The sequence below is a fragment of the Winogradskyella sp. 4-2091 genome, from assembly GCF_045765065.1.
GTDB lineage: Bacteria > Bacteroidota > Bacteroidia > Flavobacteriales > Flavobacteriaceae > Winogradskyella.
Map to the genome: position 1 here is coordinate 173,014 of NZ_JBJKOD010000001.1, position 57,671 is coordinate 230,684.

The window sequence follows — 57,671 nt, forward strand, 5'->3', positions numbered from 1 at the left end:
CCGTTTTTTATGATTATTGGTTTGTAAATTCTACATTGAGTTTAGCATATCTTAAATCTAAAAAAAGCATTTCTAATCTTTATTGTAGAGCACACGGATTTGATGTTTTTAATGAACGTTGGGATTGTGGTTCCGTTCCGTTTAGACAGTATATTCTCAAAAATATTGATAAAGTATTTGCTATTAGTAATTATAATAAAGAATATTTTAATCAGCAGTTAACTAAATATAGTGAAAAAGTAAAGGTAGCCTATTTAGGGGTTAGAGCGAATAAATTTAAATTGGAGTCTCAGCTTAAAGTTGATGAAAAAACGACATTTTTGATTGTCAGTTGTGCCAACCTTTTTCCTTTCAAACAAATTCAAAGGATTCCTGAGTTATTATGTTTAATGAAATTAGAGCATAAAACCATTAGATGGGTACATTTTGGAGATGGTCCTAAAGAAAAAGAAGTACTAGACGCAGCTCAACATCTACCGTCTAATATCACATTTGATTACAAAGGGCATGTTGCAAATCAAAAAGTCCTTGATTTTTATTCAGAAAATGATGTAGATTTATTTTTATCTTTAAGTTTAAAAGAAGGATTGCCAGTCTCAATGATGGAAGCTCAAAGCTTTGGTGTCCCAATTATGGCTTACAGCATTTTTGGAATTCCAGAAATTGTAAATGATACAACAGGGGTTTTATTAGATTTGAGTGCGACTAACGAAGACATTGCACAGGAAATAGCTTTGATCGTAGAACATAAAATTAGTTTTAGCAAGTCAGAAATAAAAAGTTTTTTTAACAAAAACTTTAGTGCCGAGTCAAACTATAAAAATTTTACTAAAAACCTTTTAGATAAAAATGATTAGCAAACTTAAAAACAGACTATTTAATAAGGTTTATCTCTTATTGCGATTTGGGAATTTTATACCCATGTCTAGCAAGGTTAAAATAAATAAGAATTCAAAAGTATATGGATCGCGTTTAGATGGTAATATTGATATCGCTGAAGGTGCTATGGTTGCAAGATGTGAATTATATGGTAATATTGAAATAGGAAGATATACGAGCTTAAATGGACCTAATACTGATGTTGTAGCTCATGGAGGGAAAGTAATTATTGGTCAATTTTGTTCTATTGCTAGAAATGTTTCAATGCAAGTAAGCAATCATGCAATGGCTAGGGCAACAACGTATCCAATATTTAAGAACATTTTTAACGAAGAAATAAATGATGACTTTATTTCAAAAGGAGATATTGTTATTGGAAATGACGTTTGGATTGGTGCACATTCTTTAATTTTATCTGGCGTAAAAATAAATGATGGAGCTGTTATTGCGGCTAACTCTGTTGTAACTGTAGATATTCCTGCGTATGCAATTGTTGCAGGTTCGCCAGCTAAAGTAATAAAATATCGTTTTTCGCCAGAAACTATAGACCAGCTATCTGTAAAAAAATGGTGGGATTGGCCATTAGAAAAAATTAAAAAAGAAAGGGATTTTTTTAAAAAAAGCTTAAAATAATTTAAACCCTTACTGTATTTATAATTTAGATATAAACAGGATAAATACAACTTACATCGCCTATAGAAAATAGAATGGTCTAAGAAATTGTTTTTTAAATACAACGTTTACTGATAGTATGAAAATAAGAAGATATGAAATTGATTACATTTTTAAGACGCTAGCGACTGCCAATTTGCACGATAAAACTATCAAAGCATCTGAAAAATTTATTTGTATTCCTCGTTATAACGTCTGTATTAATCTCAAAAGATCGTCAATACGTTTTTTCTTTAATTACGTTTATAAGGTAAGAACTTATAAAACGTACCTAATTTGGTCATTGCTAAATATTGTTGCCATTTTTCCTGTTTTCCATAAACTTTTGAACTTAATAGGACTCCAATATGACATTAAATATTTAAAAGCACCCAGCTCTATTCATTGGAATAAAATTGACTTAATATACGTAGAATGGCATTTTTTTGGTGTGTTTTCTAATAGTGATAAAACAGTGACTCATGTTTTAGCAAAGAAATCTTATGCTGAGCGATTTCAAAATGAAATTAATGCTCGTAAAATGGGTAAACAATTTAAAAACCTTTCTAAAGTGTTTCCAAGGCTTTTAAAAATATCTGATAATCCAAAGTATTATATTGAAGAGTTGGCTGTTGGCGCTGGAAATCAATTAATAAATGAGAACCAATTAATCAAAGCTCAGAAAAAAATCAAAAAACTTAATCGTAAAACATTAAAAAATATCCAATTAGACGAATATTATAAAACTTTAGTTAATAAATTAGGTGAAATTAACAATGATCGCTTGTTTCGGGCATCTCAAGAGTTAAGAGCCTCAATCGAAAATGACTATTTAGAAAAAGATATTAAGTTAGAATTAGCGTTAGTACATGGCGATTTTAATGCAGGACAAGTGTTGTCTAAAAATAACCGTATAAAAATTATTGATTGGGGTGATGGTGGTTTATTAAATCGTTTTTTTGATTATATTTCCATAACTATATATAAATCTCCAGATCATGCCTTTAATAAAGACTATTTTCCCAATGACCTTTCAGTATTAGAAAAATTCTTTTCAAAGAAATTAAATAGAATAGCTCATATGAATTTATATGTTAGAATTACATTATTAGAAATCCTAATTATTTCTAAAGGTGAGTTTGAAGCTAAAGAAGGTGCATATGACAGGTGGCTTACAGCGGTTAAGTCTAATACTTAGAAGTTTGCACAGTTAAAACAAAAGTATTCAAGAATTTATAGATTATCTATTTTGCTATGTCATTAGTTTCAGTAATAATACCCAATTATAATGGTTTAAAGTATATTAAAGATACTTTAGATTCTGTATATAATCAATCTTATAACAATATAGAAATAATTGTTGTTGACGATGGTTCTACAGATGGATCATTAGAATATCTTTTAACTTTAAACAAAACGAATGTTACAGTATTAAAAAATCCATTACAAGGGGCTTGTTCTGCTAGAAATTATGGGTTGAGTATGGCTAAAGGGATGTATATTCAGTTTTTAGATAATGATGATTTACTTAGTTTAGATAAAATTGAGTCGCAGGTAAAAGCATTATCTAATAATGAAAAGGCTATTGCAGTTTGCAATACAAATCATTTTTATGATACTATTGAGAATGGTGTGATTACAGATTGGAATTTTCTTTATACAACAGATAATACAGAAGAGTTTTTATTAAATCTTTATGGCGCAAATGGCCCTCAAAATATGGTTCAGACAAGTGCGTGGTTGGCACCAAAGAAGTTGTTAGATTCAACAAGACCATGGGATGTGACCTTAAGTAAAGATCAAGATGGTGAATATTTTTGTAGAGTTGTCACTCGAGCAAATCAAGTAATTTATGTGCCAGAAATATTAAATCATTATAGAAAACACATTAAAGGTTCTAATATTGCTAACCAAAAACAGAGAGAACATTTTGAGAGTCAACTAAAAGCATTAAACTCTAAATCGAAACAGTTTAAATATTCAATCGATACAATCGAATATAAAAATGCCATGGCCTTACAATATAAGATTATAGCAATTGGTGCATATCCTGAATTTAAGGACATATCAGAAGAGGCTATGTTTTTATCAAATCAATTTGGCGGTTCACAATTTGTTCCCGTTCTTGGAGGAAAATTAATAGAATTTATTAAAAATTGTTTTGGTTGGCGCATTGCAAAGTTGTTTTCAAAAGTGATACATAAAATAATATAGTTGGGTGTAATATGAATAAATTAAAGTTTTATCTTATTAAGGTTAGTGAAATCCTTAATTTTATAGTTAACATTAAGTTGGCAAAAGTAAAGCATAATCAAAATATATTGATTTATGGGATTTCTAGAGGAGGTACAACTTTACTAGCAGAAACTTTAGTTGGTGTTCTAAAAGCAAGATTAATATGGGAGCCCTTATTTAACCATAGAGCGGTTGGTTTTAATACTATAAATCCATACTCATTAAAGAGTTATAAAGAATTAGATTTGGGTTGGCATCCTCATATAGCCTCAATTGAAGACTCTGAAGTAAATACGTATTTTGACGCTTATTTTAATTTAGATAAAAGGAATATTCGATTTTTTCGCTTTTCCAACCCTAAAACATTTAGTAGAAGTAAGCACACAATTCATAAGATGTGTTTTGGGAATTTTATGTATTCTTATTTTCAAAAGAGGTACAATTTAAATTCAATTATTTTATTAAGACATCCATTTGCTGTGGCTGCCTCTTCATTGAATTTTGGTAAAAATTTTGACTATCATAAAGAAAATTTTTCATCATGGAAATATGAATCCTCAAACAAAAGTGATAGCTTTTTTTTGCAATATGAAGATAAATATACACTAATAAAATCTGCATTCACATTATTGGTCTTTCAGTCAGTTAGCCAATTTTCATATGCTTTAAATCATATGGATAAAGAAAAATCCATAATATTGTTTTACGAGGATTTAGTAATGGATAAACCATCATGTCATGAACAATTAGAACAATTTTTAAATTGTAAAATTGATTTTAATTATTTTGAGGACGCATTAAGTAAACAAAGTTTTAGTTCAGGTAAAGGTCATACAAATACGGACCCAATGGCTCAACTTTCAAAATGGAAAAAGGTAGTGTCTGACGATGATGTTAAAGCGGGTCTTGAAATCTTTGAGAGTTTTAATTTTAAATTATATAGTGATGATACACTGCCTGTCAAATCAATCATTTAGCTTTTTAAGTTTTTAAGATATAAAGAAGATTAAAAAACAATTGGCAAATGAAAAATATTCTCATCGTTGTTGGTACAAGACCAAATTATATAAAAGTAACTCAGTTTAAAAAAGTAGCAGAGCAACAATTTAAAAGTCAATTTAATATAAAAATTGTACACACAGGGCAGCATTTTGATAAGTCTATGGCAGATGTGTTTTTTCAGCAATTAGATATTTGGCCAGATTATTTTTTGAATATTTCACAAGCCACACCTAATACTCAAATGGCTGAAATAATGCTGCGCTTAGAAAAAGTAATTACTGAAGAATTTGAGCCTGACGTAATGTTGGTGCCTGGAGATGTTAATTCTACATTAGCCGCTGCTCTAACGGCTCAAAAATTAGGTATTACGTTAGGCCATATAGAAAGTGGGTTAAGAAGCTATGATAGGTCAATGCCAGAGGAAGTGAATAGAATCTTGGTTGACGAAATTTCAGATTTGTATTTTGTGACAGAGCAAAGTGGTATAGATAATTTATTAAAAGAAGGTAAGTCGGGATCTAAAATACATTTTGTTGGTAATACAATGATTGATACTCTTGTATCATTTAAAGACAATATAGCGGCTAAAACTATTTTACAATCTTATAAATTAGTAAAGGATGAATTTATATTAATAACTATTCATCGACCTGCAACTGTAGATAATATAGGAGGATTAAAAAAATTATTTTCTCTTTTGAAAGAAATACCTGATGATGTTTCTATTGTATTTCCAATACATCCACGAACTCTAAATAATATCAAAAAATTTAATCTAGAAGAACAGTTCAATAAAATAGAGAATTTACAATTATTAACGCCATTAGATTATTTTAGTTTTCAAAATTTAGTCCATAATTGTAAAATGGTACTTACTGACAGTGGAGGTATACAAGAAGAAACAACATTTAAGCAAAAACCTTGTTTAACATTAAGACCCAATACGGAGCGACCTAGTACTACAGAAATTGGTTCTAATACTTTGTTAGATTTTAGTAAAGAAGACATTTTAAGTAAGATAAACTTAATCATGGCTAATAAGTATAAGGAAGGGCAAATCCCTAAATATTGGGATGGTTCTGCCACTGAACGAATTTTAAAAGTTATTTTAGAGCCTTAATTAATCTTTTTTTCATATCAATTAAAATTTTCTTAATTATAGAAGGTATCCAACGCGAGACTCAATGTTGTCGTTTATCTGTGATTTGCTTCATGCATTTCGAATAATTAAACTTAGAAAATCTATCCTTTCAATTTATATAAAACCTTAAATTAAGGATTTCTATTTTAGGTTTTTGCAGTAATACTATAACTATTATAAAGACCTTGCTTAAATTAATATTATAACCAAGATCAAATGGTATATACCACTAATGAATTCTACAATATTAGGGCAAAAGGATTAAATGAGTTTGTTAAAGGATAATCTGAAAGATTTAAAAATATTGATTAAAATTAATTTTAAGTTGCAATGAGATAATCATCAAATAGTTTTAAACATTTGAAAGTTAGTAAGAGAGATTATTAAAAATAGCCATAAGAACTAATAATGCTAGATTATTTCGATTATTTTTGCAGTATAAATATCAAGTAAAAATTAAGTGTCAATTTGAAAAAAAAGCCTCATCTTTTATTTATTACAACTTCAAGTTTAGCAGCTAACCCTCGTTTAGTAAAAGAATTTGAAGCGTTAAAAAAAGATTTTAATTGTTTTGTTTTGAGTTACATACATCACGATTGGACGTTGGAGCTTACTGAGGCTATAAAAATAAGGAATCCAGAAGTACAATTTGTAGAGATAGATAGGAAAAACAAAGTGCTCCAAACAGTGCAATTTAAGATCAAACATAAATTGGCTATTTTACTGAATTCTGTTTTTTTAAATAGTTTTAAGATAGCTGCCTATGCTAGTAATGATAAAGCACCTCAACTTTGGTTGGCAGCAAAAAAAATGGCTAGAGAGTTTGCTTTTAGTAGGGTTTTTGCGCATAATTTAGGCGCATTCTATGCAGCTGTGAAGTTGTCAGATAACAGCCAAGTATCATTACAGTTAGATATAGAAGATTATTATCCTGGAGAGGCCTTATATTTTAATAAAAAATATGAAAAGCGAAATAGAATGCTGATCATGTCTCATGGGTTTTTAAAAGCAAATAGCATTACCTATGCTTCGAAAGGTATTGAAATAGAATGCGAAAAGCATTTTAATGTTAGTGCCCAAACAAAGCAAGCCACAATTATCAATGCCTTTAATGCAATAGATTTTAATCAACCAAAACCACAAGACTCAACTCACATAAAATGTGTTTGGTTCTCTCAACATATAGGGCCTAATCGCGGACTGGAACAGGTTTTTGAAGCTGCAAAAGCAATGAGTCAAGTGAAATTTCATCTCATAGGTAATAAAAATGAACCCTATATTGACACCATGACTTTAAGTTCAAACATCATTCTGCATGATATAATGAGTCAGGAAGATTTGCATAATTTTTTAGGTGAAATGGATATTGGTCTTGCATTAGAAAGTGAACAGGTAGATTATAATAGAGATATTTGTCTTACGAATAAATTTTTGGCTTATGCACAATCAGGTCTTTATATTTTGGCTACAAATACATTTGGACAATCTCAATTTTTAAATTCCTTAAATTATAATGCAGGTTTAATAATGGAATCGACATTAAATGATAGTCTAATGCAGATAAACAGAGATGTTTTATCCACGGAAAATAAGATAGAGAGATGGCACAATGCCAAATTATTTTCATGGGAAAATGAACAAATAAAATTAAAGAAATTACTGGAATGAAAACCGTTTTAATAATATACCCACATTGGGTGCCTGCAAATTTAGCAGGTGTTCAACGTCCTCGTTTAATTGGGAACTACTTAAAGCAATTTGGCTGGAAACCTCTGTTGTTAACCGTAGATTCTAAATTTTATGAAGAAACACCAGATCCGCATATCGCTAAAACAGCATCAGGAGATATTGAAGTCATCTATACAAAAGCCTACAAAGTAGGGAAACCTAGAATAATAGGCGATATTGGTTTACGCGCTTATCCGTTTCTTAAAAAAGAAGCCTTGCGAATATGTAAAGAACGTAAAATAGATTGTATTTGGGTACCGATACCGTCATTTTATACGGCAGTTTTAGGTAGAGTAATACATAATAAAACCGGCATTCCGTATGGTATTGATTATATAGATCCTTGGGTACGAGATATTACGAACCAAAATGATACAAGAGCAAAATTAAGTCAATCTGTTGCGAGAACATTAGAGCCATATGCTGTAAAAAAGGCTGCATTTATAACAGGTGTATCTACACCATATTATTGGCCAGTAATAGAACGAAATTTTAAAAAGCCACCTGTACATGTAGGAATGCCATATGGTTTTGATCCAAATGATCATAAAATAAAACTAGAAGGATTAAAGATGCCTTGGGATGAGATTGAAAACTGTAAACCTTGGATTTATGCAGGTGCGTTTTTACCCAATTCGCATTTATTTATGGATTGTTTCTTTAATGCCATAAAAGAATTAAAAGATGCAGGTAACTGGGATCCAAATATAAAATTGTTTTTTATTGGTACAGGTCCTTATCCTGCAAAACGCATAACGGCTTATGCTGCAGATTATGGTTTGGAAGAGATGGTAGTAGAACAAAGAGAGCGACAACCCTTCTTAAACATATTAAATTATTTATCGCATGCAGATCGCGTGATGTTATTTGGAAGTACTGAAAAACATTATACAGCATCCAAAACGTTTCAATGTTTGTTAAGTGAGCGTCCATTGTTTACTGTTTTGCATGCAGAAAGTTCTGCAGTACAAGTAATTAAAGACGTAAAGGCAGATGCTTATTTAGTAGCTTATGATGAAGGAGATACTAAGCCAAAAATTGTTAAAGCCATAAGTAACGTACTAGATCCCTTTCAAAAGAATGAAGATTGGTCTCCAGTACTAGAATCCTTAGATCAGTACTCGTCGAAACAATCAGCTAAAGTGTTAGCAGAGGCTATGGATAAAGTTGTAAGTAAATAATATCTATTGATTTGAAAAAGTTAGCTATAGTTACTACGCATCCTATTCAATATTATGCGCCATGGTTTAAATTGATTGCAGAACGAGGTAATGTTGATGTTAAAGTATTTTATACGTGGTCTCAGGCATCTGAAGAGGTAAAGGATAAAACCTTTGGCAAAACTATAAAATGGGATATACCATTATTAGAAGGCTATAGTTTTGAATTTGTAGAGAATATTTCAACAGATCCAGGCACACATCACAAAAATGGAATAGATTGTCCTACACTTAATGAGCGAATTAGACTTTGGCAACCAGATACTGTATTAATATTTGGTTGGTATTTAAAAAGTCATTTAAAGGCTATGAAATTTTTTAAAGGAAAAATTCCTGTGTGGTTTAGAGGAGATTCTACTTTATTAGATGATGTTCCAGGTATTAAACAAATATTGAGAAAGTACTATTTAACCTATATTTATAGATACATTGATAGAGCATTGTATGTTGGTACTCAAAACAAAGCTTATTTTAAATCAGTTGGTTTAAAGGATGAACAATTAATTTTAGCACCTCACGCTATCGATAATGATAGGTTTTTTGATTCTGAAACTAAAAACTATGAATCTTTAGCACTTGCTTGGCGTAAAGAGTTAGGGTTTAATGCCGATGACTTAGTGGTCTTATTTGCTGGTAAATTTGAAGATAAAAAACAACCCGATTTTTTATTAAAAGCCATACAGACAGCAAATAAAAAATTAGAACGCCCAATAAAATTATTATTGGTGGGTCATGGACCTTTAGAAGAAGGGTTAATGATATCAGCTAAGAATGATACTAATGTAAAAATGATGCCATTTCAAAATCAGAGCAAAATGCCAATTTTATACCGTTTAGGTAATGTATTTTGTTTACCTTCTAAAGGGCCAGGAGAAACTTGGGGACTTGCTGTTAATGAAGCCATGGCATCGACTAGAGCGGTTATTGTCGCAGATATGGTAGGTGGAGCTTCAGATATGTTGATAGAAGGGATTAATGGCTATTGTTTTAAACATGATGATCAAACGGAATTGGTAAATATTATAGAAAATTTATCTATTGCTACACTTAAAGAAATGGGTAAGAATGCCAAAACTCATGTGAACAATTTTACAATGGGTAATATAGTAAAAGCTATAGAAAATGAAATTTAAATATTGAATATAGGTTAGAAAATAATGGAGACATGGTCTTACATAGGTATCATAACCGTAATATTTGTTGCTTTTAAATTTGTTAAGCGGTTAGGGAAAGGATTACCAATACTTGAGTTAATGTTGCTTATCGCTGGTTTGCAATGGATTGTTGGTCCTATAGTTGAATATGCATCTCCTTCAACACATTGGAAATATTACATGTATGTAACAGAAGTATCGTATATGTCTTTCGTTGTGCCAGCGTATTTAATTTTTTGTTTGTCAGTATTTCTTACCATTAGAAAAAAAGGGGATTTTAACCTGAATTTAGAGGTGTTAAAGAATTATTCTAGTTATGGATTAGTAATTTTTTTGATTGGAGTGGCTTTTGAATTATTAGGGAGTGCGCTACCAAGGTCTCTTGGTTTTTTAGTGTTTATACTGTTGAATTTTAAATTCGTAGGCGCCATAATTTTATTTTATTCTGAAAACAAAAAGCTAAAAAGAGTATTTTATTTGGCAATTATTTATCTGTTATTAGTAGCAATTTCTAAAGCACTATTTCATGATTTTATTCTGTGGTCAATGTTTTTCTATATGTTCTATGCACTAAAATATAAGCCTGCAATTCGTACGATAGTGTTGACTTTTGTGATAGGTATTTTCTTTGCACTCACATTACAAACGGTTAAGGCTGCGTTTAGAATGCAAGTTTGGAATAACTATTCGGGAAATAAATTAGAATTATTTGTTAATTTAATGATGACTTCCTTAATAACCGAAGAAACTAACGGTCCTGAATCTGATGACGAAATTGGTGTTAACGTAAGATTAAATCAAGGATGGATTATAAGTGCTATTTTAGATAATATGCCTAAAAATCAAGACTACTTAAATGGTTCAACTATAAAAGATGCTGTATTCGCCTCTGTTTTGCCGAGATTTTTAAACCCAAATAAGGCGAAAGCTGGTGGGCAAGAGAATTTTGCTTTATTTACAGGACTTTCGATTAGCGAAGGCGTATCAATGGGTATTAGTATCATTGGCGAAGCATATGGAAATTTTGCAACATCTGGAGGGATGATATTTATGGGGATTTGGGGCTTTTTTTTAGGAAGGGTTTGGTTGTTTTTGATAAGACTAATAAGAAATAATGTTTTATACATAGCCTTTATTCCACTAATTTTTTTACAAGTTATAAAGGCAGAAACAGAATTAGTTGTAGTATTAAATCACTTAATTAAATCAATGATTGTTGTTATGTTGTTTTTTTGGTTCGTTAAAAAACAATTAAGATGGAGCTTTAATAAATGAAAAGTACAATAACATACATATTTCGAAAACCAGATCCAAAATATAAAAGTATTGAAGGGGTTTTTACTAATATTCTAAAGCTAGTTAGTGAAAAAACTAAAACGTCATTATTAAATCTTAACGAATCAGGAGGCGGTTTAAAAACACTTTGGTCTAATGTTACTTCGTTTAAAAAAGACAAAACGAGTATCTATCATATTACTGGAGATGTACATTATATGGCATTGGCTACGGGCAAAAAGACAGTATTAACTATACATGATGTGCAATCCATTTTAAAAGGCTCATTTTTTAAGCAATTATATTTAAAAACGTTTTGGTTTTGGTTACCAGCATTGTTTGTTAATCGTATTACTGTAATCTCAAATTTTACAAAATTAGAACTAGAAAAAGTAATTCCTTTTGCTAAGAAAAAAATAAAAGTGGTGCACAACCCTGTAAATGAATTGTTTAGTTGTACTAATTATATTTTTAATAATAAGAAGCCCAGAATTTTACTTCTAGGTACTAAACCTAACAAGAACTTAGAGAACGTTTTTCAGGCTCTATCTACAATAGCTTGCGAAATTGTACTAATTGGCAAGATGACAAAAGAGCAAGAAAATTTGGCAATTGCTTTAGATTTAAAAATCAACTCAGTCTTTGATTTAAATATAGATGAAGTTATTGAAGCATATAAAGCTTGTGATATATTGTGTTTTGCATCAACCTATGAAGGGTTTGGAATGCCAATAATTGAAGCACAAGCCATGGGTAGACCTGTAATAACTTCTAATCTTGGGGCAATGAAAGAGATATCCGCTAATACAGCTTATTTGGTTAATCCATATAGTATTGAAAATATACGATCTGGAATTGTTGAGGTTATTGAAAATTCGGAGCTCAGAGAAAGTTTGATCCTAAAAGGATTACAAAATGTAAAACGATTTAAGTCTGAAGAAATTTCAAAAGATTATATGGCTATTTATCATGAGGTAATGGCAAATAAGTAAACCAAATTATTAAATAGAAAAGCATGAAATTAAAATTATGGATATTTATAGATTGGTATTTGCCTGCATATAAAGCTGGTGGTCCTATTCAATCCATCTCTAATTTGGTAAGTCGTTTAAAGGACGAGTTTGAAATAAGTGTAATCACTTCAAATTCAGACTTAGGTGAGGTTTTAAATTTAAATCAAAAGGAGTTAAATGTTTGGGTAGAAAAAGAGGGTTATAGGGTAATGTATATTGATCGTGAACATCAAAATAAGCAATTTTACAATGCTCTTTTTGACGCAGAGGCATTTGATGTTGTATATTTTAATTCTCTATTTTCAATTAAATATACGTTGCTACCATTTTGGCTTTTAAGAAATAGGCCTATAAGGCGAGTTTTAGCAACTAGAGGTATGTTAGGAGCAGGTGCATTAGCTATAAAACCCTTAAAGAAAAAAGTGTTTTTAGCAATGTTTAAATTTTTAACCTTACATAAAAAAGTGATTTGGCATGCTACTGCTCAAAGTGAAATTGATGAAATTAAATTACATTTTGGGGCAGATCGTAAAATTTTATTAGCGCCAAACCTATCGGCGATTTCAAAAACGGGTTTTTTGAATAAAACAAAAAAAGAAAATGAAATCAACATTTTTTTTCTATCGCGTATTTCTGTAAAAAAGAATTTGATTGGCGCTTTAGAGGTGCTTTCAAAAATAGATTCAAAGTCTACAGTGAATTTTAGTATAATTGGCCCAATAGACGATGAAAGCTATTGGCAGAAATGTGAATCAAAAATTGAATTACTTCCACAAAATATATCAGTAACATATTTAGGAGCAATACCCAATATTGAACTACCTAAGACTTTAAAGGCACAACATTTACTGTTATTACCAACCTTTCATGAGAATTTTGGTCATGTTATAATGGAATCTTGGCAAAACGGTTGTCCTGTGATAATTTCTGATCAAACACCTTGGCGCAATTTGCAAGCAGATAAATTAGGTTATGATGTGGCAAATACAAATGAAGATGGTTTTGTAGACGCCATTGAGCATTTTTGTGGAATGGAAGAAGGTGAATATATGCAATGGTCTAAATCATCGTACAATTTTGCCAAGGGATTTATTGAGAATCCTGAGGTGTTAGAACAAAATAAAAGCTTATTTTTGAGCGCTTAAAGATTATATAATGAAACGAATTTTAGTTACTGGTGGTGCTGGTTTTGTTGGCTCACATCTCTGTGAAAGATTACTTAATGAAGGAAATGAAGTTATCTGTTTAGATAATTATTTCACGGGTTCAAAACGAAATATAGAACACTTAATGGATCATCATTACTTTGAATTGGTAAGACATGATATCATTAATCCATTTATGATTGAAGTAGATGAGATTTATAATATGGCTTGTCCTGCTTCACCTGTTCATTATCAATATAACCCAATCAAGACAATTAAAACCTCTGTGATGGGAGCGATTAATATGTTAGGTTTGGCTAAACGTGTTGGTGCAAAAATACTGCAAGCATCCACTAGTGAAGTTTATGGAGATCCAGCAGTTCATCCACAACCCGAAACTTATTGGGGAAATGTTAATCCTATTGGATTGAGATCCTGTTATGATGAAGGCAAAAGATGTGCAGAAACACTTTTTATGGATTACCATACACAAAATGAGGTAGACATAAAAATCATTAGAATTTTTAATACTTACGGACCAAGAATGCATCCTCAAGATGGTCGAGTGGTTTCAAATTTTATCATGCAAGCTTTAAAAGGAGATGATATAACGGTCTTTGGAGAAGGAACACAAACTAGAAGTTTTCAATATGTCGATGACCTCGTAGAAGGTACTATTCGTATGATGGGAAGTAGAGATGGTTTTGTAGGGCCTGTTAATATTGGTAACCCAGTAGAGTTTACCATGTTAGAATTAGCAGAATTGGTTATTGGTCTTACGAATTCAAAATCTAAAATTATTCATTTGCCATTGCCTCAAGATGACCCAATGCAACGTCAACCTGTTATCGATTTAGCGAAAAAGGAATTGAATGGTTGGGAACCTAAAGTTCACCTTAAAGAAGGCTTAGGTAAAACTATAAATTACTTTGATGGACTAATTAAAGCCAATAAAGCTTAAAGGAAACATATACTTTGAAAACTGATCTTTCTAAATATGATAATAGTTGGTATCAACCAGGATCATCGGTAAAACGATTGTTATGGTATGTTATTAGTTGGTTATTTTTTGAAGGTGGATGGAATATTTCTTCAGGATTAAAAATATTCTGGTTAAAATGTTTTGGAGCTAAAATAGGTAAAGGTGTAATAATAAAACCTAAAATTACAATAAAGTACCCTTGGAAATTACTAGTAGGAGACCATTGTTGGATTGGAGAAAGTGTTTGGATTGATAATCTTGATCAAGTGACAATTGAAAGTAATGTTTGTATTTCACAAGGCGCACTGTTAATTTGTGGTAATCACAATTACAAAACACCAAATTTTGATTTATTCGTTGCACCCATAGTACTGAAAGAAGGATGTTGGGTCGGAGCAAAATCTATAGTGTCACCTGGTGTAACTTTAGAAAGTCATGCCGTACTAAGTCTAGGCTCTGTTGCGACACAAGATTTAGAGGCATTTGGTATTTATAGTGGCAATCCTGCTAAAAAAGTGAAAACTCGGAAAATAGAACAGCAGTAAATGAAAATTTCTATAATCACGGCAACATATAATAGTGCTTCTACGATTCAATCTTGTATGGAATCTGTACTAAATCAATCTTATGATAATATTGAATATATAATTGTAGATGGCGGTTCTAGTGACAAAACGCTAGATGTTATAAAAGAAAAAGCCAATGGAGATGCGCGTATTTTATATAGTTCTGAACCTGATAAGGGAATTTATGATGCTTTAAATAAAGGTATAAACAAATCAACTGGTGATATCGTTGGTTTTGTTCATTCTGATGATTTTTTAGCTGAAAATACCATTTTAGAAAAAATCGTTAACGTTTTTAAGATTAAAAATGTTGACGGTGTTTACGGTAATCTTCATTATGTAGCCATTGAAAACACGGACAAAATAATAAGAAATTGGGTAAGTGAAAATTTTGAACCCAAATTATTAAATAAAGGATGGATGCCAGCACATCCTACGTTATTTTTAAAGAGGAAACTTTACAGTGATAATGGCGGTTTTGACCTGAGCTATAAAATAGCTGCAGATTATGACTTTATTTTGCGTATATTTAAACAACCACAACTCAGATTTTCTTACCTTCCCGAAACTATAGTGAAAATGAGAGTAGGAGGCGCTAGTAATAGAAGTTTAAAAAACATTATACAGAAAACAAAAGAAGATTATAGAGCTGTTAAAACTAACAGAACAGGCAATTGGATGACAATTTTCATAAAAAATGCTTCCAAACTTAAACAGTTTATATCGTAGTTATTAATCATATTTAACTAGTTCTATTTTAGACGCTTTTCATAAAAATTATGCATCTTTGCATCGCATAACTTTTTAAAGTAGCATCATAAGCCATGATAAAAGAATTACTAGAAAATTTTAATCCAGTTGATTACGTTGGTTGGTTGGTTCTTATCGCGTCCGCTATTTCATTTGTATTTGCATTTGGAAGTTACCCTGCAATTATTTTAGTAGCATTAAAGAAAAATTTAATGGACAAGTCTGGTGATCGCAGTAGTCATAAAGGCACTGTACCTAATTTAGGTGGTATTGGTTTGTACTTAAGTATAGTAGTTTCAATAACAATTACAGGTGCCACTTTAGATACTAAAAGTTTATTTTTAATTTTAGGTAGTATAACCCTTTTGTTTTTTTTAGGATTAAAAGATGATATATTAATATTATCACCTCGTAAAAAATTTATGGGTCAATTGTTAGCGGCTCTACTTCTAATTATTTTTACGGATACACGTATTTATGGGTTTTCTGGGATTTTAGGGATAACTATAATGCCATATTGGGTATCAGTAGGTTTTACATTATTCGTTTATCTTTTAATAATTAATGCCTTTAACTTAATAGATGGAGTTGATGGTTTAGCGGGTTCATTGGCTTTAATGGCTTGTATTGCCTTTGGTGTTTTATTTTACTTATATAATGATATAAGCATGGTTGTATTAGCAGCTTCAGCAGTTGGTGCCCTTGTTTCCTTTTTGTATTTTAATTTTTCAAAACGTAGAAAAATGTTTATGGGAGATTCAGGTTCAATGATTCTAGGATTTATAATTGCAGTTTTCGCTGTTCGATTTATTGATGCCTCAGAAAGTTCTACTACAAGTCTATTTCGGTCGTCATCTCCAATATTGACATTGGCAATATTGTTCTTCCCTTTATTAGATACGCTAAGAATATTTTTTATCAGAATTGTTGTTCATAAAAAAAGTCCATTTTCTGCGGATAATAATCACTTACATCATCGCTTTTTGAGATTTGGATTTTCTCATGTTCAAACTACCTTAACCATTGTTTGTATTAATGTGGCTTTGATTCTTATTGCTTATTTCTGTAAAAATATTGATATCAATTGGCAATTAATTATATTACTCGCATCGGGAACGTTACTATATTCCTTATACTTTGTTTTTGATTGGATTAAGGGTAAATAGTTTTAATTTCTGGCAAAATTAACTATTAGTTTTTTAAAACTATAATTGAGTTATATTTGTCATTTTATAAATATAAAATAATGTCAAAGTACTTTTATTGTTTGCTAAGCGTTATGCTCGTTTTTTCTTGTACGAGTAAAAAAGAGATTCTTTATTTACAAGACGCTGATCAATATTCTAATAAGGAAATTAGCTATGTTAAATCAACAATACAGCCAAACGATGTATTGAGAATAAACGTTAGTGCGCTGATTCCTGAAACTGCTATTCCATATAATAAGATAACAACTGGAACTGGCGGAGCTAGTGTTGAGTTAATGCAATTAGACGGCTATTTGGTTTCAGAAAACTTAACGATTAAATTTCCAGTACTTGGCGTGTTGTCAGTTGCCGAAATGACTACTCAACAGTTCTCAGAATTTTTAAAACATAAATTAGAAGATGGAGGTCATCTTATTAATCCTTCGGTAGATGTGCGTTTAATTAATGCAAAAGTTACCATTTTAGGTCAGGTTGGTCAACCAGGAACCTACAGTTTTACAGAGCAAAATATTACTTTATTACAGGCACTAGGTTATGCTGGAGATTTAACTATCAATGGCAAACGTGAGGACGTAAAAATAATTAGGTTAGAAAATGGTGTACAACAGGTTGCTCATATAGATTTGACTTCTGCAGATTGGTTAAATGGACCTTTTAGTTTTATTAAACCAAATGACACTATAATTGTTGATCCTAATAACCCAAAAGTAAAAAGCGCAGGATTCATAGGTAATGTAGGTACTGTTATTTCTGTGGTTTCTATTTTACTAACAACGGTAGTTTTAATTACAAAATAAGATGAGTCAGGTTCCAGAAAGCAGTTATAAGTCAGATTCTGATAGAGGTGAGTATATTAAGAGGGAAGTACAAAAGTACTTGCAGTATTGGCCATGGTTTGTACTTAGCGTTATCTTGGCTTTAGTTGCTGGATACATGTATTTAAGATATACTCCGAAAGTGTATACAGCAAATGCTAAAATTAAAATTTTAAACAAAACCAAAGGTTTAGAATTACCTTCTTCTGCATTTGTTTTTAATCGTTCTAATATTAACCTTGAGAATGAAATTGAAATACTAAAATCGTACCGTATAATAGAAAATGTCGTAGATCGTTTAGATCTAACTATGCGTTTTTATGAAGAGGGTAATGTATTGACAACAGAGGTTAGTCAATTACCGTTTAATATTATTAAGACCATCAGTAATGATAGTATTTATGTAAGTTCATCTTATGTAATTGAAGTAAAGCCTAAAGGGTTTGAGGTAACACCTTCTAGTACTGGTCAAGTTTTATTATTTCCTGATTTCGAGTCAACTAATACAAATCACAACTTACCTTTTGAATTAAGTTTAAATGAAGCGATTAAAGTAGATCAACTCATAGGAAAGTCTTATGTTGTTAAGTTTTCTTCAATTGCGTCAGTCACTAAAGGCCTAAAAGGAGGAGTAGGAGTTGGCGTACTTGGTAAAAATAGTGATTTACTACAGTTAAGTTTTACAAGTCAAAGCAAATCTAAAAATGAACGTGTATTAAATACATTAATAGATGTTTTCAATGAGGATGGTATTAGTGATCGTCAAGACATTTCAAGACGTACTATTGATTTTATTGATAAAAGATTTAAGTTACTTGCAAGAGAATTAGATTCAATAGAATTGGGGATTCAAGACTATAAGCAAGATAATAATTTAATTACTATTGAGTCAGATGCACAATTAGGAATCTCTCAAAGAACATTGTCAGAAGAAGAGTTGTTTGCATTACAAAACCAAATGACGGTTACGCAAATGCTACGAGAGTCTGTTGAAAATCAAAACTCTAATACCGACTTATTACCAGCTAATATTGGACTCGATAATGCCAGTGTTAATGGTTTAGTAAGTAATTATAACGCACTTGTTCTCGAACGAGACAATCTTAAAATAAGTGGAGGGAGTAACAACCCTAATGTAGTTGTATTAGAATCGAAATTAAAAGACGTTAAGTCTAACATATATGCTTCTATAGATTCTTATGCTAAGCAATTAGAGGTTTCAAAATCTCAATTATTAAGAAAAAACAGAAAATATTCGTCTCAAGTTTATAGTTTACCGGCTAAAGAAAAGGCAATTGTAGATATTACTAGACAGCGTGAAATTAAACAAAGCTTATATCTCTTTTTACTTCAGAAAAGAGAGGAGGCAGCTATCAATCTTGCCATTACAGAACCATCCATTAAGGTTGTTGAATACGCTATCTCTGGTGGAGCAGCAATTTCTCCAATACCAAGAAGTGTGTATTTGCTAGCGTTATTGGCTGGTTTATTGCTTCCTGCAGCTATCATTTATATTAGACATTTATTAGATACAAAGGTAAATGGAAGAGAGGATGTTGTAGAAAGAAACTCAAAAATTCCTATTGTTGGAGAATTACCGCGAGTAAAAGATCAGCAATTAATTTTTAGTAACCCAGAAGATAATTCAGTTCAAGCAGAGGCATTTAGAATTTTAAGTTCTAATGTAGATTATATATTGCCTCCAAAAGTTAAAGATAATGGAAGAATTATTTTTAGTACATCTACAATTAAAGGAGAGGGTAAAACTTATGTTAGTATTAATTTATCACTATCTCTATCAAGTATAAATCGAAGAGTACTATTAATAGGAGCTGATTTGAGAAACCCTCAAATTCACACGCATATTCTGGAAGAGAAGCACAAACCAGGCTTGTCTAACTATTTGCATGACACGGATTACGATTGGCGAGATGCCTTAATAAAGGGATTTGATAAGCATCCTAATCACGATATCATTTTGTCGGGAAGTATTCCTCCAAATCCAGCTCATTTACTTACTAATGGTCGCTTTAAAAAATTATTAGATGAAGCAAGATTGGAGTATGATTATATTGTAGTAGATACAGCACCAACGATTTTGGTTACCGATACAATGCTTATTTCTCAATTGGCAGATGCAACAATCTATTTGGTACGAGCTAATTATACTGAGAAAAATCTTCTGAACTACTCTAAAGATTTATTTGAGTCTGGTAAATTAAAAAATATGGCTTATGTACTCAATAGTGTTGATACAAATAAGTCTTACGGCTACGGTTATAATTACGGTTATAATTATGGTTATGGAAGTAAGGAGTAAATAACATTACTTAATTTATAAATGTGATAAAAGTCATGTTATTTCAGGTTCTTATATTTTACTTTTAATAGTGAATTTAAAAATCTAGAAATCATGTCAAACACAACTCAGATTTCCTCAATAATGTCTAAAAATATCATTGCTCTAAATAGAGATGATGATTTAGAAACAGCAGAAATTCTTTTTAAACGGCATAAAATAAGACATATCCCTGTGGTTAAAGGTGAAGTTATTATTGGGATGCTAAGTTATACTGATTTATTAAGAATTAGTTTTGCAGATGCTGTGGACGAAAGTGAGACGGAAGTAGATACATTGGTTTATAATATGTTTACAATAGATCAAGTTATGGCAAAAAATGTAATAACTGTTTCCTCTGATGCTACAATTAAAGAAGTTTCTAAGATATTAGCAGCAAAGGAGTTTCACGCTTTACCAGTGGTTGATAACGGAATTTTAGTTGGCATTATTACAACTACTGATTTAATTAAATATTTAATAAATCAACTGTAAAAAATATGGCAAAGCATTTTTAAGAATTAGCGATTGCTTTTAAATTTTTAATAGTAGCTGTTGGGTTTTCGCTTTTGAAAACATGACTACCAGCAACAAAGGTATCTGCGCCAGCCTCAACTAATTTTTTAATATTTTTATCTGTAACACCACCATCGATTTCAATTCTAGTACCTAGACCTTGTTCATCAATCATTTTACGCAAATTTTTAACACGCTTATAAGTAATGTCTTCAAATTTTTGACCTCCAAAACCAGGATTAATAGACATTAATAGTATCATATAACATTCTGGTAATATATCTTCTAAAACATTAAGAGGTGTTGTGATATTAAGTACAATACCAGCTTTACAACCAGCATCTCTAATTTGCCTAAGTGTTCTGTGTAAGTGCACTGTGGATTCATAATGGACTGTAATAATATCTGCACCAACCTTAGCAAATTCTTCAATATAACGCTCAGGTTTTTCAATCATTAAATGTACATCTAGTGGCTTTGTAGCATACTTTTTAATGGCAGCGATAACAGGCATTCCGTAAGAGATGTTAGGAACAAAGTGACCATCCATCACATCTATGTGAAACCAATCAGCATCACTGTTATTAACCATTTCAGTATCTCTTTGAAGGTTGCCAAAATCTGCAGCTAACATTGATGGTGCTATTAATTTAGAAGCCATTGTGAAATATTTTTAGTTGCTGCAAAGGTAATTAATTTGATAAGATTTTAACTTGAAAATAGCTTATAATAATTAAAGTCAGTAATGATTTTTTACAATTAAATTCAATAATACTAATATAAAAAATCAATTACTTTTAGAAAGTTTATAAAAAAGTGAACCCACGGTAATCAGCCGTGGGTTCTTTCATCAATCAAAAAACGAACAGTTATGTTTGTAACTGTTGTTACCTTCTTTAGGTTGGTCGTTAAATTTACTAAACCTAACCTAAATATGTCTTTAATATTTTACTTCTAGACGTATGTTTTAAACGTCTAACAGCTTTTTCTTTTATTTGTCTTACGCGCTCTCTTGTTAAATCAAATGTTTCTCCAATTTCTTCAAGTGTCATTGGGTGTTCATTGACCAATCCAAAATACAAACGAATAACATCTGCTTCTCGAGGTGTTAAGGTTTCTAATGCACGTTCTATTTCCGTTCTTAACGATTCATGTAATAATTCTCTATCTGGATTTGGAGATTCACCACTACGTAATACATCGTATAAGTTTGAGTCTTCTCCTTCTACCAAAGGTGCGTCCATACTTACGTGACGACCAGAGTTTTTCAAAGATTCTTTTACATCATTAATAGTCATGTCTAATTCCTTCGCAATTTCTTCAGGAGAAGGAGGTCTTTCATGACTTTGTTCTAAAAAGGCAAATGTCTTATTAATTTTGTTAATAGACCCAATTTTGTTTAAAGGTAATCTAACTATTCGAGATTGTTCTGCTAAAGCTTGTAAAATTGATTGTCTAATCCACCAAACGGCATAAGATATAAATTTAAAACCACGTGTTTCATCAAAACGTTGCGCGGCTTTAATTAGCCCTAAGTTACCTTCATTAATTAAATCAGGTAGAGTTAAGCCTTGATTTTGATATTGTTTAGCGACAGAAACTACAAAACGTAAGTTAGCTTTCGTCAACTTCTCTAATGCCAATTGGTCACCAGCTTTAATACGCTGAGCTAATTCTACCTCTTCGTCCGCTGTTATAAGATCTACCTTACCAATTTCTTGTAAATATTTGTCTAACGATGCAGTTTCTCTATTGGTAACCTGCTTGGTAATTTTAAGCTGTCTCATTCAATTTTAGATTTGTGCAATAATTGAGCAACGCTATGTTGCTATAATTATACGTAAAAATGCATAAAAATGTTACACAAAATCATAAAAAAATTAAATTTTTAGAAGTTTTATCGCATCAAGATTGATATCATTTACCGTTTCGTTAGTAAATTTATAATGTCCTCTTGTCGTTATTAATCTAAACCTATAAGCTTTTAATTGACTCAATGTGTTTAAAAATAGCCATTTGGATTTAAGCAATCTTGTTTTTTTTGATTTTAAACTCAAATCAAAGATATGCTTTCTTCCTTCTTTTTCTGCAACTATATCTGGTGTTACATCAATATCACTTCCTTTCTTGCGATATGATTTAGGGGTCTCATATCCTTCCGTATCAGCTTTAATATTAGAATAACCTAAATTTTTGAGATAAGTTATTGACTGATTTAACTCATCTGCATAATTGTTTTTGTCTTGTGTTATCATAGTTAATAAACTAAGAAAAATCTAGCAGAATTCCAAGTGAATCAACAATTACTTTGTAAGTTCACGTGTTAACCAACCTCTCTTATTTGCTGTTGCAATCGCATACGGCGTAATCCAAAATAAAGCAAATGTGTACATTATGCTATAAGAGTATGCCCAAATTCCTTGTGTTGTTTTGTACTGGCTTGTAAAAAACAATACAGAGAACGTTGAAGCAATTAATATGCTTACCAAAGTAGAGCCTAAAAATAATAACGGGTGAACTATAACAAAGAACAACATAGAGATCAGTAGAGGGTAGCTCATTAATATTTTTAAAAACTGACTAATAAAAAGTATACGTGTACCTGCTTTACCTGTAGCTCTAAAATTTGTAAAGACATATTTTGCCATTTCTAAACTCTCACGAACGTTACTTCTTCCCCAACGAATAAACATTTTATATAAGCCTAAATACTGATCTGGCACATTAGTATATGCTACAGCATTTTTCTGAAATAATACATGTTTTCCTTGTTTTAAAATCATGTTGGTCATGGCTCGGTCTTCACCAATATCTGATGGTTGACCCATAAATTTTTGGTTTATCCATTCTGGCAAACATTTGTGGACAGCTGTACTTCTATAAGCTGCTAAAGCTCCAGGTGTACAAAGCACTGAGTTAAGATTGCTTTCTGCAGAACGTACAAACTCAAAACTCATTACAAAACTGACGTCAAGCATTTTAGGAAGCATATCCTTCTTGTTATTTAGAACTCTAATATTACCTGCAACGGCACCACATTGTTCATCAACCATAAAAGGGCTCACTAAATTTCTTAAGGTTTCTTCTGTTACAATTGAATCACTATCAATCGTCACATAAATATCACCAGTACCCAAATTAAATCCTCGGTAAAGTGCATGACGTTTTCCTTGATTTTCTGGCTGTTGATAGATTTCTATTTGGTCACCTAATTTAGATTTAGCATCTAGCATCCAATCCCAAGTATCATCTTTACTACCATCGTCAATGGATATAACTTGTAGTTTGTGTTTAGGGTAATCACTGTTAGTAATACTCATTAAAGTATCCCAAACTTGTTTCCCTTCATTATAAGCTGGCACAATAACAGTAACCGTAGGTAATTCTTCATCAGTAACAGAATCAATAGGTTTATACTTAAAATAATTATAAGCTTTGAAAATAAAGAATGACGCTTTAAAGACAAATAAACCTGTTGCGATAGTAATAAAAGTATATCCTAAAGCAGTACTTGCTTTATCAGAACTAAGTTGTTCAAAGTCATTGTGAAATACAGATAGAAAATAGATACCTATTACTAAAAGTAAAAATGAGCTAAATAGTACAATTTTATTATAGGGATTTTCTGTTTTTGATTTGCTGTTTAGAAATAAATTAAAACTATTAGATAGTTTTGTAGTTGTTTTTATTGAGTTAGATATTGTTTTTTTACTTGAATTTTTTTTTGATGACATAAATCTTAACTATTGGATTGATTAATTAAAATAGATGTACGTTTACTATTACAAATTAGATTTTTTTTGAGATATATTTAACATTCACTACGTGTAGAATCTTTTTTACTATTCTCTTAATTTTTCAAATTAAAAAAGCCTGTTTCAAAATTTGAAACAGGCTTTAATATTATAAACTTTAAAAAGAATTAATCTTCTTTCTTATCGTTTCTTGGTTTACGATCATCACGTCTATTATCACGTCCGCGATTATCTCTACCTCTGTTATCACGTCCACGGTTGTTATCTCTTGGTGGTCTTTCCACATAACCTTCTGGTTTTGGTAAAATCGCCTTACGAGATACTTTTTCTTTACGAGTACGTTTGTCTATACCAAAGTATTTTACATCAAAAACATCGCCCATGTTTACAACATCGCTTACGTTTTCAGTACGTTCCCAAGCTAACTCAGATACGTGCAGTAATACTTCGTTTCCTGGTGCTTCAACATATTCTACAACCGCTCCAAAATCTAGCATTTTAATAACCTTTACTTCGTAAACGCTACCAACTTCAGGCTTAAATAATAAAGAGTCAATTTTTGCCATAACAGCATCAATACCTTTACTACCAACACCTAAAATTTCAACAATACCTTCTTCAGTAACAGGATCTTCGTTAATAACGATAGTAGTTTCTGTTTCTTTTTGCATTTCTTGAATCACTTTTCCTCCAGGTCCAATTAACGCTCCAATAAATTCATTAGGAATACGTCTAGAAACCATAGTAGGTGCATGATCTTTAACATCTGCATTAGGTGTTTCAATAGTTTCGGTAATTTTACCTAAAATATGTAAACGACCGTCACGCGCTTGTTTTAAAGCATTAACAAGAATTTCATAAGACAATCCTTTTACTTTAATATCCATTTGACAAGCTGTAATACCATCTGCAGTACCAGTAACTTTAAAATCCATGTCACCTAAGTGATCTTCATCACCTAAAATATCAGATAAAACAGCATATTTTCCAGAATCTGCATCAGAAATTAATCCCATTGCAATACCAGAAACAGGCTTTTTAAGTTGCACACCAGCATCCATCATTGCCATTGTACCAGCACAAACGGTAGCCATAGAAGAAGAACCATTAGATTCTAATATCTCTGAAACCACACGCACTGTGTAAGGACAATCATCAGGAACCATACCTTTTAAAGCACGTTGTGCTAAGTTACCATGTCCTATCTCACGACGAGATGTTCCACGTATTGGTCTAGCTTCACCTGTAGAAAAAGGAGGGAAGTTATAATGTAAATAGAAACGATCTTCACCTTCGTAAGATGGCATATCAATTTGTGCAGCCTCTCTACTTGTACCTAGAGTAACCGTAGCTAAAGCTTGAGTTTCCCCACGTGTAAATACAGCAGATCCATGTGTAGAAGGTAAATAATCAACCTCACTCCAAATAGGTCTAATTTCATCTGTTTTACGTCCATCTAAACGTAAACCTTCGTTCAGTGTTAAATCTCTAACTGCAGCTTTTTCAGCTTTAGCATAGTATTTTGAAATTAACCCACCGTAATCTGCTTGTTCTTCTTCAGAAAAACTAGCCTTTATTTCTTCTTTTATTTCTGCAAATGCAGCACTACGTTCATGCTTAGCAGATCCTGCTTGAGCAATTGCGTAAACCTTATCATAAGCCATATCGTGAATTTTAGCAGCTAAATCAGCTTCTTCTCTTTCACCATCATACTCACGTACATCTTTTTTGCCAAAAGCTTTTGCTAAAGCTTCTTGGGCAGCACATTGTACCTTAATAGCTTCGTGAGCAAATTTAATAGCTTCAGTCATTTCTTCTTCAGAAATCTCATCCATTTCACCTTCAACCATCATTACAGAATCAGCAGATGCTCCAATCATCATATCGATGTCAGACTCTTCTAATTGCGCTCTAGTTGGGTTAATAATGAATTCACCATTTACACGGCCAACTCTAGCCTCAGAGATAGCACATTCAAATGGAAAATCTGATAATTGAATAGCAGCCGAAGCGGCTAAACCTGCCATAGCATCTGGCATAACCTCTGGGTCGTGAGACATTAATTGTATCATTACCTGAGTTTCAGAGTGGTAATCTTTTGGGAATAATGGACGTAAAACTCTATCCACTAAACGCATTGTTAAAACTTCTCCGTCACTAGGTCTAGCTTCTCTTTTAAAGAAACCACCTGGATAACGACCAGCAGCAGCAAATTTCTCTCTATAATCTACTGTTAATGGTAAAAAGTCAACATCTGCTTGTTTGTAATTGGAAACAACTGTACATAATAACATACATTTCCCTGATTGAACAACAACAGAACCATGTGCCTGTTTTGCTAATTTTCCGGTTTCAATAGAAATTTCTCTACCATCACCAAGGTCAATGACCTCTTTAAATACTTTTGGAATCATAATTTTAGTTCTAAATTCTAACGCATTATCGCTCGTTAGAACAGTGTTAAACAATGGTCGTTGTGTTGTTGTAGTTGTCGTTGTTGTTTAGACCAATGAAAAACCTTTAGTTCCGAACCTTTTCGGAAACTAGCTTCTTCTATTTTTACGTCATTTATACTCTTACGTTAGAGTTATATTCTTTGGGCGTTACCACAAGGGTCGGGCTTTCCGTTTCAAGTCCTCGCACCTCCTTCGTTGGGCTGTGGGCTTTTCTCTGCAATCCCTAACGCAAACAAAAAACCACGCTGGTTAGCGTGGTCTTTTTATTGAGATTATTTTCTTAATCCTAATTCTTTTACTATTGCACGATATCTTAAGACATCTTTCTTAGTTAAGTAGTCAAGTAAAGCACGACGCTTACCTACTAATTTTACTAACGAACGCTCAGTATTATAATCTTTACGATTCTTCTTTAAGTGTTCTGTTAAGTGGTTAATTCTTGCTGTAAATAAAGCAATTTGTCCTTCTGCTGTACCAGTATCGTTTTTTCCTTTACCGTGTTTTGCGAAGATTTCTTCTTTTGCGTCTTTTGTTAAATACATTCTAATATTATTGTAAATGATTGTTATGTACACGAAAGTTTTTCTTTCGATCGGCAAATATACTATTTTTTTGCGATTTGGCTTTTTTTTCGTAACTTTTAATATTGATTACAATTTAAATATTGATTTTGCCCAGTTAACCCTTACTAACTAATAACTTTCAAGAAAGATTAATCTATTTAAAATTAATACATGAAAGTCACAAATCATCTTCGAAATTTCTCTAATGCTTATGACGTATTAGAACGTACCTTTAATAATACTTATAACGGAATAGCCATAGTAAACTTAGATGGTAATTGGTTAAAAGTAAACGAAAGTGTTTGCGATATCTTTGGTTATACACGATGGGAATTATTTAACATGGACATTAATAATATTGTCTATGCCGAGGATCTTGGAGTTCATGAAAAAAAATATGAAGACCTTATTAGTGGTAACATTGATAAATATCGCGTAAAACAACGCTACTTTCATAGAAACGGTTCTATAATATGGGTTTTAATTTATGTGTCTTTGGTATATTTCAAAGAAGGAAGAGCGCATATGATTTGGCAGTTTACGGATATTACAAATAGACAAAGAAATCAAGATAAATTAAAATTAATGCTAAGTGTGGCAGAAGAACAGAACGACAGACTAAAGTCGTTTGCTAATATTGTTACTCACAATTTAAGATCACACTCTGGTAATTTGTCTTTATTAACCGATTTTATTGAAGAGGATTTTTCTACTATAAAATCTAATGACAATTTTCAACTACTAAAAAAAGCAGTTTCTAATTTGCAAGAAACCGTAGATCATTTAACCCAAGTAGCAAAAATTAGAGAAATAGATAGTGCAATTTTAGAGCCGCTTAACTTGTTTGATTATGTAGAGAAGGCAACTTATAATATTATTGCATTAGCGCAAAATGCAGAGGCAACTATTTATAATGAAGTTGATGAAGATATTTGTGTTATGGGAAAACCAGCTTACTTAGATAGTATTGTTCTTAATTTTCTTACTAACGCGATAAAATATAAATCTGAAGATAGAAAACCAATTATTGAGATTAGTTCTCATATAGAAAACGATTTTGTTGTTTTAAAAATATCTGATAATGGCCTTGGCATAGACTTAAATAAATTTGGAGATACACTCTTTCAAATGTATAAAACCTTTCATCAAAACGAAGATGCTATTGGTATTGGATTATTTATAACCAAAAATCATATTGAATCTTTAGGAGGAAAGGTTGAAATTACTAGTGAAGTTGGTGTTGGTACCGAATTCTCTGTGTTCTTAAAAAAGGCCAGTTGAAACTAAAATTAAAAAGCCTTTAAAATTAATTTTAAAGGCTTTTTAAAAAATCAATTACTGTTTATAAAACATCTATGGTAACTGTTAAATCAAAAGTAACCTCAACGTCAAAAGCTACAGGTGTTTCGTTAACCGTTCCTGTTAAAGACATATTAACGACTTGATCATTTTCTAAATCGTTAGCCAAGGAATTAAATCCACTCGTATCCGAAATGGTATAAATTGTATTATCAATATCAGATTGTTCAAGGTTAATATTAGAAACAGTTATAGAATTGGTGCCATAAGTTAATTGGCCATCCGTTAGCATAGCATCCTCTGAACCTGAAAAATTTATAATTTCATAGGTAATAGAATTAATAGAGATATTTTGAATTAAATCTATATTATTTTGAATGTCTTCATTATCCGTAATATCTAGGGTTATGGCAGAAGAAAAACTTTGTGGTTGACCTTCAGAATCCTCTTGTACAGACACATTAAATGTTCTCGTAAAATCTTGAGTAATGTCTATCTCAGTTATTTCATCGAGTTCATCACAAGAAAACGCTGATATAAATAGTAATAATAAAAGTCCAACTTTTGTTTTAATTTTCATTTTTAAGGTTTTTTTAGTTTCTTTTTGTTTTGGTTAAAAGTAAACTTGGTTAGTGCGCAATATATGATTTTTTTTTTAAAATACTGACATGCAGTTTATTATGTGTTTTGTTTGTTTGCCTTTTTTATATAATATAGCTATGAGATAAATTATGAATTAAAATTCTTAAGATTAATTCATCCAGAATAAAAAGATGTTAAAGAAGTGATCTATAACAATTGGTTTACGTAAGAGGGATACACATATCTTTTTCTAAGTACATCTCACGTAATTTTACATTACGATTTTAGTTTTTTAAGAGCATTACAGTAATAAACTAATAAGTAATAATTGTTTGACGTAATATCAATAAAAAAAAGGAGATGTTTTCCATCTCCTTTATATAGTTGTGTACGAATAAAATTTAAAATTTATGCTCTTACAGGTTGATTTGTAATTAGGTCAATGTATAAATTTATTTTGTTTTTTAAATCTTTTCGATGCGTAATGAAATCTAAAAATCCATGTTCTAATAAGAATTCTGAAGTTTGAAACCCTTCTGGCAATTCTTTACCTGTTGTATCTCGTACAATTCTAGGGCCAGCAAAACCAATTAATGCTCCCGGTTCAGCAATATTAATATCACCCAACATCGCAAATGATGCTGTTGTACCTCCAGTTGTTGGATCAGTACATAACGATATATATGGAATACCTGCATCTGCCAATTGAGCTAATTTAACAGAAGTTTTTGCTAATTGCATTAACGATAATGCGGCTTCCATCATGCGTGCACCACCAGACTTACTGATAATCATAAAAGGCGTCTTCTTCTTGTAGGCGTATTCTGCTGCTCTGGCTATTTTTTCGCCAACAACACTACCCATAGAACCACCAATAAAACTAAAGTCCATACAAGCTATAACCAAATCCTTGCCGTTAGATTTACCAACAGCTGTGCGTACAGCATCCTTTAGGTTTGTTTTAGCTTGTGCTGCTTTTAACCTATCAGGATATTTTTTTGTGTCAACAAACTTCAGTGGATCTTTAGAAGTTAAATCTGGGTCTAACTCTTTATATTTATTATCATCAAATAAAATTTGAAAGTACTCGTTGCTACCAATTCTTACGTGATACCCATCTTCTGGACTTACATAAAAATTTTGTTCAAGTTCTTTAGTATCAATTATTTTTCCGGTTGGAGATTTATACCAAAGACCTTTAGGAGTATCTTTTTTTTCTTCTGTTGAGGTATGAATACCTTTTTCTTTTCTTTTAAACCAAGCCATATTTAGGTTACGATTTTAATCCCTCGTTTATCCGTGAGATAGGTTTATGATTATTGGTTGAAAAAACGAATAATCTAGTTTGTTTAGTTAGTTATTGTTTGTAATAATAAAGCGTACAAAATTACTATTTTATTAAATATAACTCAAAAAATGCACAAAGTATCTCGAATTTTGAATTTTATATGCAAACAAAAACCCATTAAAACTCTGATAATAAGTCTTAACGGGTTTTAAATATTTTAAGATGCTCTCTATAAAGTATCTACGTTATTTAAATCTTCGAATGCTTTTTTAAGTCTTTCAACAAAAGCATCTTCACCTTTACGTAACCAAACACGAGGATCGTAATATTTTTTGTTAGGCACATCATCGCCATCTGGATTACCTATTTGAGTTTGTAAGTAGTCTTTTTTATCTTGTACATAATCTCTAACACCGCTCAAAAAGGCATATTGCATATCTGTATCAATGTTCATCTTAATAACACCATAGCTAATTCCTTCTCTAATTTCTTCAACAGTAGATCCTGATCCACCATGAAAAACAAAATCAATATGATTGTGCTCAACACCATATTTTTCAGTAATGAAATCTTGAGAATTCTTTAAAATTTTTGGAGTTAATTTTACATTTCCAGGTCTGTATACACCATGCACGTTACCAAATGCCGCAGCAATTGTAAATTGGTCACTTACTTTACTTAATTCTTCGTAGGCATAAGCTACTTCTTCTGGTTGTGTATATAATTTTGAAGCATCAACATCGCTGTTATCAACTCCGTCTTCTTCACCACCTGTGATACCTAATTCAATCTCTAAAGTCATGCCCATTTTGCTCATACGCTCAAGGTATTTTTTACAGATTTCGATATTTTCTTCAATTGGCTCTTCAGATAAATCAATCATATGAGAACTATAAAGCGGTTTCCCTGTTTCTTTAAAATGCTGTTCACTAGCATCTAATAAACCATCAATCCATGGTAATAATTTTTTAGCACAGTGATCTGTATGTAAAATTACAGGTACACCATAGGCTTCTGCCATTTGGTGAACATGTTTTGCTCCTGCAATTGCACCATTTATAGCTCCAATTTGTCCTTCGTTTCCTAAACCTTTTCCAGCGTTAAACTGCGCTCCACCATTCGAAAATTGAATGATAACAGGTGCGTTTAAAGATTTTGCTGTTTCTAAAACACCATTTATAGTATTAGATCCTATAACATTTACTGCAGGTAAGGCAAAACCTTTCTTTTTTGCATAGTTAAAAATATTCTGAACTTCTTTACCTGTAGCAACGCCAGGTTTAATATTATGACTCATAATTATTGAATTGAAAATTTAGTACTCAAAAATACGCAATTTTTAAGAGTTTTAATAGATTGAAGTAGTATAAAATACCGAAAACGATGTAGTTCGAATCTCATATTATTTAGATAAAACAGATTTTAATTTCTTCAAATTCTTGTATTTAAAGAAATGCAAAATAAGATGGTTTTGAGCAGAGGAGCTTAAAATTAATATGAATTTTAAAAAGGGTAGTTGATACCAATATTATAAACGGCATTGGTAAAATTGTAATTTCTAAACCAACGATTACTACTTTCCTGAGAAGGATCATAGGTTTTAAATCCGGTATCAAATCGTAAAACAAAGAAATCAAAATCATATCTAATACCAAAACCAGAACCGACAGCGATATCTTTAAGAGATGAGAAGTCTGTGAAAGTTGCTCCTTCATCTGTTACATTATCTAAAACATTCCAAATATTACCAGCATCAACAAAAATGGCACCATGCCATTGACCAAATATATTGAAACGTTGTTCTGCGCTTAAATGTAATTTAAAATTCGCCTCATTAAATTCATTTGTAGAATTAGAGCTGCCTGGTCCTAAATTATAAGCAGACCAAGCTCTGTTGTCGTTTGGTCCACCAGCAAAGAAACTTTCTGCAAAAGGAACACTGTTAGAATTGCCGTAAGGTATAGCTATGCCTGCATAAGATCTAAATGCCAAAACGTTCTGTCTTCCTAAATCTATATATTTTATATAATCTATTTCCGTTTTGATATATTGAGAAAAGGCCACATCAAATATTTCATAATTACCAGCTTCGTTTTTAGAAACGCTTGATAAGTCTGAAATAGCAGATAATAAAACACCAGCTGATTCTACTCGCCATTTAAAAATGGAAAAATCATTATCAAAAATGTTTTTTCGGTTGTCTTTTTTATAATCAAAACTGCTAGAAAAAATAAGGTTGTCTTCCGTAAGTCGTTCTTTACGTTCTTCTATATTTTGTACAGTTGAGTAATCATCATCGCTAGAGGTTAGACTTGTATTGTTATTTATAACATCGTCAATAAATGCATCTGCAGGCGAGTAAGGCGCAGATAACGTGTCATCATATAGTTCTTCGCCATCTGCTATGTAGCCGATATCTTCAGCAATAGAGTTTAAGCTAGAATAAGAATTGGTGTAAACACCAAAATAATTACTAGTATTAAGATTTTTTACAAAGTTTACGTTAAATAAATCGAGATTATTAGTTACCGTTTTAGATGGAAACCAGTTGTAACTAAATATACCAGAAAGCGATTGTTTATCTAACCCAATATTTTGCTGACTCGTAGCAGACAAATTAATACTTGTACTAGGCGACATGTATTTTGGTATAATTTTATTGGTATTAAAAGGACTAAAAATTCTAGGAATCGTTAATCTTATATTTCCACCAAACTCATTAATATCAAAAAAAGCGGCTTCAGGATCATTTCTGCTTTTAGAAGCACCAATGGCTGCAATACCTGAGATATCTAAAGTTTCAGCACCTCTAAATACATTTCTAATCTTTAGACCTGTACCAAAAGAAAAACCTATGGTTTGGATATTACTCGTATTAATTTCTGGATCAAAACTTAAACTGTATTTCTTTTTAGGCTCTAGTCTAATGTTGGCGGTAAGTGTGGAGTCCTCTTCGTTTTCAATATATTCAATATCTGGATACCTAAACATTTGTAGATCATTGAGATATCGTTGGGTTCTGCTTCTGGCTAAATCGCTGTAAATATCGCCTTTATTAATAAAAATAGCATCAGTTAAGGCTTTCGCTCTAAATCTAAGTTTTTCTTTACTGTATAAGTTATAGTTTTTGTAGTTTACGGTATCTGTAATGGCTTTAAACCTATTATTAAAATTACTATCGGTAAAGACATTTACTTCTCTTATTTTATAAACTTTAAACGGCGTAACGGTTATAGAATCACTGCCTCTAATTATTCTGTTAGCAATTCTTAGCTCAGTCTGTACTTTGTGATTGGTTTTAATAGTGTCTATTTCAAATCTAATATAGTCTTGGCCAAAGTAATAAAAACCAGAATTTCTTAATAACGTATTTATTCGTTCGCGTTCGTTTTCAAAATTTTGAGAATCATATTGTTCGCCTTTTTTTAATAAGGTGTTTTTGGCAATTTGAGGGTAAATGCTATCAATAGCAGGACTACTAATTATAGGGTTTAAAGAGTCTAAAATGTAGGGTTTATGTTTTACTACATTGTATGTTACTTTGGCTAATTTGTTACTGTCTTTTGCCGCTTCAAAAGTTACTTCGTTATTAAACCAGCCTTTACTATAGTAATATTTTCTTAGGTTGTTCGCTGTCTTTATGGTTTTGTCTTCATCATATATTACAGGCGCTTCACCAGTTCTTTTAAGCCAAGAATTAAAGTTTTTTCTGAAGTCTATAAACTTATCAAACTGCTTTTTAGAAAGTAAAGAAATATTGCGTTTAACTTTTAGCGAGTCACTTAAAATATTAGCTTCTAAAATAGAATCTATATTTGGTCTAGCCAGATTATATATATGTAATTTTAAAGGGAAACCAAAGAATTTACGCATTCCAGAATTTGTTTTCTGAATCACTATATTATTAATACGCTCTGTCATTACAGTATTACCATCTTCTACAATGGTATTGTCTGTAATAAGATGATCACCTTCTTTAACACGTTTTACCACATTACAAGAAAAAAGAAGTGACAAGCAAAAAACAACCAGTAAATACTGCGCTATTGATTTATTAATAATTTTTAATATTGAAATTCTTTGTTGCAAGCTCTAATTCTAAGGATTTTTATAATGGTACTAACAAAACAAAAATAATACCATTTACTGTGTAGAAATAGTTTATCACTTTTAATTTGAACAAAATAATACCAAAAAATAGTTTTACTTTGTAAACAAGACGTTCCGTTAAACAAATGTAAAGACATTTTAATGTTATCAAAGAATCAAATAAAGTTAATTAAAAGTTTAAGCTTAAAAAAAAACAGACAGCAAAATGGTTTGTTTATAGTTGAAGGAATTAAAGGGATTTCAGAGTTTTTAAATTCAGATTTTAAACTGAAAAGCCTCTATACGACTAAATCTATTTTTGAAGCACCACAACCTTTAGTTATTGAGATTACTGAAGCTGAATTAAAAAAAATATCAGTATTAAAAAATCCTAATACAGCTTTAGCAATTTTTGAAATTCCAAAACAAAATCAGTCTACGGCAGGTGGTTTAGTTATAGCATTAGATGATGTGCGAGATCCTGGTAATTTAGGTACCATAATTAGACTTTGCGATTGGTATGGCATAACAGATTTGGTCTGTAGTTTTAATACTGTAGATTGTTTTAATAATAAAGTAGTGCAGGCCACAATGGGTTCTCTAACTCGTGTCAATGTTCAGTACGTAGATTTAGAAAACTATATTGAATCGTCTAACTTGCCTGTTTATGGGACTTTGCTTGAAGGCGACAATATATATACGTCCATTTTAGAACAACAAGGCATAATCGTTTTAGGTAATGAAGCTAATGGTATTTCAGAAGCTGTAAAAGCAACAATAGAAAGAAAATTAACTATTCCTCAATTTGGAAAAAATAAAGCTACGGAAAGTCTTAATGTAGCTAATGCAACTGCGATTGTTCTTAGCGAATTTAAACGTAGAACTATTGAAAAGTTAAATTAATAAAAAGTCCTCTAGTTTGCATTTTTGAAATATTACCTGTCCAAGGACTATTTGGGTCTGCATCTCTAATGTTTTCATCATTAATTGCAAAAATACCACGAATGGAAGGTGTGAATTTAAAATAAAGCAAATATAAATCTATACCAAAACCAATTTCATAAAAATAAGAGTTTTTAATCATTCTAAATTCACCAGAGCTATTATCATTAGGATTATCTTGATTACTCGATAAATTTAACGCCGTAGAAATACCACCAATAACAAAAGGTTTAAAGTTATTAATACGCTTTGTGGAAACCTTTAGCAATAATGGAATATGAACATAAGTAGATTTTACTTCTCGGAACAAATCAGAATCATTAAATTCTACACCATTAAAGTAACTTTCGTCGTATTGAAGTGTTCTCGTCGTGAAAAATACGCCTGGCTCTAATCTTAAATTCAAATAATCATTAATTCGCATATCTCCAATAAGTCCTAAATGAAAACCTCCAGCGGTTTCAACTTGTATGTCTTCTAAGTTTTGGTTGTAATCAAAATTAAAGTCATATTGATTGAAGCCAATGAAATAACCCCAAGTTAAAAACTTTTTATCAATATTATCTACACTGTTAGTAACACGCTCTTTTGTGAACATTTGTGCGGACAAATCCTGAAAGACGAATAAAATTATTAAGATGAGTACTATGCGTTTCATATTATGCTTTAGATGCTGAATAAATGGTAGCAACTCCCATAGTTTGGGGTTGATGTTTCACATTAGTAAACCCAATTTTAGTCAAAATATTGTTTAAAGCTTTACCGTATGGAAAAACAGAAGCAGATTCGCTTAAATATTTATAAGCAACTCGGTCTTTAGAAAACAGCTTTCCTATGGTTGGCAAAATAAGTTTAGAGTAGGCTTTATAACCAAATTTATAGATTGGGTTAGTGGGTACAGAAGTTTCAAGAATAACAAAAATACCTTCAGGTTTTAATACTCGTAATATTTCTGCAAGGCCTTTTTCTAAATTTTCAAAATTTCTAACACCAAAAGATACGGTTATGGCATCAAATGTATTGTCTTCAAAAGGTAAATCTTCAGAATCACCAATAACCATAGAAATAGTATTGTCTAGGTTTTTATCCTTAATTTTCTGCCGTCCAACTTCTAGCATGCCATCGCTGATATCTAAACCAACAATTTCTTTTGCATTTGTAATGGCAAGGTTAATTGCTAAATCCCCTGTTCCGGTAGCAATATCCAAAATATTTTCAGGGTTGTTTTTAGCAACGAGGTCTACAACCTTTTTTCTCCATTTGACATCTATACCAAATGAAATTACTCGGTTTAAACCATCATATTCTTTAGAGATAGTATCGAACATTTTAGTAACCTGAATCTTTTTAGATTGGTCACTGTCCTTGTATGGATTAATCTTTTCGGCCATAAAAATTTTTGGCAAAAATACGTGATTTTTTTCACTTGAATGTTTTATAAAGAAATGAAAAAAAATACTTTGACGAACAAATAGGCATACGTTATAAACTTCTCTTCTCCGTTCAGAAACAGGAATTTTTAACTTTTCAGAATTAAAAATAACAATAAGTAAGTTCTTTAAGTTGTCTGTGGTCACAACAATAAATACTAACGGCACGCATTAACTTATAACTTATAAGTATATTTGCATGTTTATTTCAACAAGTTACAATGAAAATAATTATCGCAGGTGCAGGTGAAGTAGGATTTCATTTGGCGAAACTTCTTTCTTACGAGTCTCAAGAAATCACTTTAATTGATACTAAAAAGGATAGTTTAGGATATGCAGGGAATCATTTGGATATTAGAACTATAAAAGGTGATGCAACCTCAATAGAGGTATTAAGAGATGCGCGTATTGAAACTTCTGCTTTATTTATTGCAGTAACATCATCCGAAACTACAAATATAACGGCTTGTGTATTAGCGAAGCAATTAGGTGCTAAAAGAACTATAGCGCGTATATCTAATACAGAATTTATAGAGCATAAGGAAACTGTAGGGTTCTCAAATATTGGAATTGATGAATTAATTTCTCCAGAATCTTTAGCTGCTTCAGAAATTGAGTTATTGTTAAATCAATATGGATTTAATGATACTTATGAGTTTGAGGATGGCGCATTAACTATGTTAGGTTTGCGTATTTCTAGAACGGCAACTTTTGTTGATAAAACGGTAAAACAAGCAGCGGAATTATATTCTGAACTTCACTTTATCCCAATTGCAATTCAGCGCTTGGGAACTCAATATACCATAATCCCAAGAGGCGATACCATATTTAAGGAAGGTGATAAAGTAGTTTTTATGACTAGCAAAGGTGGTGATGAAGAATTATTTGAGTTATCTGGTAAAGTAAAAGTTGAGATAAAGGATATTATGATTCTTGGTGGAAGTCAAATTGGCTATAAAACCGCTAAAGATCTTTGTGCGAGTAAATTTAATGTTAAGGTAGTTGAGAGTAAAAGAGGTGTTGCAGAAGAATTAGCTGAAGATTTACCAAATGCATTAGTTATTTGTGGTGATGGAAGAAACGTTGAGATATTAGATGAAGAAAATATTTCTGATATGGATGCTTTTATTGCCGTAACAGGTAATTCAGAAACTAATATTATGTCTTGTCTACTTGCCAAATCAAAAGGTGTAAAAAAGACAATTGCTTTAGTTGAAAATATGGATTATTATCAATTATCTCAATCCATAGGAATTGATACATTGATTAATAAAAAGTTGCTGGCTGCGAATAATATATTTAGATATATAAGAAAAGGTGAAGTTGTAGCAATGACTAAACTTACAAATATGAATGCAGAACTGCTAGAGTTTGTTGTAAAACCAGATTGTAAAATCACTAATAAGCAGATTAAGGATTTAAAATTTCCTAGGTCAGCAATTTTTGGAGGTGTTATTAGAGATGGAAAAGGTTTAATTCCTTTAGGAAGTTTTAGAATTGAAGCTGGTGATAGAGTTGTCGTATGTTGTTTGCCACGTTCAATTTCTGAAGTTGAAACTTTTTTCACATAATTGATTATAGAATGTCTCGTATAAAGCTCAATTATAAAATAATCTTTCATTTTTTTGGACTCCTACTATTATTTAATGGTGGGTTTATGTTGATATCTACTTTAATAAGTCTTATTTATAATGATGGTGTTACTCTTGATTTATTTTTAGCGGGTCTCGCAACACTTGGCATTGGTACTTTGGTAATGTATAGAACAAAGGACCATCGCAAAGAAATGAATAAGCGAGAAGGATATATAGTAGTAGCCTTTGGGTGGATTGTAATGTCTTTATCTGGTACATTGCCATATCTAGTTACAGAAGCCATTCCCTCATTTACTGATGCTTTCTTTGAAACCATGTCTGGTTATTCTACAACAGGTGCCAGTATTTTAAATGATATTGAAGCTGTACCAAAAGGTGTTTTATTCTGGAGAAGTATTACGCATTGGATTGGTGGTATGGGAATTATTGTTCTTGCCATTGCCATATTGCCATTATTAGGTGTTGGTGGTATGCAGCTATTTGCTGCAGAAGCTCCTGGACCAGGTGGTGATAAATTGCATCCGAGAATTACAGATACAGCAAAGCGATTATGGTTAATTTATTTTGGCTACACTGCAGCAGAAACAATATTGTTACAAGTAGCAGGAATGTCGTTTTTTGATGCTATTAATCATGCCTTAAGTACATTGTCTACAGGTGGATTTTCAACAAAAAATGCAAGCGTAGCACACTGGAATGATAATCCAGCTATTCAATATATTATTATATTCTTTATGTTTTTAGCAGGAACTAATTTTGTGCTTAGTTATTACTTGTTTAAAGGAAAGGTAGCTAAAATAATAAAGGATGAGGAGTTTAAACTCTACTTTAGATTTATAGCAGTATTTACATTTGTTGCGGCTATATTGATATACTTTAGGGCAGATGTATCCATATCTTCAATTGATCATCCAATGGTGTTAGGAGAAGGAGAGAGTGCTTTTAGGCATGGGTTATTTCAGGTATTAAGTGTTATTACAACAACAGGATTTGTCACTGCAGATTATACACTGTGGACGCCATTTTTAACTGTTTTCTTCTTTGGCTTAATGTTTTTAGGAGGTTCAGCAGGTAGTACCTCAGGTGGTGTAAAGGTAATGCGTCAATTAATTTTAATTAAGAATAGTTTTTTAGAATTTAAACGCGCTTTGCATCCTAATGCTATTGTCCCTGTTAGATATAACGGAAAATCTGTATCAAAAGATATTGTATTTAATGTACTTGGATTCTTCATACTGTATATGTTGTCTTTTATAGTTGGTGCTTTAGTATTCTCTATGTTTCAAATGGATTTTGAATCTGCCATAGGTCTTTCTGCATCAAGTTTAGGAAATGTTGGACCAGCCTTAGGTGATTTTGGACCTGTAAATAATTATGCCGCATTACCACCTTTAGGAAAATGGTGGGCTTCGTTTTTAATGCTTATTGGAAGATTAGAATTGTTTACTGTTTTAATTTTATTGACGCCTTTCTTTTGGAGAAATAGATAAATTTTCAAATTTTTTTTATTTTTTTTTAAATTTACCTAGCCTATATTCTCACTAATAGTTTCAAGTTTTTTATTGCTGTTATTTTGTTAAGTACTGATATGCAATGTGTAACATTTTATTTGATTGAGCGTCTTACTTGTATAACCAATTAAAATCATCAATCATGGAATTAGTATTAAACACAACATTAGAATCAGTACCAGAACCCATTGCGGTATCTAACTTTACAGCAAATGGCTTATTAAACTCTCGTTACAAATCAATTGTTAAAGAGAATTATAGAAAGTCAACGAAGAAATCAATATTTGGGATAAGACAACGTATTAAGTCTTCTCAATTTAGAATGGTAAACCATACAGGAGCAATTTTAAAGTTAACTGTATTTGCTATGGTATTAATAGCTATGTTTTAGATAGCATTACTACAATATATAGAACTTTCAACTGGCACATTAATTTGTGCCTTTTATGTTATTAGAGACCTATTTTAAAATGGTTTGTTATCATTTCAATTTTTTACTAACTATTTAAATTATAGAAATTATGTCTACAGGAGCAATGAATGTTAGTGTTAAGAATAACCTTAACTTACTTTCTAAACGAGATAAGTTGAGAAATACACTTGGTGGCTATAACCCAAATAGTAAAACAGAATATAACTTACCTACAGCATCAACCAAACAACTAAAGGATTTAAGTAAGCGTTTAAAAGAAGAGCATAAAATTAGAACCTTAAAAGTGATTTTGCTTACGGCTATTTTATTCATTTTACTTTTATGCATCTTTTTGTATTCTACCGAAGGAATTATTGAACTGATTACTTATTAATCGTTAAAAATTAAGACTTATGAGTTTTGGTGTTGTACAGACTATGATAACGACTTTAAAGAACAATGATAATATGCGTTCTAAAAGGAAAAAGTTTAAAAAAGGATATAGTCGAACTATCTTTTCAGAAAAACCAGAATATGATTTTCAAGAAGCTACACCAGAGTTGTTAAAGTCTATTGAGAAAAAGGTAAAAAGGGATAACCGAATATTATGGCTAAAAGTCGGAATTATTACTTTTATTATTCTATCTTTTTTTGTGTGGGCAATCATCAAATAAAAAGACCTTTCTAAATATAGAAAGGTCTTTTTATTTTAATAAAGTGTATGTTTTAACTCAAAGCAGTCTTTATACGTTTTATAGCTTCTTTAATTTCATCTTGAGATGCGGCATAAGAAATTCTAATACAATCCGGATTTCCAAAAGCTTCACCAGTTACGGTTGCTACTAAGGCTTCTTCTAACAAAAACAAAGAAAAATCAGAAGCATTATTTATCTCCTTTCCTTTAATCGTTTTTCCGAAATAGGCAGAAATATTAGGGAATACATAAAAAGCACCTTCTGGCTCATTAGATTTAAAACCTTCTATTTCACCGAGAAGATCTAAAATTAATTTTCTTCTTACTTTAAATTCATCTACCATATATTTTACACAAGAAGCTGGAGCTTCTAATGCAGTAATAACAGCACGTTGTGCAATACAGTTGGCTCCACTGGTTACCTGACCTTGAATTTTATTACATGCTCTAGCAATCCAATCTGGTGCGCCAATGTAACCAATTCTCCAACCTGTCATAGCGAAAGCTTTAGATACACCGTTTATTGTCACAGTTCTGTCGTACATATCATCAAATTCAGCCATACTAAAATGACCACCTTTAAAATTGATATGTTCATAGATTTCATCAGAAACAACATATATATTAGGGTGCTTTTGTAAAACATCTGCTAATGCTCTTAATTCTTCCTTACTGTAAACAGAACCACTTGGGTTACAAGGAGAACTGTACCAAATCATTTTAGTTTTTGGTGTAATAGCAGCTTCAAGTTGAGCAGCTGTCATTTTAAAATCGTTCTCAATAGATGTTTTTACTTCAACAGGTACACCATCATTTAATTTAATTATGTCACTGTAGCTAACCCAATACGGACAAGGTAAAATTACTTCATCGCCCTCATTTAGCATCACAGATGCAATATTGTATAAGGCTTGTTTTGCTCCTGTAGATACTACAATTTGCGGTAAAGTATAAGTTAGATTATTATCACGTTTAAATTTTGTGATAATTGCATTTTTTAAATCTACATAACCATCTACTGGAGTATAGCTGTTATAGTTTTGGTTAACGGCTTCAATAGCAGCTTCTTTTATAAAATCTGGTGTATCAAAGTCTGGCTCACCTAAACTTAATCCTATTATATCTTTTCCTTCAGCTCTTAGTTCTCTAGCTTTTGCTGCCATAGCAAGCGTTGCTGATGTGGCTAGGTTGTTAATTCTATCCGATAATTGATTCATGTGGTTGTGTTAGTTTTTGTAATGCGAAATATATTAAGCCATAGTTGGCTTTTGTCCTAATTGTTTCAATTGTTGGTAGTGTTCTGCAACAGCTCTCCACATTGTCTTATATTCGTTATATGGTAAGCTAAATTCGTGAGCAGTTTCTCTAACTATTTTTGCAATATGTTTATAATGCACATGGCTAATATTAGAGAATAAGTGATGTTCAACTTGTCTGTTTAATCCACCTGTATAGAACTCAACAATCCAACTTTTTGGCGAAAAGTTCGAGGTCGTAAATAATTGGTGAATAGCCCAAGTGTTTTTCATATTTCCATTTTCATCAGGCAATGGCATTTCAGTATTTGGCATCACGTGTGCTAACTGAAAAACAACACTTAAAATCATTCCAGCTGTGTAATGCATAATTAAAAAGCCTATTAAAACTTCCCACCAAGCATAACCTAGAGCTAATGGTAAAACAACCCAAATAGTGTAGTATAATATTTTGCCAATAATTAACTTGGTCCACTGTGTAGCCGGATTAGGAAAATCGCCATAAGATAATTTTCTCTTTAAATATTGGTAAGTTTGCTTAAAATCGGTTGTAATTGCCCAGTTTACAGTTAGTAAACCATAAAGTAAAAAAGCATAATATTTTTGGTATTTATGAATTTTTAACCATTTCGCATGTTTAGAAAAACGGATAATTCTACCAGCATCAATATCTTCATCGTGTCCTTGAATATTTGTATATGTATGGTGTAAAACGTTATGTTGTACTTTCCAGTTATAATCATTACCAGCTAAAATGTGAATGCTACTTCCCATTAATTTATTTACCCATTTTTTACTAGAAAATGAACCGTGGTTAGCATCGTGCATTACGTTCATACCAACACCAGCCATACCAATACCTATAACCATCATAGATATAATTTGAAGCCATCCAGGTAAGTCGTTAACGGTTAATAAAACCACTAAAGGTCCTAGTAACAACGTAAACATTACAATTGCTTTAATATAAAGTTTCCAATTACCTGTTTTTTTTATGTTATTTTCTTTGAAGTAATTGTTTACACGTTTATTAAGTGTTCTAAAGAATTTAGCAGAGTCTGTTCTAGAGAATTTTACAGTTTGTTGTGCCATTAGTCAAATTTATTTAAGTTATAACGTAAGGGATTTAAAATCATTATAACGCAGCAAAGATAGTTAATAAATAAAAAGCAACCTTATCGATTTAACATAATTTATACAGATTAAATTTAAGTATTTTTGGAAAAAATATTTCAAATGGAATTGATCCTCAAATACTTCCCAAATCTAACAGAAAAGCAAATTGAACAATTTACAGCTCTTGAAGCTTTATACATGGATTGGAATAGCAAAATCAATGTAATTTCACGTAAAGATATTGAGGAACTCTATCTAAGACACGTCTTACATTCCTTAGGAATTGCTAAGGTTATGAGTTTTGCAGATGGTTCATCAATTTTAGATGTTGGTACAGGAGGAGGATTTCCTGGTGTACCATTAGCCATTCTATTTCCAGAATGTCAATTTCACTTGGTAGATAGTATCAATAAAAAGCTAAAAGTTATAAATGCTGTCTCAGAAGCCATAGAACTTACCAACGTAAAAACAACACATAGTAGGGTAGAAGCCATTGATGAAAAATTCGATTTCATTGTAAGTAGAGCCGTTACTACAATGCCGGAATTTACCCCTTGGGTAAAAGGAAAAATTGCAAAAACGCATAAGAACGAATTAAAAAACGGCATACTCTACTTAAAAGGAGGAGACCTTACAGAAGAACTAAAACAATACAAAACCGTAAAAGCTTTTTTACTATCAGATTATTTTGAAGAACCATTTTTCGAAACTAAAAAAGTGATTCACTTACCACTAAAGTTTAAGTCTTAAAATATGCTTTAATTTGGGTGTTGGTCGTTTTCAGTAATTTAAAAACCCTGAAAACAGGGTAATTTGTTATTAAGAATTTATAGAATTTTACATCGTAATAAACCGACACAAATATGTCTAACCCATTTAAAAAAATTACAAGTAACGCAGCACAGAGCAAAAACTCTATGTATAATACAGAAGCTCACAATGAAACTACTGTTAGTACAAGAGATTGCGATACTTGTGGTGCACCTAGGCCAAAAAAATCAGATTTAACAATATGTAGTTATTGTAAAACCTCTTTTATGGACATTGGGACGGTTATAAAATCTGATAATTAAAATGGACAAAAAACAAGAGTTAATTAATAAATGGGATGCTTTTTTACTAAAAATTGAAAGTAGGTTTACGGATTCTTTAAACCATGCCAAAGAAGCTAGCGTCAATCAATTAGCAGAATCAGATTACGACTTTGAGACTACAATGCGTGGTTGGCAAGGCATGAAAGCGCAAATTAGACAGTTAACCGATAAGATAGATGAGGTTTGGGATGAAAAGGTAGAACCTCAAATGGAATTAATTGGCGATTTCGCGTCAGATGAATATACAAAAGGTTCAATTTTAAGCGATAAACTCGAGGAGAATTTACAACGGTTTGAACGTCAATTAGAAGGCGAACTCTCACAGTTATTTTACGACCATGCTATTAAAATTGCAGATAAAAAACACAATTGTACGCAGTGTGATGCAGAGATACAAATTAGGAACGATCTGTTTAGAGCACAATACATAACTTGTAGTTTTTGCAATACAGTAAATACAATTGCACCAGAAGCCAAGTTTTTAAAAGTAGGTTGGGGAATTGTAGACAATATTGCAAAAGTAAAAACTCAGACAGAATTTGATGTCATGGAAGCGGCTATTGAAGCCATTAGACTTCATCGTGGGCAAGCACCTGAATCGTATTGGGAAACTTATGAAAAAGCACATTCAGAATATTGGAATAGTTTTTTTAAGGCACGAATAACTCTAAATTCAGAATTACAAAATCGTTATGATGACGATATAAAACGTAAACAAAAAGAATTCGAAAATTATAAAAAAATACAAACGACTTAAAACTTAAAATTATGGAAAAAATAAACGGAGTTTCTTTTGAAGATTGGGGAGCAGCTTGTGGAAACATAGCACAAGGCATGCAAGAAGATGAGGTGTGTAAAATCTTAGGCTTAGAATTACCAGTATGGCAGCAAACTAACGAAGCTTGGGGAGGAAAACTAGGCGATATTATGGCAGAAGATATGACCTTAGCAACGACCTATGCTGGTTTTTTTACAAACCCTAAAGTTGGGAAGTTTTCAGAAGTATCTGGTGGAAATAGTTTAGATACACTTTTAGAACAAGTACCAGATTACGATGCATTTCAGAAAATATTTTGGCATCAATCGGTAGCTTCAGAACAAGGTATGGATGCTGCTGCTATTTTAGAACAATACAATTTTAATTTGCATGATTGGAGCAGTATAAGTATGCATTACAGTACGTGGTTTCATAATTACGTTAATCATGAAAGTGCAGAATATGAAGCCAATTATAGAGAAACATCAGCAATTTCAGATAAATGGCAAAATTACTGGAAAGGGAATTTTAAATCAGATGGTGTAGATTTAGCAGAAGATATAGATTTCTAAAAAACGAAAATTATGGGTATTTTAAATCAAATGCGTTCAGTAATTCAGTGGGAAAGTCCTCAGCAATATCAACTGTTTTACAAATTTACTGATAGAGGCGACGAGTTAAAAAATGCATCTAAACTTATTTTGCAAGAAGGGCAAGGCTGTGTATTTACATATGAAGGTAAAATAGAAGGTGTTTTTGATGAAGCTGGTATTTATGATCTCAAAACAGATAATAAACCTTTTATTACCACTATTAAAAAATTAATGAATGCTTTTGAAAGTGAGCACAAAACAGGAATTTGGTTTTACAGAAAAGCAGATATGCTAAACATTCGTTGGGGAACACGTATTCCAATTACTTATAATGATCCTGTATATGCTTTCCCAGTACACTTAAGGGGCTATGGAAATTATTCATTGAAAATTACGGAACCTAAAAACTTTTTTATCAATGTATTGGCTGGTCAATCCAACTATTATGTTGATGAATTGCAAGAAATATTCTTAAGTAGAATTACACAACCGATTTCTAATTATTTAGCAAACGCTAAATTTTCTTACGCAGAAATTGATAGTAATATTGAAAACATAGCGAGAGAAACTCAAGAGCGAACTGTACAAATTTTTGAAGAATTAGGCTTTCAATTATTAGATTTTAGAATAGAAGGTACCTCCTTTGATAAAGATACCAACGAGAGGATTGATGAGATTAGTAACATGCAAGCTGAGGTAAAAGCCGCAAATATTGCAGGTGTAGACTACGCAGAACTTCAAAAACTAAAAGCTATGCGAGATATGGCTAAAAACGAAGGTATGGCTGGCACAAGTATGGGCATGTTTGCTGGTATGAACATGGGTAATGCCATGCAAGCAAATGCTTCAAACGAAAAGAAGGAACCAGAAGTTAATGATATCAGGTCTAAACTAAAGGATTTAAAATCCTTATTTGAAGATGAATTAATCTCTGAAGAAGAATTTTTAGCAAAGAAAAAAGAATTATTAGATAGCATGTAATTTGCATCGAAATATAAAACAACTTAAATGAAAAATAAAGTAATATTACTACTAATAGTATTGTCCTCTGTACTAAAAATAAATGCTCAACAAGACACCATTTATTATAATATTGACTGGAAGGAAACGGTAAAAGACAGTGCTGCTTTTTATAGAACACCAGTAAAAAAGGAAGGCGATTTATTTAGAATAGAAGACTATTATATTTCAGGACAGCTTCAAATGAGTGCGCTTTCTGTAAATGAAGATAAGGCATTGTTTCAAGGAAAAGTAACTTGGTATAATGAAGATGGTTCAGTATATCAAAGTGGACATTATGATAATAATCGATTAAATGGAGAGTTTGTATCCTACCTTAATAAAAAGAAATTAATAGCGATTTACAAGGATGGCTATTTTATTGAAGGCGCAACTAATAGAGGTCGCGGACGAAATAGTTTTTATTCCAAAATTGAAAATGATACTATAGTAGATATTGTATACGATGGAGACATAGAAGGTATACGATATGAAACTTATAGAGTTAAGAAAGGTGCTCGTTTTCTTTCTAAATATTATGATGAAAAAGGAGAGCTTATAGATGAGTTAAAAGAGACAACAAAAGGTTATAGAACTGGTGCAGAAGTCTTTTATTATTACCATCCTATGCGAGTAAAGCAAATTAGTTATTATCCGTTTGGTCAATATCTTGGTGCAACAAGTTTCTATAGAAACGGACAGGTACGAACCAAATTTGAGAAAGAACCAGAGTTTAAGAATAGTTATTTTACAACAGAAGGAGTCGCTTTAGGTAGTGTAACGTATACATTAGATAACAATTACTTAAACCCGTATAATGGAACAGAGTTTAAATTTTCTTACAGTAGCAGGGAAGAATTCGAAGGAGTTATACTTTCTGAAAGAACCTATAAAGAAAGTAAATTGCAAAAGGACGCATTTTACTACGAGAATGGAAGTTTAAAATCCTTTAATACCTATAACAATGGTACCAAAGAACTTCAGGTTAGTTATAATGAAGAAGGCGAAGAAATTGCCAGAATAACTTATAAAGATTACTATCCTTATTCAGGAACCGAAATAGTTGGCGACAAGAGGTCAACGTATAAGGAAGGAGAATTAGTGAAAGAAATTAATTTATATCCCAAAACGGATTTAATCTTTAACGAAAAGACACAAGAAAAAGAAACTTATTTTGATAAGAAAGGCAAGGTTATAGGAACGTTGTTTATAGAATATAAAAATAATTATGGAAAACCATTAAACGGAAAACGTTTTTTTCCTGGATATGATATCGATATTTCAAGTGTTGAGACTTATGAAGACGGTTATGTTATAGAAAGAACAACATTTAGACCAAAATTGTTAGGAGAGAAGAAGAAAGTGATTTTTAAGCGTACAGATTTTTATAAAGGTGGTAGCTACGAAAAGGTAAGAGAAATTGTTTATTATAGTAATGGCTCTAAACAAAGTGACATAACTTTTAAATCTTACAATAAAATGCTTGGGAAATTTTATAATGATAAAGATGAACTTATAGGCACTTATGATTATGCTAAAATGGACGGTGTTTTATATGAATTCTTTTACGACACTAATGAAATTCAGCTTATAAAAGAAGAAAAGGAAGGCGAATTAATAAAGCTAAAAAAGTATGACTATGGATTAACTAGAAACTATGATAAAGTAAACCCTGTTTTAATTGAAGAAATAGATATTGCATGCTGTTCAGTATCTTATTTAAAAAATGGAGACGTGTTTGCAAAATCAACTTTTAAAGACGGAATGCCGTGGGAAGGAACATTGTATGATCAAAGTTCTCGTGTAAAACTTACTGTAAAAAATGGTGTAAAGGAAGGAGCTTACAAAAAGTATGATTATGGTCAAAAACAAATATTAGAAGAAGGCCAATATGTTAATGATAAAAAAGAAGGTGTATTTAAAAGCTATAGTTATCTTGGTAAAATACAGAGTACCGAAACCTATAAAAATGATATTTTAAATGGAGAGGCAGTTTATTATGATGATGAAGGCGAGGTTATTTCATCTCTAATATATAAAGACAATCAGCCATTTGAAGGTAAGAAAATAATAAATAGTGGTTATAATGACAAACCTACTGAAGAGACCTACAAAAATGGATTTTTAACTGAAAAGATTTCATACGATGACAACGGTAGACGTATTTCTAAATTTGAAAATGGGAAAGAAATAGAAACCCTAGCATATTATAAAAATACTGATGTAAAACGATTAAAATATACTGTAGATAATAATTATATTAATGGAGAAGTAATTAGGTATGATGAAAGTGGAAAAGAACAAAATAAGGCAATTTTTAAAAATAATAAGTTAGAATCTGGTGTTGTTTTTATCTCTGGATCCATCACTTATGATAATAATGTGAATTTTATTATTTTAAGTAAACAGACAGATAAGTTAACTATTAAATTAATAGGTCATAATGATGAAACGATTTTCTTTGCTAAAGAGAATTTAAAAGAAGGACGTAGTGTTAATTATATAAATAAACTAGGAATCTATCTAGATAACATTACAGCCAAATCATTGTATTAAAATTTAAAATAAAAAACCGTTTGAAATTAATCAAACGGTTTTTTTATGTGGCTAAACCAAAGAAGTATTTATTCTTTTATTATTTTTTTTGTTATAGTTTGTCCTGCTTCATTAGTAAATCTAATAATATAAGGTTGTGCAGATAAATCAGCTAAATTGATTGAATCTCCTCCAGAGGCAATATTTGTGTTTTTTACATTTCTGCCTAATAAATCATAAACATCAGCTGTTAAGTTTTCATTAGATTGTACTGAAAGTTCGTTCTTTACACTAGTTGGGTATATCTCTAAAGATGATAACTCAGAGTTGTCAACGCTCAACGTTGGATTATAATTATAAGTAATGCTTAAAGGTGTTCCTGTATTATTTCCGCTAGCATCTAATTGTTGAAATCTAAAAGTCCAACTCATAGGTGTTGTAGTGGCACTATCATTTTGATTCCAAAAATTATTACCAATACTATTAGTTGATCCTGCAGTAATTAATGCGGGTGTACTTGGGTATCCACTATTAAGTTCTACGCTGTTTAAGCAAACGGTAGCAAAACATAACTGAAAATCTGATCCATCTGTACCTGTAAGATTATCAACAAATATTCTCATGTAGAAATCTTCACTAGAGGTGTTAGTTACTTTAAACTTAAAATTGCAAGGATCTGCATATGCACAACCAGCTTCAGAAAATGATACAATTTGCCCATCAGTTAATAAGCTGTCATCACTTTTGTCTCTAACTTCAAATTGAGCGAATGAAGCAAATGAGGTTAGAAATAGGCTCATAAAAAGTAGTTTTTTCATCATAGTTTTTTTTTTTTTTTTAATTGAATTGAATACACGGTTAGTTTCAAATATACATTATTTATTAAAAAAGGGAAACATCTAAAAATGCTTCCCTTTATATATGCTATAAGTGATTTATTTATTTATAATAAATTTGGCACTATAACTGGCTGAGCCGTTGTTAATATTCATAATATAATGTCCAGCATCTAATTGAGACACTGGTAACTCAATATTTTGATTTCCATATAAACCCTCGTAATTGTTTTTGATTACAGTTCTTCCTAACATATCTGTAATAGTTACATTATAATTTCCATTTCCATCGCTAAAGGCAATGTTGATTTTATCAGATGCAGGATTAGGATACAATTTAATTGAATCGATTCCTGAAACCTCTTCAATACTCAACGCTTGTGCTACTGTACTCTGTTTTGCACTTACAATGCTTCCATCATTTGAGTCTATTAATACAGCGACAATATGTAAATCGGCTTCACTACTAGTACTAGGAATTGTGTAACTAAAAGTATATGAAGCTATATCTCCACCATTTATTACGGTAGGTACAGAATTAGGTTGACCATCAAACCCACCTAATAAAGCTCTTCCGACGTGGTTATATACCATTTGAGCAGCAGGTACAGATTCTGGTAGGTTCTCATAACCACCCATTGCACCACTTCCACCACCAGAATAATAATTGGTTTGATTATACCCAGAAGCAGTGCCAGTTACGTTGTCTTCTGTGATAATAACTCCTAACCTGTAATTTGCAGCACCAAATGATGTGTAAAAATTTGCATTAGCGGTAATTGATAAATTACTTCCTGTTTGTATTGCACCAATTGTTATATCCACAGGTACAACTTCTGCTATTTGGGTATTATATCCTGCTTGTAAAGATGCTTGACCAGGATCTATACCTACTAATTTTCTATCCGCACCGGCATTTGGCCATCCTGTGCCAATTACATTTACTAATGCTGTATCGTATTCAGAAACCGTCATAGGATCTCCATTGTGTACCGCTATACCAACTACACTATTTGGATATGTAGAAGTCATATAATCTAAGCCAACAGTACCTCTTGGGCACCAACCACACCATGTCCCTGTAGATTCTTCAATAAGAACTGCTTTTGTGCCAGATTGCGTCATAGTATTAAAAAATACAGTTTGCATATTATTAGATGGGTTGGAATCTACACCACCATTAACCGATGTTATTGTAGCTGAAATTGTCTTTTCTACTGTAGTACTATAATTTACAATATCAGGATGAGTTATTGTTGCAGTTGCACCACCTGCAATATTCGTTGAAATTGCTGCAGAGTTAGTAACTGAACCGTCTGTCCATGAAAGGTCTAATGACGAAATGGTATTACCTCCAGTATTGTTTACTGTAATTTCAAATGGGTAGTCTGTACTTACTAAACCGTAACGAGGTAAGTTAATACTTGTTAACTCAGCATCATCGTCATTCACACTTCTAACAACAACATCATCAATATTTATACGAAATTGATCAGAAACATTGTGATGTCTAAAAGCAACATAGATAGTTTGTCCTACGAAAGATGTAACATCTATATTTCTATCCACATATGCTCCAGTAGCACCAATAACCTCATTAAATGAGGTTGATGAATTACTTAAAGAAGCAATGTCTGAGGCAGTCGATACATAAACGGAATAGTTTTCATTAGCCCAAGATTGATCTTGTGCGTACGCTTTCCATTGAAGAAATACATTACCTGTAGCTGTTGTAAGATCTATAGCAGATGAAACCATCCAGTTATCAGGTGTTAAAATTCCAGCGGTAGAATTCCATGATGCAGAAGTTGCATGTTCAGCTTGCACAGCTTCAAGATTGGCAATTGACCAATTGTCACCGTCACCATCAGAGTCTGTAAGCGTCCATAATGACAAATCTCCAGAAGAGAAATCATCTGAAAAATAAGTTTGCGCTGTTGTCAACTGATTAGCAGAAAAGCAAAGTAAAAATACGAGGGTAATTTTTTTAATCATAGTTGGAAGGATTAATTAAAGTTTTGTTAAAATTGATGCTTCAAGATAACCAAATGCTTAAATAACGCAAAGTTCTGGCATAAAAAAAACGACATTTGAAAACAAATATCGTTTAAATACATTTTTTATGGTTTAACTTAAAAGGCGACGGTAAGGTTTGCACTTAGACCTGTATTTTCAGGTACAAATCTACAAACACCACCAATACAAATTAGTCCTCCTCGTTGTCTTCCGTAATTTAGTCCTAATCTCGTATTGCCTTTGCTGTAGCTTCCTCCTAGACTATAGTAATGAATTTCATTATTACCACCATAATTCCAGTTGTCTGCTGCATATATAGCAAAACGGGTAGAAAAATTATACTCAATAACACTAGCTGCCCAATTTTTTCGATCATCATCGCTCCATAAATGTTGCGCAACTAGGCGTATTGCTCTTCCTTTATCAAATTTGCGTGTAGATTCAATCACACCGATATTAGCTAAAATAGAACTGTTGCCTAAAGGGCCTCCTTCTACAACGCCTTTATCTACTATGACGTTTTGATAGGTAAAAACAGAACTCCATTTTTTAGACCATTTCTTTTTAACTTCAAGATTAATGTCTCTAAATAGTTGATGTCCTTTTCCTATAAATTTAGCTTTATACCAACGATTTTCAATATTGTATTCGGCATCTAGTCCGCCCCAATATGAAAAATTAGCGGCTAGTTTTGTACCATATTTTCCTCCTATAGTTGTACCTTTTTTAAATGAGTAATACAAATCGAATTGTGTACCAACCTCACCTGATCTTTGATCAAACGATTCTATTATTAATCTTGGTTGAGGATTGTAAACATAGATGTTTGTTAAAAGATAATCTTGTTGTTTTGTGAGTCCAGGTACATAGTTAACAACCTGTTGATTGAATACATTTCCCTCAGCTAAACGATCTGAATAAAAACTAAAATTTTCTAATCTTCTAAAAGTGGCGTTGATACCCAAGCCTTTTTTTGCATAACCAGCATTAACTTGTAAAGCTGTTCCGTCATAAAGTTTATTAGATGAAAGTACACCTTCATTAGCAATAGCATCAGGATCTTTAATAATAGCTTCTACACCTGCGTAAAAATTATCGACAATAAAATCTAGACGCCCACCATATGCACCTACTGTAGATGGTAGTGCTTCATTTCCATTGGTGTCTTGGTTTCTAGCGACGTAGCTTGCGCCAAATTGAATATCTATTGATTCAATATTCAACGCACTACTTAAGTTTAGGTCTGCATCTAACCCTTGAATTGTACCTATAGATTCTTCAAATCCATGACGTTGTTTTCCAAAAACACCCTTCAATCTTAAATCTTTAGTTATGTCTAATTTAATATTAAGTCCTTTTAAGGCGTTATTTAAACCTAATTGTCTGTCTTCCCAAGATCTTAATATTAATCCACTACCAAACTGCTCATAAAAATAGCCTCCAGTAACATCTATCTTGTCATCTTTATAGTTAAAGTAGTATGTGGCAACATCATTTTGGTTGTCAAAAATTGGATCGTATCCTAATAGAGCAGAGGGTAAATAAGATTCATATTGAACACCTGCAGTAAAATTTCCGAGATTGTAATTCAATAGAACATAATTGTTTGCTCTAAATTGATCTTCTGGAGCTAAGAAATTAATGCCTTTGTCTGTTTGTAGCAACTGAGAGTTAGACTCTAAGCCACCATAAAAATTACCAGTTTCTTGAGCGTTAAGGAAATAAATATTTGAAAAAAGCGTAGCTAGAATGAATAATTTTTTCATTTTAATTTGATTGTTAGCGATAAATGGGAACTGGATGTTACTCGTTAGATAATTCTTTGATTTTTTCATATAATTCCGATTCTGCACCAGGACTATAACCAGAATGTTCGTAAACGATTTTGCCGTCCTTTACCAAAATAGTTAAAGGTATACTTGAGGCATTCAAAGCACGTTTTAAATCACTATTTGTGTCTAAAAGAACTGTGTAATCCCAGTCTTTTCCGTTTACTAAAGATTTAACTCGTTTTACCGTTCTACTATCATCTACAGAAACGGCTAATAATTCCACATTAGTTTCATCTTGCCAATCTTCATAAACATCGTTAATTGCATCTAACTCTTTTATGCAAGGTACACACCATGTTGCCCAAAGGGAAACTATTGTAATGCCATCTTCATTTGTGGCATCATCTAAGGTGATAGATTTGCCTTCTAAAGTTGTTAAATCTGCGTTAGGTAAGTCGTTTTGAGCTATAGATATAGAGCTAAATATAGCAAAGCAAAAAAATACAAGGAGTTTTTTCATAATTAATTATTGGAATATTGGTACACAATATTAGTTAAATTTTTGTCAAATGTATTGTTGTTCTAAAAATTAATTAAATTAGCGAAAAAAAATACGATTGCTATGATTTCAAAAAAAGTGCCAAAGTTATTTATCCTATTATTTACAATTTTAATTATTTCTTGTAGTAAAACTGAAGAAAATGTTCCGTTAACAACACCTACTGCACAGATAGATGTAGATAAATTAGTAAGAAAGGCATCATTAATAAATCAAGATATTCCATTTAAGATAATAAATGAAGCAGATGAAGATGTTACTTCTTTAGCAACGTTTTATGTTGATGGTAATGCAGTAATTGGTTCTTCTTTTTCTTCAGATGAAATTGGTGATTTTGAAGTTTACGGTGTTTACATGGAAGATGGTGTTGAGATTACCACAAATACCGAGAGTTTTAGTGTTATAATTCCAAAACGAAAAATAGTTGTTGAAGATTATACGGGTACATGGTGTGGCTTTTGTCCACGAGTTTCTGCAGCTTTAACGTCTTTGCATGAAGAAACAAATGACATTACTGTAATCGCTATTCATGAAACTGCAAATAGTTTTGAGGATCCAATGCATTTTGAGCAAATTCAAATTTTAAAGGATGCTTTTGATGTTGAAGGTTTTCCTGCAGCTAAAATTAACAGAACCGCAAATTGGCAAAATCCTCACGTCAATTCTGACGTGACAAGTATTGCAGGTTTAGATACAAATTTGGCTTTAGCGATTAACTCGGAATTAGTAAATAGTGAACTAACTGTTCAAGTTAATGTGGTTTTTGAAGAAGGTTCAATTGCAGGTGATAAATTAGTAGTTTATTTGTTAGAAGATGAAATTATAAACGATCAGGTTAATTATTATAATGCAGATAGTACTAGTCCTTTCTATAATATGGGAGATATTATTCCTGATTTTGAACATAACGAGGTTTTAAGAAATTCATTATCTAGCGTTTTAGGTGATGCTATTCCAGTTACAGAAGCACTAACTGAATACATAACATCGTTTACGGTTACTGTGCCAGATGATTATAATATAGACAATTTAGGAATTGTAGCCATGGTTGTGAGTGATGATAATTCGTCTAAAAATTCTCAGTATGCTCATATAAATGAAGACAAGGCATACGAATAGTCTTTGAATTATAAAACATAAAAAACCTGAGCATTACATAATGCTCAGGTTTTTTATGTTTTAATTTAAATTTTGTTAACTCGTTTAGAGTTATAAAAAAGTCCTTAGAAATTTTTACTTCTAAGGACTTAGTTTTTTTGATATTTAGAATTATTCTCCTAAGAATGGATATCTGTAATCTACTGGAGTTACAAATGTTTCTTTTATTAATCGAGGAGACACCCAACGTAATAAATTCTGAGCACTACCAGCTTTATCATTTGTTCCAGATGCTCTAGCACCTCCAAATGGTTGCTGACCTACAACAGCACCAGTTGGCTTATCGTTGATGTAAAAGTTACCAGCACAGTTTTGTAAGGCTTTAGTTGCTTCTTCAACAGCATAGCGACATGTAGATAGTATAGCACCAGTTAATGCGTATTCACTAGTTTCATCAACTAATTTTAAAGTTTCAGAATATTTATCTTCATCATAAACGTAAATTGTCATTACAGGTCCAAATAATTCCGTAGACATGGTGTCGTACTTTGGGTTTGTAGTTACGATTACAGTAGGCTCAATAAAATAACCTTTAGATTTATCATAACCGCCACCAACTATAATTTCAGCTTCATCAGATGCTTTCGCTTCATCTATGTATTTAGCAAGTTTATCAAAAGAACCTTCATGTATAACCGCAGTTACAAAATTGCTCATATCTTCTGGTGAACCTTGTTTAAAAGAGTTTACATCTTCAATGACAAAGTTTTTTACCTCTTCCCAAATGTTGCTTGGAATATATGCTCTAGATGCTGCACTACATTTCTGTCCTTGAAATTCAAAAGCACCACGAGAAATAGCTGTTGCTACTTGTTTAGGTACAGCAGATTTATGAGCAACGATAAAATCTTTTCCTCCTGTTTCACCAACAATTTTAGGGTATGTTTTATAAGTATGGATATTGTTTCCGATTTGTTTCCATAATTCTTTAAAGATAAAAGTAGAGCCAGTGAAATGTAAACCAGAAAAATCAGGACTAGATAATACCGTTTCAGTAATCATTTGAGGATCTCCAAAAACAACATTAATAACACCATCTGGCACACCTGCTTCTTTAAAAATATCCATAATGATTTTAGCAGAATAGATTTGGCTGTCACTTGGTTTCCAAACAACAACATTACCCATCAATGCCATACAAGTTGGCAAGTTTCCTGCAATTGCAGTAAAGTTAAAAGGTGTAACTGCATAAGTGAATCCTTCAAGAGGTCTATATTCTACACGGTTCCATGCATCACTAGTGCTTTCTGGTTGTTCCATGTAAATGTCAGTCATAAACTGAACATTAAAACGTAAGAAATCTATAAATTCACAAGCCGCATCAATTTCTGCTTGGTGTATAGTTTTAGATTGTGCAATCATAGTTGCAGCATTAATTTTTGCTCTATAAGGACCAGCAATTAATTCAGCAGCTTTTAAGAAAATACCTGCACGTTGTTCCCATGGCATTTGAGACCAAGATTTACGTGCTTCTAAAGCTGTAGATATAGCATCTTCTACATGATTCTTTTCTGCTATATGGTATTCTCCAACGATATGTTTATGATCGTGTGGAGGAGACATGGTTCTAGTGTTTCCGGTTTTAACGTCTTTACCGTTAATGTACATTGGTACTTCCACTTTACTGTTAAACATAGTTTTATATGTCTCTTGAACAGCTTTACGTTCTGGAGAACCAGGTGCATAAGACTTTACAGGCTCATTGACTGCAACAGGTACATTAAAGAATCCTTTTCCCATAATATA

The 57,671-nt window shown here is 31.7% G+C and carries 52 protein-coding genes (1 of these 52 running past the window's edge); 33 read left to right on the forward strand and 19 right to left on the reverse strand.

Annotated features, from left to right (window positions below; genetic code table 11):
• From ACJBCC_RS00735 to ACJBCC_RS00825, 19 genes are all read left to right on the forward strand, one after another.
• On the forward strand, positions 1 to 857 hold the 3' portion of the coding sequence (locus ACJBCC_RS00735) for a glycosyltransferase (RefSeq protein WP_407556129.1). It extends 403 nt beyond the left edge of the window; only the last 857 of its 1,260 coding nucleotides appear in the window; its start codon lies beyond the left edge, outside the window; it ends in the stop codon at positions 855 to 857.
• Between the two features lie 64 nt (positions 858 to 921).
• Positions 922 to 1,512, forward strand: coding sequence for a CatB-related O-acetyltransferase (locus ACJBCC_RS00740; RefSeq protein WP_407556130.1), 591 nt, complete (start codon positions 922 to 924; stop codon positions 1,510 to 1,512).
• Positions 1,513 to 1,834: 322 nt separating this feature from the next.
• Positions 1,835 to 2,728 carry a phosphotransferase gene (locus tag ACJBCC_RS00745; protein WP_407556131.1) on the forward strand — a complete coding sequence of 298 codons (894 nt, stop codon included), beginning with the start codon at positions 1,835 to 1,837 and terminating at the stop codon, positions 2,726 to 2,728.
• A gap of 56 nt (positions 2,729 to 2,784) precedes the next feature.
• Positions 2,785 to 3,744 (forward strand): glycosyltransferase family A protein, encoded by a 960-nt coding sequence (locus tag ACJBCC_RS00750; RefSeq protein WP_299099024.1) that lies wholly within the window; start codon positions 2,785 to 2,787, stop codon positions 3,742 to 3,744.
• Positions 3,745 to 3,755: 11 nt separating this feature from the next.
• Positions 3,756 to 4,742, forward strand: a complete 987-nt coding sequence (locus ACJBCC_RS00755; protein WP_299099026.1) for a sulfotransferase domain-containing protein — start codon at positions 3,756 to 3,758, stop codon at positions 4,740 to 4,742.
• 47 nt (positions 4,743 to 4,789) lie between these two features.
• Positions 4,790 to 5,887: a non-hydrolyzing UDP-N-acetylglucosamine 2-epimerase gene (wecB, locus tag ACJBCC_RS00760; RefSeq protein ID WP_407556132.1), complete on the forward strand. Its 1,098-nt coding sequence runs from the start codon at positions 4,790 to 4,792 to the stop codon at positions 5,885 to 5,887.
• A gap of 489 nt (positions 5,888 to 6,376) precedes the next feature.
• Positions 6,377 to 7,576, forward strand: coding sequence for a hypothetical protein (locus ACJBCC_RS00765; protein ID WP_407556133.1), 1,200 nt, complete (start codon positions 6,377 to 6,379; stop codon positions 7,574 to 7,576).
• Positions 7,573 to 8,817, forward strand: coding sequence for a hypothetical protein (locus ACJBCC_RS00770; protein WP_407556134.1), 1,245 nt, complete (start codon positions 7,573 to 7,575; stop codon positions 8,815 to 8,817). The genes ACJBCC_RS00765 and ACJBCC_RS00770 overlap by 4 nt, the downstream gene beginning before the upstream one ends.
• A gap of 11 nt (positions 8,818 to 8,828) precedes the next feature.
• Positions 8,829 to 9,989 (forward strand): glycosyltransferase family 4 protein, encoded by a 1,161-nt coding sequence (locus ACJBCC_RS00775; RefSeq protein WP_407556135.1) that lies wholly within the window; start codon positions 8,829 to 8,831, stop codon positions 9,987 to 9,989.
• A 24-nt stretch (positions 9,990 to 10,013) separates the two neighbouring features.
• Positions 10,014 to 11,285: a hypothetical protein gene (locus ACJBCC_RS00780; protein ID WP_407556136.1), complete on the forward strand. Its 1,272-nt coding sequence runs from the start codon at positions 10,014 to 10,016 to the stop codon at positions 11,283 to 11,285.
• On the forward strand, positions 11,282 to 12,277 hold the full coding sequence (locus tag ACJBCC_RS00785) for a glycosyltransferase family 4 protein (RefSeq protein WP_407556137.1): 996 nt from the start codon (positions 11,282 to 11,284) through the stop codon (positions 12,275 to 12,277). The genes ACJBCC_RS00780 and ACJBCC_RS00785 overlap by 4 nt, the downstream gene beginning before the upstream one ends.
• A gap of 23 nt (positions 12,278 to 12,300) precedes the next feature.
• Positions 12,301 to 13,443, forward strand: coding sequence for a glycosyltransferase (locus ACJBCC_RS00790; protein WP_407556138.1), 1,143 nt, complete (start codon positions 12,301 to 12,303; stop codon positions 13,441 to 13,443).
• 10 nt (positions 13,444 to 13,453) lie between these two features.
• On the forward strand, positions 13,454 to 14,404 hold the full coding sequence (locus tag ACJBCC_RS00795; protein WP_299099042.1) for a UDP-glucuronic acid decarboxylase family protein: 951 nt from the start codon (positions 13,454 to 13,456) through the stop codon (positions 14,402 to 14,404).
• A gap of 14 nt (positions 14,405 to 14,418) precedes the next feature.
• Positions 14,419 to 14,970, forward strand: coding sequence for a WcaF family extracellular polysaccharide biosynthesis acetyltransferase (locus ACJBCC_RS00800; protein ID WP_299099047.1), 552 nt, complete (start codon positions 14,419 to 14,421; stop codon positions 14,968 to 14,970).
• Positions 14,971 to 15,720, forward strand: coding sequence for a glycosyltransferase family 2 protein (locus ACJBCC_RS00805; protein WP_299099049.1), 750 nt, complete (start codon positions 14,971 to 14,973; stop codon positions 15,718 to 15,720).
• A gap of 95 nt (positions 15,721 to 15,815) precedes the next feature.
• Positions 15,816 to 16,907: a glycosyltransferase family 4 protein gene (locus ACJBCC_RS00810; protein WP_407556139.1), complete on the forward strand. Its 1,092-nt coding sequence runs from the start codon at positions 15,816 to 15,818 to the stop codon at positions 16,905 to 16,907.
• Positions 16,908 to 16,987: 80 nt separating this feature from the next.
• Positions 16,988 to 17,746 (forward strand): polysaccharide biosynthesis/export family protein, encoded by a 759-nt coding sequence (locus ACJBCC_RS00815; protein WP_407556140.1) that lies wholly within the window; start codon positions 16,988 to 16,990, stop codon positions 17,744 to 17,746.
• Position 17,747: 1 nt separating this feature from the next.
• Complete coding sequence (locus ACJBCC_RS00820; RefSeq protein ID WP_407556141.1) at positions 17,748 to 20,084, forward strand: GumC family protein; 2,337 nt, start codon at positions 17,748 to 17,750, stop codon at positions 20,082 to 20,084.
• Between the two features lie 93 nt (positions 20,085 to 20,177).
• Complete coding sequence (locus tag ACJBCC_RS00825; RefSeq protein WP_299099056.1) at positions 20,178 to 20,597, forward strand: CBS domain-containing protein; 420 nt, start codon at positions 20,178 to 20,180, stop codon at positions 20,595 to 20,597.
• 19 nt (positions 20,598 to 20,616) lie between these two features.
• On the opposite strand, the gene rpe is transcribed toward ACJBCC_RS00825, so the two are convergent.
• The 6 genes from rpe to rpsO form a co-directional block, all read right to left on the reverse strand.
• A complete protein-coding gene (gene rpe / locus ACJBCC_RS00830) occupies positions 20,617 to 21,279 on the reverse strand; it encodes a ribulose-phosphate 3-epimerase (protein ID WP_299099058.1) in 663 nt (220 codons plus the stop codon).
• A 262-nt stretch (positions 21,280 to 21,541) separates the two neighbouring features.
• Positions 21,542 to 22,405: an RNA polymerase sigma factor RpoD/SigA gene (locus tag ACJBCC_RS00835; RefSeq protein ID WP_299099060.1), complete on the reverse strand. Its 864-nt coding sequence runs from the start codon at positions 22,403 to 22,405 to the stop codon at positions 21,542 to 21,544.
• A gap of 93 nt (positions 22,406 to 22,498) precedes the next feature.
• Positions 22,499 to 22,873 (reverse strand): hypothetical protein, encoded by a 375-nt coding sequence (locus ACJBCC_RS00840; RefSeq protein ID WP_299099062.1) that lies wholly within the window; start codon positions 22,871 to 22,873, stop codon positions 22,499 to 22,501.
• A gap of 48 nt (positions 22,874 to 22,921) precedes the next feature.
• Positions 22,922 to 24,352, reverse strand: coding sequence for a glycosyltransferase family 2 protein (locus tag ACJBCC_RS00845; protein ID WP_299099064.1), 1,431 nt, complete (start codon positions 24,350 to 24,352; stop codon positions 22,922 to 22,924).
• Positions 24,353 to 24,540: 188 nt separating this feature from the next.
• Positions 24,541 to 26,787 (reverse strand): polyribonucleotide nucleotidyltransferase, encoded by a 2,247-nt coding sequence (locus ACJBCC_RS00850; RefSeq protein ID WP_299099066.1) that lies wholly within the window; start codon positions 26,785 to 26,787, stop codon positions 24,541 to 24,543.
• 314 nt (positions 26,788 to 27,101) lie between these two features.
• On the reverse strand, positions 27,102 to 27,371 hold the full coding sequence (gene rpsO / locus ACJBCC_RS00855; protein ID WP_299099068.1) for a 30S ribosomal protein S15: 270 nt from the start codon (positions 27,369 to 27,371) through the stop codon (positions 27,102 to 27,104).
• A gap of 192 nt (positions 27,372 to 27,563) precedes the next feature.
• Between rpsO and ACJBCC_RS00860 the strand changes: the two genes are divergently transcribed.
• On the forward strand, positions 27,564 to 28,673 hold the full coding sequence (locus ACJBCC_RS00860; protein WP_299099070.1) for a PAS domain S-box protein: 1,110 nt from the start codon (positions 27,564 to 27,566) through the stop codon (positions 28,671 to 28,673).
• 61 nt (positions 28,674 to 28,734) lie between these two features.
• Here the strand turns inward: ACJBCC_RS00860 and ACJBCC_RS00865 are convergent, their stop codons facing one another.
• The 4 genes from ACJBCC_RS00865 to ACJBCC_RS00880 form a co-directional block, all read right to left on the reverse strand.
• Positions 28,735 to 29,271, reverse strand: a complete 537-nt coding sequence (locus ACJBCC_RS00865) for a hypothetical protein (protein ID WP_299099072.1) — start codon at positions 29,269 to 29,271, stop codon at positions 28,735 to 28,737.
• 410 nt (positions 29,272 to 29,681) lie between these two features.
• Positions 29,682 to 30,539 carry an acetyl-CoA carboxylase, carboxyltransferase subunit beta gene (gene accD, locus ACJBCC_RS00870; RefSeq protein ID WP_299099073.1) on the reverse strand — a complete coding sequence of 286 codons (858 nt, stop codon included), beginning with the start codon at positions 30,537 to 30,539 and terminating at the stop codon, positions 29,682 to 29,684.
• A 251-nt stretch (positions 30,540 to 30,790) separates the two neighbouring features.
• The gene (gene fbaA / locus ACJBCC_RS00875; protein WP_407556142.1) at positions 30,791 to 31,858 is read right to left on the reverse strand and encodes a class II fructose-bisphosphate aldolase; all 1,068 of its coding nucleotides are present in this window, start codon (positions 31,856 to 31,858) and stop codon (positions 30,791 to 30,793) included.
• Between the two features lie 206 nt (positions 31,859 to 32,064).
• On the reverse strand, positions 32,065 to 34,578 hold the full coding sequence (locus ACJBCC_RS00880) for a BamA/TamA family outer membrane protein (protein ID WP_407556143.1): 2,514 nt from the start codon (positions 34,576 to 34,578) through the stop codon (positions 32,065 to 32,067).
• A gap of 234 nt (positions 34,579 to 34,812) precedes the next feature.
• Here ACJBCC_RS00880 and ACJBCC_RS00885 point away from each other — a divergent pair, with 234 nt between their 5' ends.
• Positions 34,813 to 35,553: an RNA methyltransferase gene (locus tag ACJBCC_RS00885; protein ID WP_299099079.1), complete on the forward strand. Its 741-nt coding sequence runs from the start codon at positions 34,813 to 34,815 to the stop codon at positions 35,551 to 35,553.
• Here ACJBCC_RS00885 and ACJBCC_RS00890 read toward each other — a convergent pair.
• Both ACJBCC_RS00890 and ubiE read right to left on the reverse strand, forming a co-directional pair.
• Positions 35,534 to 36,250: a porin family protein gene (locus ACJBCC_RS00890; protein ID WP_407556144.1), complete on the reverse strand. Its 717-nt coding sequence runs from the start codon at positions 36,248 to 36,250 to the stop codon at positions 35,534 to 35,536. The genes ACJBCC_RS00885 and ACJBCC_RS00890 overlap by 20 nt on opposite strands.
• A 1-nt stretch (position 36,251) precedes the next feature.
• Positions 36,252 to 36,983 (reverse strand): bifunctional demethylmenaquinone methyltransferase/2-methoxy-6-polyprenyl-1,4-benzoquinol methylase UbiE, encoded by a 732-nt coding sequence (gene ubiE, locus ACJBCC_RS00895; RefSeq protein ID WP_299099083.1) that lies wholly within the window; start codon positions 36,981 to 36,983, stop codon positions 36,252 to 36,254.
• A gap of 260 nt (positions 36,984 to 37,243) precedes the next feature.
• Here ubiE and trkA point away from each other — a divergent pair, with 260 nt between their 5' ends.
• The 5 genes from trkA (at position 37,244) to ACJBCC_RS00920 (ending at position 41,214) form a co-directional block, all read left to right on the forward strand.
• Positions 37,244 to 38,593 carry a Trk system potassium transporter TrkA gene (gene trkA / locus ACJBCC_RS00900; RefSeq protein WP_299099084.1) on the forward strand — a complete coding sequence of 450 codons (1,350 nt, stop codon included), beginning with the start codon at positions 37,244 to 37,246 and terminating at the stop codon, positions 38,591 to 38,593.
• Positions 38,594 to 38,604: 11 nt separating this feature from the next.
• Positions 38,605 to 40,107, forward strand: coding sequence for a TrkH family potassium uptake protein (locus ACJBCC_RS00905; protein WP_299099086.1), 1,503 nt, complete (start codon positions 38,605 to 38,607; stop codon positions 40,105 to 40,107).
• A 163-nt stretch (positions 40,108 to 40,270) separates the two neighbouring features.
• Positions 40,271 to 40,519 carry a hypothetical protein gene (locus ACJBCC_RS00910; protein ID WP_299099088.1) on the forward strand — a complete coding sequence of 83 codons (249 nt, stop codon included), beginning with the start codon at positions 40,271 to 40,273 and terminating at the stop codon, positions 40,517 to 40,519.
• A gap of 130 nt (positions 40,520 to 40,649) precedes the next feature.
• On the forward strand, positions 40,650 to 40,934 hold the full coding sequence (locus ACJBCC_RS00915; RefSeq protein ID WP_407556145.1) for a hypothetical protein: 285 nt from the start codon (positions 40,650 to 40,652) through the stop codon (positions 40,932 to 40,934).
• A gap of 19 nt (positions 40,935 to 40,953) precedes the next feature.
• Positions 40,954 to 41,214: a hypothetical protein gene (locus ACJBCC_RS00920; protein ID WP_299099092.1), complete on the forward strand. Its 261-nt coding sequence runs from the start codon at positions 40,954 to 40,956 to the stop codon at positions 41,212 to 41,214.
• A 52-nt stretch (positions 41,215 to 41,266) separates the two neighbouring features.
• Here ACJBCC_RS00920 and ACJBCC_RS00925 read toward each other — a convergent pair whose 3' ends face one another.
• A complete protein-coding gene (locus ACJBCC_RS00925) occupies positions 41,267 to 42,451 on the reverse strand; it encodes a pyridoxal phosphate-dependent aminotransferase (RefSeq protein WP_299099094.1) in 1,185 nt (394 codons plus the stop codon).
• A gap of 33 nt (positions 42,452 to 42,484) precedes the next feature.
• Positions 42,485 to 43,582: an acyl-CoA desaturase gene (locus tag ACJBCC_RS00930; protein WP_299099096.1), complete on the reverse strand. Its 1,098-nt coding sequence runs from the start codon at positions 43,580 to 43,582 to the stop codon at positions 42,485 to 42,487.
• Between the two features lie 144 nt (positions 43,583 to 43,726).
• Here ACJBCC_RS00930 and rsmG point away from each other — a divergent pair, with 144 nt between their 5' ends.
• The 6 genes from rsmG to ACJBCC_RS00960 all read left to right on the forward strand — a co-directional run bounded on the left by rsmG (position 43,727) and on the right by ACJBCC_RS00960 (position 49,605).
• Positions 43,727 to 44,356, forward strand: a complete 630-nt coding sequence (rsmG, locus tag ACJBCC_RS00935; RefSeq protein ID WP_407556146.1) for a 16S rRNA (guanine(527)-N(7))-methyltransferase RsmG — start codon at positions 43,727 to 43,729, stop codon at positions 44,354 to 44,356.
• Between the two features lie 113 nt (positions 44,357 to 44,469).
• Complete coding sequence (locus tag ACJBCC_RS00940) at positions 44,470 to 44,679, forward strand: hypothetical protein (protein WP_299099100.1); 210 nt, start codon at positions 44,470 to 44,472, stop codon at positions 44,677 to 44,679.
• Between the two features lies 1 nt (position 44,680).
• The gene (locus tag ACJBCC_RS00945; protein WP_407556147.1) at positions 44,681 to 45,457 is read left to right on the forward strand and encodes a hypothetical protein; all 777 of its coding nucleotides are present in this window, start codon (positions 44,681 to 44,683) and stop codon (positions 45,455 to 45,457) included.
• Positions 45,458 to 45,468: 11 nt separating this feature from the next.
• Positions 45,469 to 46,029 (forward strand): hypothetical protein, encoded by a 561-nt coding sequence (locus ACJBCC_RS00950; RefSeq protein ID WP_407556148.1) that lies wholly within the window; start codon positions 45,469 to 45,471, stop codon positions 46,027 to 46,029.
• Positions 46,030 to 46,041: 12 nt separating this feature from the next.
• Positions 46,042 to 47,031: an SPFH domain-containing protein gene (locus tag ACJBCC_RS00955; RefSeq protein ID WP_407556149.1), complete on the forward strand. Its 990-nt coding sequence runs from the start codon at positions 46,042 to 46,044 to the stop codon at positions 47,029 to 47,031.
• 27 nt (positions 47,032 to 47,058) lie between these two features.
• Positions 47,059 to 49,605, forward strand: coding sequence for a toxin-antitoxin system YwqK family antitoxin (locus tag ACJBCC_RS00960; protein ID WP_407556150.1), 2,547 nt, complete (start codon positions 47,059 to 47,061; stop codon positions 49,603 to 49,605).
• Between the two features lie 68 nt (positions 49,606 to 49,673).
• On the opposite strand, the gene ACJBCC_RS00965 is transcribed toward ACJBCC_RS00960, so the two are convergent.
• The 4 genes from ACJBCC_RS00965 to ACJBCC_RS00980 all read right to left on the reverse strand — a co-directional run bounded on the left by ACJBCC_RS00965 (position 49,674) and on the right by ACJBCC_RS00980 (position 54,728).
• On the reverse strand, positions 49,674 to 50,384 hold the full coding sequence (locus ACJBCC_RS00965; RefSeq protein ID WP_407556152.1) for a T9SS type A sorting domain-containing protein: 711 nt from the start codon (positions 50,382 to 50,384) through the stop codon (positions 49,674 to 49,676).
• 135 nt (positions 50,385 to 50,519) lie between these two features.
• Positions 50,520 to 52,415 carry a choice-of-anchor J domain-containing protein gene (locus ACJBCC_RS00970; protein WP_407556153.1) on the reverse strand — a complete coding sequence of 632 codons (1,896 nt, stop codon included), beginning with the start codon at positions 52,413 to 52,415 and terminating at the stop codon, positions 50,520 to 50,522.
• A 137-nt stretch (positions 52,416 to 52,552) separates the two neighbouring features.
• The gene (locus ACJBCC_RS00975; RefSeq protein WP_407556154.1) at positions 52,553 to 54,202 is read right to left on the reverse strand and encodes a DUF6029 family protein; all 1,650 of its coding nucleotides are present in this window, start codon (positions 54,200 to 54,202) and stop codon (positions 52,553 to 52,555) included.
• Between the two features lie 37 nt (positions 54,203 to 54,239).
• Complete coding sequence (locus ACJBCC_RS00980; protein WP_299099116.1) at positions 54,240 to 54,728, reverse strand: TlpA disulfide reductase family protein; 489 nt, start codon at positions 54,726 to 54,728, stop codon at positions 54,240 to 54,242.
• A 102-nt stretch (positions 54,729 to 54,830) separates the two neighbouring features.
• Here ACJBCC_RS00980 and ACJBCC_RS00985 point away from each other — a divergent pair, with 102 nt between their 5' ends.
• A complete protein-coding gene (locus ACJBCC_RS00985) occupies positions 54,831 to 55,886 on the forward strand; it encodes an Omp28-related outer membrane protein (RefSeq protein ID WP_299099118.1) in 1,056 nt (351 codons plus the stop codon).
• A 150-nt stretch (positions 55,887 to 56,036) separates the two neighbouring features.
• Here ACJBCC_RS00985 and pruA read toward each other — a convergent pair whose 3' ends face one another.
• On the reverse strand, positions 56,037 to 57,665 hold the full coding sequence (pruA, locus tag ACJBCC_RS00990) for an L-glutamate gamma-semialdehyde dehydrogenase (protein WP_407556155.1): 1,629 nt from the start codon (positions 57,663 to 57,665) through the stop codon (positions 56,037 to 56,039).
• Between the last annotated feature and the right edge of the window lie 6 nt (positions 57,666 to 57,671).

Excerpts from the sequence above, each read along its gene's own strand:
- ACJBCC_RS00740 (WP_407556130.1), top strand. The coding sequence starts at position 922 with ATGTCTAGCAAGGTTAAAATAAATAAGAATTCAAAAGTATATGGATCG.
- ACJBCC_RS00750 (WP_299099024.1), top strand. The coding sequence starts at position 2,785 with ATGTCATTAGTTTCAGTAATAATACCCAATTATAATGGTTTAAAGTAT.
- ACJBCC_RS00755 (WP_299099026.1), top strand. The coding sequence starts at position 3,756 with ATGAATAAATTAAAGTTTTATCTTATTAAGGTTAGTGAAATCCTTAAT.
- wecB (WP_407556132.1), top strand. The coding sequence starts at position 4,790 with ATGAAAAATATTCTCATCGTTGTTGGTACAAGACCAAATTATATAAAA.
- ACJBCC_RS00770 (WP_407556134.1), top strand. The coding sequence starts at position 7,573 with ATGAAAACCGTTTTAATAATATACCCACATTGGGTGCCTGCAAATTTA.
- ACJBCC_RS00780 (WP_407556136.1), top strand. The coding sequence starts at position 10,014 with ATGGAGACATGGTCTTACATAGGTATCATAACCGTAATATTTGTTGCT.
- ACJBCC_RS00785 (WP_407556137.1), top strand. The coding sequence starts at position 11,282 with ATGAAAAGTACAATAACATACATATTTCGAAAACCAGATCCAAAATAT.
- ACJBCC_RS00790 (WP_407556138.1), top strand. The coding sequence starts at position 12,301 with ATGAAATTAAAATTATGGATATTTATAGATTGGTATTTGCCTGCATAT.
- ACJBCC_RS00795 (WP_299099042.1), top strand. The coding sequence starts at position 13,454 with ATGAAACGAATTTTAGTTACTGGTGGTGCTGGTTTTGTTGGCTCACAT.
- ACJBCC_RS00805 (WP_299099049.1), top strand. The coding sequence starts at position 14,971 with ATGAAAATTTCTATAATCACGGCAACATATAATAGTGCTTCTACGATT.
- ACJBCC_RS00810 (WP_407556139.1), top strand. The coding sequence starts at position 15,816 with ATGATAAAAGAATTACTAGAAAATTTTAATCCAGTTGATTACGTTGGT.
- ACJBCC_RS00815 (WP_407556140.1), top strand. The coding sequence starts at position 16,988 with ATGTCAAAGTACTTTTATTGTTTGCTAAGCGTTATGCTCGTTTTTTCT.
- ACJBCC_RS00820 (WP_407556141.1), top strand. The coding sequence starts at position 17,748 with ATGAGTCAGGTTCCAGAAAGCAGTTATAAGTCAGATTCTGATAGAGGT.
- ACJBCC_RS00825 (WP_299099056.1), top strand. The coding sequence starts at position 20,178 with ATGTCAAACACAACTCAGATTTCCTCAATAATGTCTAAAAATATCATT.
- rpe (WP_299099058.1), bottom strand. The coding sequence starts at position 21,279 with ATGGCTTCTAAATTAATAGCACCATCAATGTTAGCTGCAGATTTTGGC.
- ACJBCC_RS00835 (WP_299099060.1), bottom strand. The coding sequence starts at position 22,405 with ATGAGACAGCTTAAAATTACCAAGCAGGTTACCAATAGAGAAACTGCA.
- ACJBCC_RS00840 (WP_299099062.1), bottom strand. The coding sequence starts at position 22,873 with ATGATAACACAAGACAAAAACAATTATGCAGATGAGTTAAATCAGTCA.
- ACJBCC_RS00845 (WP_299099064.1), bottom strand. The coding sequence starts at position 24,352 with ATGTCATCAAAAAAAAATTCAAGTAAAAAAACAATATCTAACTCAATA.
- ACJBCC_RS00850 (WP_299099066.1), bottom strand. The coding sequence starts at position 26,787 with ATGATTCCAAAAGTATTTAAAGAGGTCATTGACCTTGGTGATGGTAGA.
- rpsO (WP_299099068.1), bottom strand. The coding sequence starts at position 27,371 with ATGTATTTAACAAAAGACGCAAAAGAAGAAATCTTCGCAAAACACGGT.
- ACJBCC_RS00860 (WP_299099070.1), top strand. The coding sequence starts at position 27,564 with ATGAAAGTCACAAATCATCTTCGAAATTTCTCTAATGCTTATGACGTA.
- ACJBCC_RS00865 (WP_299099072.1), bottom strand. The coding sequence starts at position 29,271 with ATGAAAATTAAAACAAAAGTTGGACTTTTATTATTACTATTTATATCA.
- accD (WP_299099073.1), bottom strand. The coding sequence starts at position 30,539 with ATGGCTTGGTTTAAAAGAAAAGAAAAAGGTATTCATACCTCAACAGAA.
- fbaA (WP_407556142.1), bottom strand. The coding sequence starts at position 31,858 with ATGAGTCATAATATTAAACCTGGCGTTGCTACAGGTAAAGAAGTTCAG.
- ACJBCC_RS00885 (WP_299099079.1), top strand. The coding sequence starts at position 34,813 with ATGTTATCAAAGAATCAAATAAAGTTAATTAAAAGTTTAAGCTTAAAA.
- ACJBCC_RS00890 (WP_407556144.1), bottom strand. The coding sequence starts at position 36,250 with ATGAAACGCATAGTACTCATCTTAATAATTTTATTCGTCTTTCAGGAT.
- ubiE (WP_299099083.1), bottom strand. The coding sequence starts at position 36,983 with ATGGCCGAAAAGATTAATCCATACAAGGACAGTGACCAATCTAAAAAG.
- trkA (WP_299099084.1), top strand. The coding sequence starts at position 37,244 with ATGAAAATAATTATCGCAGGTGCAGGTGAAGTAGGATTTCATTTGGCG.
- ACJBCC_RS00905 (WP_299099086.1), top strand. The coding sequence starts at position 38,605 with ATGTCTCGTATAAAGCTCAATTATAAAATAATCTTTCATTTTTTTGGA.
- ACJBCC_RS00910 (WP_299099088.1), top strand. The coding sequence starts at position 40,271 with ATGGAATTAGTATTAAACACAACATTAGAATCAGTACCAGAACCCATT.
- ACJBCC_RS00915 (WP_407556145.1), top strand. The coding sequence starts at position 40,650 with ATGTCTACAGGAGCAATGAATGTTAGTGTTAAGAATAACCTTAACTTA.
- ACJBCC_RS00920 (WP_299099092.1), top strand. The coding sequence starts at position 40,954 with ATGAGTTTTGGTGTTGTACAGACTATGATAACGACTTTAAAGAACAAT.
- ACJBCC_RS00925 (WP_299099094.1), bottom strand. The coding sequence starts at position 42,451 with ATGAATCAATTATCGGATAGAATTAACAACCTAGCCACATCAGCAACG.
- ACJBCC_RS00930 (WP_299099096.1), bottom strand. The coding sequence starts at position 43,582 with ATGGCACAACAAACTGTAAAATTCTCTAGAACAGACTCTGCTAAATTC.
- rsmG (WP_407556146.1), top strand. The coding sequence starts at position 43,727 with ATGGAATTGATCCTCAAATACTTCCCAAATCTAACAGAAAAGCAAATT.
- ACJBCC_RS00940 (WP_299099100.1), top strand. The coding sequence starts at position 44,470 with ATGTCTAACCCATTTAAAAAAATTACAAGTAACGCAGCACAGAGCAAA.
- ACJBCC_RS00945 (WP_407556147.1), top strand. The coding sequence starts at position 44,681 with ATGGACAAAAAACAAGAGTTAATTAATAAATGGGATGCTTTTTTACTA.
- ACJBCC_RS00950 (WP_407556148.1), top strand. The coding sequence starts at position 45,469 with ATGGAAAAAATAAACGGAGTTTCTTTTGAAGATTGGGGAGCAGCTTGT.
- ACJBCC_RS00955 (WP_407556149.1), top strand. The coding sequence starts at position 46,042 with ATGGGTATTTTAAATCAAATGCGTTCAGTAATTCAGTGGGAAAGTCCT.
- ACJBCC_RS00960 (WP_407556150.1), top strand. The coding sequence starts at position 47,059 with ATGAAAAATAAAGTAATATTACTACTAATAGTATTGTCCTCTGTACTA.
- ACJBCC_RS00965 (WP_407556152.1), bottom strand. The coding sequence starts at position 50,384 with ATGAGCCTATTTCTAACCTCATTTGCTTCATTCGCTCAATTTGAAGTT.
- ACJBCC_RS00970 (WP_407556153.1), bottom strand. The coding sequence starts at position 52,415 with ATGATTAAAAAAATTACCCTCGTATTTTTACTTTGCTTTTCTGCTAAT.
- ACJBCC_RS00975 (WP_407556154.1), bottom strand. The coding sequence starts at position 54,202 with ATGAAAAAATTATTCATTCTAGCTACGCTTTTTTCAAATATTTATTTC.
- ACJBCC_RS00980 (WP_299099116.1), bottom strand. The coding sequence starts at position 54,728 with ATGAAAAAACTCCTTGTATTTTTTTGCTTTGCTATATTTAGCTCTATA.
- ACJBCC_RS00985 (WP_299099118.1), top strand. The coding sequence starts at position 54,831 with ATGATTTCAAAAAAAGTGCCAAAGTTATTTATCCTATTATTTACAATT.
- pruA (WP_407556155.1), bottom strand. The coding sequence starts at position 57,665 with ATGGGAAAAGGATTCTTTAATGTACCTGTTGCAGTCAATGAGCCTGTA.